The sequence below is a fragment of the Mucilaginibacter sp. P1_D10 genome (assembly GCF_056406215.1).
In genome coordinates this window covers 173,015-230,685 of record NZ_JBFUAP010000007.1, presented here as the reverse complement: position 1 = coordinate 230,685, position 57,671 = coordinate 173,015, and the positions used below count along the sequence as shown (strand labels likewise).

Here is a 57,671-nt window from a genome sequence, read left to right as displayed (position 1 = left end):
TGCCGTAGATATCGTTAATGGTCAGCGGCTCATCTTTAGTAGAGATATTCACCAAAATGTAGCGATAGGTGCGGAAGGCCAGCGTTGTGAAGCTTTGCTTAGCCGAGCCATCAGAAATAAGGCTATCCTTTCGGCCAACGAATTTATACCCATCTACATCGTTGCGGTTAGGTTTTACAATTTGATAGGTATTGCCTACGTTTTTCATCGGCGATTCGCAATAGGTGAACGAGATACCCGCATTATCACCCCCGCTGAAATTTAGGCTGAGGTAGGCGTTGGTAAGGAGGGATTGGTCTAAAAGCAGCGAGGCTTTGGTATTGGCCGGAATGGTAAGCGGCGCGGTACCTGAGAGGAAAGTCGCGGGGACGTTAACACCGCTCGCCTTGCGCACTGCCATCAACCGTTGTTGTTTCAATTCCATTTGCGGTAAGGATGAGGGTACCAGCATCCAGCCGAAAGCATTGGTGATGCCTTTGGGGTTTCCCCTGTCTATTTTTTGGGCATTGAGCCAACCATTATCGCTATCCTGCCAGTTTTTGACGGATTTGTGCATATCCACCAGTTCGCCGGGGCCGGCAACGTAATAGGTGCTATAGCCTACACCTAATACAGGTTTATAGGCATCGTTGCGGATGCATTTCCAGCTGTTATCGGTATTCAACATTTCTTCTACGCCGGTATCGCCCTGCAAAATAAAGGCGGTTTGCTGCGATATTTGCGCCTCGGGGCGGTATTCGCCATCGTTCCACACCTCAGCGGCGATGGTGTTTTTGCCGCTGGTTAGGAATGGGGCAATATCTACGGTTTCGTAGTTCCAGTAATAAGTATCGCCACGGGCGGGTCCAAGGGATACGAGCGTATGGTTTACGTATAGTTTATACCGGTTATCTGCCGATACATGCACCACGAACGTCGCCGGTTTAGTAGGCAAATCCACCGACTTGCTGAAATAATAAACGCCGTAGCCCTGCGCCGGCTGGTTAGGCACAGTTATCCAGGAGGCTTTCCATGGGTTTGATAACAGCACGGGGTTGATATTTTGCGCAGGCGCAGTTAAGCACAGTGCAGTACATGCCAGTGCCAGCAGAGCGGTATGGATACGTTTCATTGTTGCGGATAGGATGATAACAGGTTCACTAAAGGTAGAAAAATAGGCAACAAAAAAAGGCACGGTTGCCCGCGCCTCGAATATTTAATTGTTGTTGATGTTCTTTATTTCACGCTCTTCCTTTGTACGATGAAGTACCCCGCTATAAAAACCACTACCGATACGGCCACCGCAACGAATACATCTTTAGTGAATATATCTATCGCAATGTCCTGGGCGGGCCCCCTTTTGTTTTTGAACATACTACTTAAGGCTACCATAGGGTGCGCATAGGGCAGAGTATAAGCATACTCCCAATCTTTGGAAGCTGCTGTGATACCAACAATGGTAAGTATGAAACCGATGCCCATCGGCTTCAAAAAATCGCTCCAGAGGAGGCTCATCAAAAACTGAATAGAAAGGATGCCTAACGACGAAAGGAACAGCTTGAAGTACACCTGCGTAAGCACCCATTCCAGATGGTAAGTATTGAATTTAAGCTCGGGTTTCAGCAGGCTTAGCAGATTGCCGAAGCCGATAGTGAACAGCACGAACAAGGCCAGGCACAATAAAATCAGGAAAACCGCGTAAGCAAACTTTGCCCCGTAAACCGACCAGCGCGAAATAGGCAGGCTGAACAGCGTTTTCCAGGTATCGGCCTTATGCTCTAAGTTGTTTACAGAATAGGCAATAAATATGGTGTACATCGGTAACAGCAGGGTGCCCATTACGCCCAGGCTTACCAACGCGAATTGCAGCCACAGCATCATGCCGGGCATCGCCACGAATTTCTCGCTCTTGAAGTAAAAGATAGATAAAGCCAACAGGCTTATCAAAAATGGCAGTATGATGGCTCCCCAGAAACCGGCGGTTTTGCGGCTCTTGTAAAACTCCGACCGGAACGATAGTAAAAATCCTTTCATGTCTTTTCTGGTTAATTGCTTTTGGTTATAGACAGGAACAGGTTCTCCAGGTCTTTATGTTGTTTGTTGATGGCAAAAACCGTGATGCCGTTTTGGTTAAGTAGCCCGTTTACGGTACCCATTTGCTGTTTAGATATAAATGGTACGGTGAGGCTATCGTTGTTCACGTTTGCTACCTCGTAACGGTTGCGTTTCAGCAGGTTTGCAGCATCAACCACGTTATCAGTTTCAATGTAAATCATGGGCTGGCTTATGGCTTCCAAATCCTTGATATCTCCCTGGAAAAGCAGTTCGCCATTGTTGATGATGCCTACGTGCGTGGCCATCTTCTCTATCTCGGCCAGCAGGTGGCTGCTGATGAATACGGTTGTTTTGTGTTCGCGCGTTAAACGCACCAGCAATTCGCGTATTTCGATGATACCGTTCGGGTCGAGACCATTGGTGGGCTCATCCAGTATCAAAAGCTTGGGGTTACTTAATAGTGCCAACGCAATGCCCAGGCGTTGTTTCATCCCAAGCGAATACTGCCCAGCCTTTTTTCCGGCGGCGTTGCTTAACTTTACCAGGGCCAGCATCTCATCTACCCGGGCATCGCCAACGCCCAGCAGCATGGCGCGGTTAAGCAGGTTTTCGCGGCCGGTCATGTGAGCGTATATAGCGGGCTGCTCTATCAGCGAGCCAATTTCTGATAATATGGCTATGCGGTTGGTTTGCAGCTCTTTCTCGAAAACAAAAATGCTGCCTTCGTCTGTCTTTAACAGATTAAGCAGCATTTTTATGGTGGTGGTCTTCCCGGCGCCGTTTGGGCCTAAAAATCCGTATATACTTCCTTCCGGAACTTGTAACGATAACGCTTTGACAACCTGCTGGCTGCCAAAGCTGAACGATAACCCCTCGGTACGAATTACCATACGTTCTCTTTGCTTACAGAAACAACTGTTTTTACTAAGCTTACGCCTTTTACGAAAAGCGATTTGGCTTGTGCGGCAGATGCATGCGCAGCTGTAAATTCTTGTGTTTTTTGTTCAAACTGGTAGCTAACCCCCATTACTATGGCAAAAAGCACTGGTGCTAATAATAAGATGAATGGGTTTGAATTTGAAACTAACTTTTTCATTGTCGTGATTGTTTTGATAGTACAAAGGAATACTAAACAACTTGCCTGCTAAAATCAATTAGACCAACAGGCCCAAATTGTAGATGAACGCCATTTTACGGCCTGCGGCCCGTTCATCGGTCATAAATGCCCGTTCGTCGAAAAAATGCCCTGTAGGTTGTAATCCGCGGGCGTATTTGGCATCAAAATGCTACTTTAGGCACAGTGGAAACTGTTTATATGGCATGAAAAAGAACTGGCAAATATTCTGGCATGCGTTTTTTTGGGTGAGTGTGATCTCGTTCTTCATGTTTGTGGTGTATAGCGGCGGCAAAAGCACGCTGTATAACTTATTCGTGATTTTCGTAATCTTCGGCGGGGTCAACATCGGATTATTCTATCTCAATTACCTCGATTTTATCCCCCGCTTTTTAGATAAAAAGAAGTATTGGCAATTCGTGGTCACCGTTATAGTGGCGGTTATTGTTTTCGGTGTTGCCAAGTATGGGTTGGCATTGCTGTTTAAGCCCATCATTCTGGTTCGCATGAAAAAGGAGATAAGCTTTTGGCAGTACTTCGAGAGCACTGTGTTCGCCAGCATCATCTTTATATTCCTCAGCACGGTATTCCGGTTTTCAGTAGACTGGTTCCTGAACGAGCGTATCCAGCGCGACCTGGAGAACCAGCGCCTCAGCGCCGAGCTATCCTTTCTTAAATCGCAGATAAACCCGCATTTCCTGTTCAACTCGCTCAACAGCATTTATTCGCTGGCCTACCAGAAATCAGATACCACGCCCGAGGCCATCCTTAAGCTATCCGAGATTATGCGGTACATGCTTTACGAGTGCAACGATAACAAGGTGGAGTTAAGCAAAGAACTGCAATATCTGCAAAACTATATCGACCTGCAGAAGATACGTTTCGGCAATAAGGCCTTCATTAATTACGAGGTGCATGGCGAGGTCACCAACCAGCACATCGTGCCGCTGCTGCTCATCTCTTTTATAGAAAACGCCTTTAAGCATGGGGTAGCAAACGACCCGGCATCGCCCATCGTACTGAAAATAAACCTGAGCGACAGCCACCTGTATTTCTTTGTGCAGAACAAGAAGCACTCGCATAACCGCGACGCATCGGGCGGCATTGGCCTTATCAACGTAAAGCGGCGGTTGGATTTGCTGTACCCCGATAAATATAATTTAGAAATACGCGACGAAGCAGACACCTACACTGTACAATTATCCTTAGTTTTATAACCATGATCAGATGCCTTGTAGTTGACGATGAGCCCCTGGCCCTCCATATACTGGAAGATTATATCTCCAAAATACCTTTCCTGAAATTGATAAAGGCCACTACCAACCCTATAGAGGCCCTAACCATGGTGCAGGATGGCGGCATTGACCTGGTTTTTTTGGATGTGCAGATGCCCGAGCTTACCGGCATACAATTCCTCAAAATATCCAACGGCAAAACAAAGGTAATACTGTGCACTGCCTACCCGCAATACGCGCTGGAAGGGTACGAACTCGATGTAATTGATTACCTGCTGAAGCCCATCGCTTTCGACAGGTTCTTTAAATCGGTACAGAAGGCGCAAACGGTGATTGCCCCTGCTGCAAAGCCCGCCGCAGCACCCGAACCCACCAAACAGGACGACTTCATGAGCGATTTCATCTTCGTGAAAACCGAGCATAAAATACAGAAGGTGTACCTCCACGATATTTTATTCATTGAGGGGCTTAAGGATTATATATCCATCTTCACCCCAGCCGAGCGCATTATTACGCTACAAGGCATGAAAAAAATGGAAGATGCCCTGCCCGAACGCCATTTTATGCGCGTACATAAATCATACATCGTTGCACTAAACAAAATAGATAGCATAGAACGCAGCCGCATCTTCATTGGCGACAAGGTAATACCCGTTGGCGACACCTACCGCGAAGATTTCTTTAAGATAATAGACGGGAAGAATATTTAACTCCTTATAATTTTTGTCCAGTTTTATTTTATAGAAATGTTGGACAAAACCGAGTGAAATCGGGCAGGCCCCGGGAAAACATACATGCCGGTTTTCCCCCTCGACGCTGGCTTAAATTTGCTAAAACGCCTTAAAAAATCTGTGTTTTTCTTCGTTTTTCGGAGTTTTTAATGCTTTTTTATGGCTTTTTCTTTGCAGGCATCAAAGGGCCAAATTTGCATGGAATGTCTGTTTTTGCCTAAATACGGTGCTTTTGAGGTCGCAAAAATTTCCAGCTTTTTCTAATAAATCGCATCGGATTAGCTGTGGTTTTCCAGGAAATTCCAACGGAAAACGCCCTGCCGGCAATAAAGCGGGCAGGGCGTTTTGCGTATTTAAAAGGGCTGTTAATTAAAGCTTACCCCGGTATAACTTGCGTTGATGACGATTTTGTTTGATGAACCGTTGCTGCCAACGTAGCCTTTGTAGCTTTTGGTTGATGACCAGCCCCTGTCCTCATCAGATGGAGATTTTGAGGTTACCTTTACCCTGTCGTCATCGTAGTTGAAGCTTCCGAATTTGGTAGTTACATCAAAGTTAAAGTTTTCCAGCTGTTTAAAATCGAAGCTTATTTTGGTGAACTGCGCATCTACGTTAATGCTTTTAACGGTTTTATCAATAGTACCTATCCTGAAACCGTCGCCGTATTTAGCGGTTACATCTGCCGATCCTTTAAGCCTATCAATACTGATGCCTCCAAATTTGATCTTGGCATCTACATTGTTTGCAGCCCCCAATTTTAACTTGGTAAACGACACGCTGATCTTTCCGCTATTAAAAGAGCTAACAGAAGAGTTTCCATCTCCAAACCGCAGGTCAATCTCGTTTTGAGCGTTTGATAGTTGCCCGGCAACTAAGCTGCCGTAAGATACTTTTGCAAACACCTTGCCCGAAAGATCCGGCAGGATAACCGCACCAAACTTGTTATCGATATCGATAGAGTTGCCGGCCGGCATGTAAACGGTATAGTTTATCTCGATGCTTTGGTGCCTGCTGCTGCGGTTACCACCATTATCGTACAATTTTGTGCGGAACGACACCATAGAGCCCACCTTGCTATCCTCGATGCTCGATCCGTTTATCATGTCGTTTACCGCATCTGCATCATCCGAGCCGAATTTCATCTGCACATCTACCTTAAACTCGTTTTTGGCCCAGGTGTTCACGGTAATTTTGCCGAAGCTGTTGTTTATCTGCAAAACGTCGTTGGCATCTACGCTGTAGGTTTTGCTGTAGTTTTTTATCTTTTCAACCTGATCGCCGTTGTTCACCGTGCTGCTGTATCCGCTGCTATCGGTACTAAAGCTCATGTTACTGAAGCTGCCCGAATCGGGCACCATGCCCATAAAACTACCTGAGAAATTCTTGCCGAAATCTTTCCCAAAATCCTTCCCGAATTCTTTGAAGTCTTTGCCGAAGTTTTTAAACTTCATCTTGAACTGTTTGTTGAATTTTTTAGAGGCCATGGCCAGTTTCTGCTGGCCTTTATCCATACGCAGTTTGGTCATTTGTTTCTGCAGTTTGCTCATCTGCTTTTGCAGGTCGGCCATCTGTTTTTGGAAGCCCTTGTCGTCCAGCTGTTCGGTTTGCGGCGTAGCGGTTTGCGGCATAGCCGATGTTGACTGCGCAAAAGCTACTGTGCTTAAGGCAATGCCTGCAATTAATGCAAACATCCGGCTGTTAAATATCTTTAGTTCCATTCTGTTGTTGCTTTTTGCTTTGGTTAAATTGTTCTATCACACTCAATTGCTGATTAAGCACCTCCGATTGTACCTGCAAGTTCCGGATCATTGCACGTAAAACACGTTCCTGGTTAGGGCTGGTGGCTAAATCTGTACTTAGTTTTTTATAGTTGGCCTGCATTTTGGCCAGTTCGTTGCTAAACTCGTTGTAAAGCTGCGGATCGAATTTGGCTACCTGCTTTAGCTCTATTTTCCTGGTTTCTATCAGCGATGCGTATTGTGCCTGCTGTTTGGCATAGGTTGGGTTAATGCTCTTTAGGTCCACCTCGGCGGTTTGGCCGTTGTTGTTTTTTTGGCTTTGCACATATACACCGAAACCTATACCCATAACCACTATTATCATGGCGGCTACCCTTAGCACGAAGCCAAGGGAGAATGTTTTGGCTTCCCGCTTTTTTGGCAGTTGCTCAGCCTCCCAGGCATCCAGTTCTTTTGAGATGTTGTCCCATATACCGGCGCGGGGTACCAGGTCATCAAATTCTTCCCTGTTATCGCCGATAAAATCTTCCAAACGCTTGCTCATTTTGTTATTCCTTTCCTAATTAGTATCTCGTTCAATTTCCTTTTTGCCCTCAGGAACTGCGTCCTCGAGGTGTTTTCTGTGATGCCTAATACCTGGCCAATTTCTTCGTGATCATACCCCTCTAATAAGTAGAGCGATAATACCACCCGGTAGCCATCGGGCAACTCTTTCATGGCATCCTTTACCTGTGCCACCTTATATTGTACATCGTCGTCGTTCCAGGGCTCTTCGTCGGCTACGTTATCCAGGTGGCCGTCTTCTATCTCTACCAGTTCCAGCTTGCGCTTGCGCAGCAGGTTTATAGAGCGGTGCACCACGATCTGTTTTAGCCAAAGCCCGAAGGTGGTCTCCTGCCTAAAATCTTTCAGCCGGTTAAAGGCATCTGTAAAAGCTTCCTGCAGCACGTCTTCGGCCTCGCCAATGTTGCCCACTATCCTAAAGGCAATGTTCAGCATCGCTTTAGAATATAGTTTGTACAACTCGAAACAGGCTTTCTTGCTTCCCTGCTTACACTCAACTACCAGTTGATAATGCTTATCTACAAATACAGCTTCCAATTAATTTTGTGAGGTTTCAAGTTAAATGACGCAGGCTATTTTGCAACGTTGCATGCTGGTACAAAAAAACACACGATTTATCGATTTTTTGATTAACACGATAAAATAAAGCGGAATTTTATTCGTTACACACGACTTTGGCGAATGGACAGGATTTAAGGATTGAAAGATTAAGCAGGATTAAAATTATAAGCGTAGGCGGGTAGCGTAAAGAGTTCGGCAAACAATCCTGCCAAATCCATCAATCCTTTAATCGTGTCTGGTCGTGTTTGCAAGGTAAGTATCTATAGCCTCAACAGCGCTATCATACCTGTCTTCTCCTGTGCCTGTTATCAAAACGTAATTGGCATGCAGTTCTGTAAGTTCCTTGTACCATACATCCATAAAATGCTCGCGCATGTGCGGGAAATCGCGCAGGGGATCGTCTTCCCAGGGCAGATCTATCGCTAGCAGCAAGTACAGGTCGTAAGGATGTTTGGGCAATTCATCAAGCACCACCTGCGGCGATTTGCCGAAAGAATAATCGCTCCAGATTTTTACGGTGATGAACGTGGTATCGCAGATGAGCAGCTTGTTGGCCTGCGGCAGTATTTCTGCCTCCAGCGCCAGCTGTCCTTCAAACATATTTATCTCATCCTGCCAGGTAGGCGGCGCGGTAAGTTTTTCGCAATAGCCGCGGGCAAACTCGGGCACCCAGGCGGTTTTGTAGTGCTGCGCCAAAAACTTCGACATGGTAGATTTCCCCGTAGATTCGGGGCCCACCACGGCTATTTTTATGATATCGGATGTTGGATGTTCGATCTCGGATTTTTCCATTAGCTATTCTAAATTCTGCTCCCCCTTCAGGGAAATGGGGGGATTTTTATATTGCTTATTCCAATCGATATACCCTTTGTACGCGATAACAAACAGCACCACATATAGCAAAGCTGTAAGATAAAGGCTTTTATATATATAAAGTGGCACGTAACAGGCATCAACAAATACCCATAGCGCCCAGTTTTGCAGCACTTTGCGTGTCATCAATAATTGTGCAACAAAACTTACCGCTGTGCAAAAACCATCGATATAAGGTACGTTGGTAGGGGTGAATTTATCCAATACAACGCCAAGCGCAAGGGCAAGTGCCATTGTTGCAAGGGCGGTTAATGCCAGCTCTTTGGTAGTGAGGCTGGTGATAGGCTTTTCGTTTTTTTCAATCTTTTTGAGCCAGAAGTACCAACCATAAACGCTGGTGCTCAAAAAGTACATCTGCAGTACTGCATCGCCGTATAACTGGTTTTTGTAAAAAACGACAGTATAGGCCAGCACGCTGATGATAGCTACGCCCCAGTTCCAGATGCTTTGCTTGGCTGCCAGGTAAACGCATGCAGCGCCCGTAACTGCACCTACCCATTCTAACAAAGTAGTGTTCCTTATTTCCTGAATCAGTTGCTGGCCTACGGACAAGCTTGATGCGTGCATGCTGTAAATATAAAAAAGCTAATTATATGTTGGCTGTTTTACCACAAAGGGCACAAAGCTTTTACAAGGGCTATAACACAAAGAGCACCAAGAAAAAATCTTAGTGCTCTTTGTGCTTTTATCTTTGTGTACTTCGTGGTAAAAAAACCGCTACCAAATTTTCACCCTTTTGGCCGGATCCAGCCACATTTTGTCGCCTTTTTTAATGCCGAAGGCTTCGTAAAATTCATCCACATCCGTAAAGGGACCATTCACGCGCATAAAGCCCGGCGAGTGCACGTCAGACATGAGCTGGCTCAACAACGATTCGGGCCTGTCGTGCCCTAGCCAGCCCAGGGCATAGCCTAAAAAGTAGCGTTGCAGCGGCGTAAGGCCGTTGATGGTTTTGCCATCTTTATATTGCTGTGTTTTTTTGAACGCATCCAAACCAATAACGATACCGCCCAAATCGGCAATGTTTTCGCCGAGGGTAGCTTTGCCGTTTACGTATCTGTCGCCAATTTTATAGCCGCTGAACTGCTTCACCAACATCTCGGCACGTTGTGTAAATTTTGCCGAATCCTGTGGCGTCCACCATGCTTTTAGGTTTCCCTGTGCATCGTACTGGCGGCCCTGGTCGTCAAAACCGTGGGTAATTTCGTGGCCGATGGTAGATGCTGCTGCGTAGCCGTAAACCACGGCATCATCTATATTCTCATCCAGCGCGCCGGGTATCATAAAAATAGCGGCCGGCAATACAATTTCATTGTTTGAGGGATTGTAGTAAGCGTTGTAGGTTTGCGGTGTCATACCCCACTCGGTACGGTCCACCGGTTTGCCCAGTTTATCAGCATTTAAATGATGCAGGAAAACACTGGCACGCATTACGTTTTGCGCATACGAACTGCGGTCTATAGTTAAGCTGCTGTAATCTTTCCAATGGTCGGGGTAGCCCACTTTGGGCATTACCTTAGCCAGTTTATCAAAAGCCTTTTCTTTGGTGGCCGCGCTCATCCAGTCCAGCTTTTCAATGTGCTCTTTAAAAGTGGCACGCATATCTTCCACCAGTTTTACATAACGTTCCTTTGTTTTTTCGGGGAAGTATTCTTTCACAAAAATTTGTCCCAGTACTTCGCCCATCAGGCCATTCTCGGTATCTATCACGCGTTTCCAACGTGGCAGTTGCTCTTTGCGGCCATATAATGCCATGCCAAAAAAGCGAAAGTTCTCGTCATCAAAGGCTTTGCTGAGGTAAGGGCTGGCATCGCCCACCAGATTTTTCTTCAGGTAGTTCTTCCAATCGGCAAGGGTAAATTTGCTTAGCGCTTCGTTTACCGCTTTATAATATTCCGGCTGGCCAACTATAACGGTATCCACCTTTTTATAGTCCATTTGCTCGAAAGTGCTTTTCCAGTCAATAGCGGGAGCCAGTTTGCTCAAGCCTTCAACCGCCATTTTGTTATAGTTCTTGTAAGGGTCGCGCAGATCCTCCAGCTTGCGGGAGTTTGATGCCAGGAATTTCTCCAACTCGTAAGTTTTATCAGCAGCGGCTTTGGCGGCAGCGGCATCCAGGCCTATGAGCTTGTAAACTATGGGTAAATGTTTCTGCTGGTAATCGGTACGGATATCAACACTATGCTTGTCGGTGTTGAAATAGTAATCGCGGTTGGGCAGGCCAATGCCACCCTGGTATAATTGCAGCATCATTTTGCTGCTGTTTTTATCGTCCTGGCCTACATAAGTGCTGATTGGGGTAGGCACGCCAATAGTTGCCAGGTGCGCAAACTCGGCAACGAGAGCTTTGGTATCGCTTATTTTATCTATCTGTGCCAATTCTTCCTTTAAAGGAGCTAAGCCTTGCTTCTCAATATTCACGGTGTCCATACCGCTGAAATAGAAATCACCAATTTTTTGCGTGTTGCTGCCTTTTTCGGCATTGGCTTTCAGGGCATCTTCATTTATTTTTTTCAGCTTATCGCGTAAGTCGTTTTGCACCACGTTGCCTATACCCCAGCTTGAATATGCTCCCGGTATGGGGTTTTCTTTTACCCACCTGCCGTTAGCGTATAAAAAGAAGTCGTCGCCGGGTTTGGCGGTGGTATCTATGTTCTTGAAAACGCGGTCGTTTTCGGCATAAAGTTTTGCCTGGTCGCCGCTGCCGTTTTTGCAGGCGCCCAAAAGTGATGCGGCAATGGCAAAAAGGGCCATAGCGCGGGTGTTTGTTTTTTTGATCATATTTTAGATGGTGTATGTAAAAAAATACAGGGGGTGTATGTAAAAACAGAAAATCAATTGCAGATAACTATACATAGTTAACATTATTTCATTTTAATAGCAATAGAAGAATAACCGAAAAATTTATCTTAAATCAATTTAAACACAAAAGTTGTAAGGGTTTTGCGAGGCCAAAAACTGCATCTCTGTTTATTTCATTTACTAAGCACTTAATTATCAGCAATTAAGCTGTTTTATTGTGTCAAATTCACAATTTGGCAATTCGACAAAAACAATATTTATGTTTAAACATCGGCCTCTAGCCGGCAAAAAACATGGCTTTAATTTTGTTGTAAACCAAACAGCCCTGCATCATCCTATAAAAAACATAAAAGCATCTACCTATGCAAAAACGTTTTCAGATGTTCAGGCTTAATTGAATTCTCAGTAGCCCAAGTTGAGATGATTTGTTCTTTTTTTTGGGTTTAATCAATAGTTTAAATTAATTAGGGGAAAAGGGAGCTTCCAAAAGGCTCTCTTTTTTTGTGCCTATAATTTTGCTATGCTTGCATAATACTTTAATTTAGGCTCACCAAAACACACCCATGCAGTTTGAACTTACCGAAGAACAATTGATGATACGCCAGGCCGCGCGCGATTTTGCGCAGACCGAGCTAAAACCCGGCGTAATAGAGCGCGACGAGCACCAGAAATTTCCGGCCGAGCAGGTAAAGAAGCTGGGCGAGCTCGGATTTTTAGGCATGATGGTATCACCCGAGTATGGCGGCAGTGGCATGGATGCCATATCCTACAGCATTGTGATGGAGGAACTATCAAAGGTTGACGCTTCGGCATCGGTAGTGGTATCCGTCAATAATTCGTTGGTGTGCTATGGTTTGGAGAAATATGGCAACGAGGAACAGAAACAAAAATATTTGATACCGCTGGCGCAGGGGCAAGTGATTGGTGCCTTTTGCCTGAGCGAACCCGAGGCCGGCTCCGATGCTACCTCACAGCATACCACGGCCATAGATATGGGCGATCATTATCTGCTCAACGGCACCAAAAACTGGATAACTAACGGTAGCACGGCATCTACCTACCTTGTTATGGCCCAAACTGATGCCTCTAAAAAGCACCGGGGCATTAACGCGCTTATCGTAGAAAAAGGAATGGAGGGCTTCACCGTGGGGCCCAAAGAAAATAAGATGGGCATCCGCGGCTCTGATACGCACTCGTTGATGTTTACCGATGTTAAGGTACCCAAGGAGAACCGCATCGGCGAAGAGGGTTTCGGCTTTAAGTTTGCCATGGCCACGCTGGAAGGCGGGCGCATAGGCATCGCATCGCAGGCACTGGGCATAGCAGCAGGGGCTTACGAATTATCAGTACAATACGCCAAAGACCGCAAGGCATTCGGTAAAACCCTGGCCGATTTACAGGCCATCCAATTCAAACTGGCCGATATGGCTACCGAGATAGAAGCAGCCCGCCTGCTTTGCTATCGCGCGGCATGGTTAAAGGATAACCACCTGCCATACGCGCAGGCAGCATCTATGGCCAAGCTATTCGCTTCAGAAACCGCTATGCGCACTACTGTAGAGGCCGTGCAGATACACGGCGGTTACGGTTTTGTAAAAGAATACCATGTAGAACGCCTGATGCGCGATGCCAAGATAACGCAGATTTACGAGGGGACATCCGAAATTCAACGGATTGTCATTTCCCGCGAAGTTTTGAAATAGTAGCCTTCTTTTATTACTTTTGAAAAAGTATATTAAATTAGTAGACTATTTTATCCATGATAAAGAAAATCCTTTTTGGCGCGGCAGTTATTGCTTCGCTATCTAATATAGCTTCGGCACAAACTAAACTGGCTACCGGCGTATGGCGGGGTGCGCTAAAAACCGCGAGCGGCAACGAAATACCCTTCAACTTTGAGGTTAGCGGCAGCGGCAAGCAGAAACTGGCTGTCATCAATAGCACCGAGCATTTGCAGGTACCTAACGTAACCGGCCTTGGCGATTCTGTATTCATCAAGATGCCTTTGTTCGATTCGGAGTTCCGGCTTAAACAAACCGGCCAAACGCTTAGCGGGCAATTCATCAAACACCTGGGCGTGCGCGATGCCGCTATGGAATTTACCGCCATGGCTGCAACCCCTTACCGTTTTTTTAAGGATGGCGAAAAACCGGCCTTTGACGTAAGCGGCCGCTGGTCGGCGATATTTGGCGAGGGTGCCGATCAGGATACCACGGTTGCCGAGTTCAAACAAAGCGGCAGCAAAGTAACCGGCACCTTTTTAACCACTACCGGCGATTACCGCTTTTTGGAAGGCTCCGTTGTCGGCAATCAGCTTTACCTAAGCTGCTTCGATGGCGGGCACGCCTTTTTGTTCATCTCAAAAATAAACGACGATAAAACTTTGAGTGAAGGCAAATTCTTTTCGGGCCTGACCGGAAAGGACGTTTGGACCGCAGTGCGCAACGAGAACGCCAAACTGCCGGATGCGTACTCGCTGGCGGCCTTAAAACCAGGCTATAAAAAACTGGCCTTTAGCTTTAAGGACATTACCGGTAAAACCGTTTCATTGGATGACGAACGCTTTAAGAACAAAGTGGTCATCATCCAGATAATGGGTTCCTGGTGCCCCAATTGTATGGACGAGACCGCCTACATGGTAAATTACTATAAAAAATTCCATAAAAAAGGCGTTGAGGTTGTGGGCCTGGCCTACGAGCGCACTACCGATTTTGCCAAATCGCAAAAAACGGTAGCGCAGGTAAAAGACCGCTTCAATATCCCCTACCCATTATTGATTACCGGCTATACCAGCAATAAAGACGAAACTGCCAAAAGCCTGCCCATGCTTACCAAAGTTGTGGGCTTCCCTACAACCATCATCATTGATAAAAGCGGCGACGTACGCAAGATACACACCGGCTTCAGCGGGCCGGGCACCGGGCACTATTATACCGAATTCATCAGCGAGTTTGAGCAACTGACGGAGGACCTGCTGGCCGAAAAGATATAATGCCCGGCGAAACAAAAGGCGATAAAATGTACTTTTGATAGCATGCAGCAAACCCTTCATATCCTCAATGGCGATGCCACTTTATCCGGTTTTGAGCAGGCGGATATAGCCGGCGATGTGATGATATGGCGCGAGGTGCTATCCGAAGGGCCGGTTATGGCCAATGTTGCTTCGGCGGCATTTTGGCAACAGCGGGCCGGTTGGATAAGCGAAACTTTCGGCGAAACGCCGGCGGGCTATCACGATAGCATGGTGGTACCGCTGGAAATGTTGAGCCGGCCTTACGAAGAAATAAACCTGTGGTTCGAATTCGATTTGCATTGCCAGGTAAACCTGCTGGCAGCCATGATGCTGCTTAACCAGCAAACCAACTTGTCGGCTCCTGAAGTGTACCTGATAAGCCCCGCTGACTTCCCCGGTATAGAAAGCTTCAGTGGTATGGGAGAATTGAACGGCGAACAACTGGATTACCTGTACGATAACATCCGCGTACAGCTAAGCGAATACGATTTTGCCCTTGCCGCCGAAGCCTGGGCGCTGTATGTGGCCGGTGATGCCGCTAAACTGCAAGCCTGGCTTACCGAAACCACCTTTTGGGGCAATATGCCCAACCTTGAAGCGGCTATGCAGGCACACCTGAAAAGGCTGCAATTTGATGCCGAAGGGCTAAACTATATCCACCGTAAACTACTGGCTATTTACAATGATGGCATCCGCAGCAAACCGGCCATCTACCAATCCTTCTGGCATGATGAAAAGATATACGGCATGGGCGACAGCCAGCTGGATATTTACCTGCAGCAATTAGCCGATAAGCAGCTCATCAGCCTTTAAAGTACAGATGCCGGTACCGTAACAGCCATTGGGGCCGTTCGTTCGCTTTCGTTCTTCAGCCTGTCTATAGCGGTTACTACATAAAAATAAGTCTTTCCGGGCTGCACGGTGTTGTCTTGGTAAACGGTGTCGGTATTGTACTGTATATGCAGGATGTTGCGCGGGTCGCCCAGGTCGAATTTCTCATTCACCTGGAAACGATAGATAACGTACCCATAAACGGGCTCATTATCGGCAGCAACCAGGGGCGCGCTCCATCGTAAAACGGCACTTTTACGTTCCAGTCGTGCTGTAAAAGCCTGAGGCGTATTCGGCGGTACCGAATCCAGCCAAAGCATTGGCGGCGGCAGGGCCGGGTAGCGGTAAAAATCGGTCCGTAGGCTATCGGTAAGGTGATTGGCATTATTGGTGATAGACAAGGAGCGGAAGAAAACGCTACCCTGCACCCGTGGGTTGGCGCGGATGAGCCTAATTTGGTTAGGTATCTCGGATGGGTTTTTGTAGGCAAGGCTGCGCGGCTCGTAAAAGCGGTAGGGAGCCTGGCCTATGTACAAATGGCGGTTGTAAGTGTTATTGCTCCACCAATCCAGCAGTTTTTCGAATGCCGCCAGGCGGTAGCCTATATGCCAGTACAGTTGCGGGTTTATATAATCTATCCAGCCTTCCTGCATCCATTTGCGGGTATCGGCGTAGTTTTCTATGTATGATGAGCCGCCTGCCGTTTCAGAACCATCCGGGTGCTGGCTTTTGTTGGCCCATATGCCAAATGGGCTTATGCCAAATTTCATAGTGGGCTTATATTTGTGTATGCTATCGCCCAGCATCTGTATCAGCTTATCCACATTATCGCGGCGCCAATCTTTTACGTTGTCGAAATCCTGGCCGTACTCGGCGTATGCCTCGGCATCGTTTATCACCTGCCCTTTCGCGGGGTATGGATAAAAGTAGTCGTCCATATGTATGCCATCTACATCGTAGTTTTTCACTACATCAAGCACCACCTGCACAATATATTCGCGCACCTCGGGCAAGCCGGGGTTAAAAAGCTTTATGCCTTCGTAGGTAAAAAACCACTCGGGTTTGGTACGGGTGATGTGGTCTGGCGCCAGGGCGTAAAATTTATTATCGAAAGTAGCACGGTAGGGGTTAAACCAGGCATGCAGCTCCATACTGCGTTTATGGGCCTCGGTTATCGCAAATTGCAAGGGGTCGTAATCGGGGGTTTCGCCCTGCTTGCCGGTGAGGTATTTAGACCAGGGCTCGCGGCTTTTGGCGTAAAAGGCATCGGCAGCAGGCCTCACCTGAAACATAATGGCATTGATGCCGGCCTGCTGGTGCGCGTTTAGCTGGTTTACCAGATCGCGCTGCTGGCTCTCTGCCGTACCGCGCGCATTCTGCGGCCAATCCAAATTAGACACCGTGGCTATCCACACACCTCTAAACTCGCGCTTGGGCAGCGGGCGGAGAGAATCTGTTGCAACAACAGCCTGGGCAAGCGTACGCGCCGAAATCAACACAGAAAGAACGATAGCAAAAAAGTATTTATAACGTAGCATCAAGCCGGTATTTTATTAAAAGCTGCAAAGATATAAACTCATTACTAAGCCGTTTTATTATTAAGCATAATATTTGCTTCAATTTTGTGTTTTAGTTATTTACCCGATTTTTAAAATCGAAGCTAAAATTTATGTGGTTTAACAGATTTTTTTACCTTAGCACAAAATAAACCCCTATATTTAATCAACAACCACAGGTAAAACCCTAAGCTTATTAAATAGTTTAGGTTATATTAAACTTAACAATCAATTACGATGGAAAAAGAATACGGACAAGCACCTAAAAAAAATTCGAATGTAATTTACTTTTTGATTGCGGTAGTGGTAGCCTTATTGGGTACCGATGTGTACCTGTACATGCAAAAAAGCAAATCGGATACCAAGATAGTTTACCAGAACGACGAGAAAACCCGCCTGCAAACCGAGCTGGATAGCCTGGAAGCACAGATAGAGCAAGTAAACGCAGGCCGTGCGCAAATGAGCACAGCCATGAAGGCCGAAAACGATGCGTTGAGGGTGAAGATAAAAGTGCTGCGGCAGAAGCTGGCAAAAGGCAAGCTTACCGTAGCCGAGCTTGGCAAGGCGCAGGAAGACGTGAAACAGCTGCGTTATTTTGTGGCCAAATACACAGCCGAAAACGAGGAGCTTAAGAAAGAAAACACCAACCTTACTGTAGAGCGGGATACACTGAAGACCAACCTGGCCACAGTCAGCGGCAAGGCAGCCGACCTGGAAAAGAAAAACCTGGAACTGGATTCGCGGGTGAAGGAAGCATCGGCCCTGAAGATTGGCGCAGCCGAGGTAATTGCGTATAAGATAAAGAACAGCGGCAAAGAGGTTGAAGAGAAGAAAGCCAAAAACGTACAGAAGATAAAGATAAGCTTTACCATTGCCGGCAATACAGTAGCCGAAAAAGGCTTGCACGATATTTACGTACGTGTTATAGACCCTACCGGAAACCTCATTACCCCGGCCGATAGCGGCACATTTACTGCCGACGCGCAGGATTTGCAATACACCTACAAAACCGCCATAGATTTTAAGGACGACGGCAGCACTTACCCTATCGATTGGCTGTACTCGCCGTTCCAAAAGGGCACTTACACGGTAATTTTATATGCCGATGGATTCACCATGGGCAAAGCATCGTTCACACTGAAATAGGCTGGCATGCTCCAAATATTGAAGAGGCTGTATCACCATCATGATACAGCCTCTTTTTTTGGGGGCTACTTTCTGCCTTAGTATAGTACGTCTTTTTCGCTTACTTGCCGGGCCGCGTCCTTTTTATCAACCATTTCTATCGATACTTCGGTATCGATAAAATCTTCCTGCCTTTTTGAGGGAATAGGTGCCGCCCCCACAATGCCGATACCCGTTAATGCCAATACGAGGAACAGCGCGAGGCTTATAAGCCTCAACAATCTCTTAAAACTTTTCATGCCGAAAATAATGCCATGGCCAAGCCATGCCGTGTAACAATTAAACTATACCAAAGGGGTAATGAGGGCGGAATACGCCATGCGAAGTTTTAGCCGTTACAGGCCGAGAGCGAGAGGTGCCTCACAGGATAGGCAAATGTGTGTTTAAGAGCGGAAAACTGTGTACTTAAAAGCGCGTACCTGGCAGCAAAAGCATTAGCCAAAATACGTTGGGAAATGTTTTTTGGCTTCGCGATAGCCGCAGCCTCCAGCGGGTTATTGTGGATGCGAAACAACGCCCATTTGTAATGAAAGGCGGCTTTAACATTAGCCCGCACAACTGCGCCCTGCCCCGAAGTTGCCATTGCGCAGTTAACCGCCGGCCGGCTAACATAGCCCGATATATAAAAGAAGCTCACCAGCAAAGCGGCAACAAGCATAGCTGCTTTAAGCCTCGCCTTTAAATGATGTACTATGTTGCTTTGGTAAAACACAGCGTAAATATAGCTTTTAGTTTCGATTGTCGCATTTGCCCCCGCAAAAGGGCGCGATAATGTTTTGCCCGGCCGTTTATTGGCCGCACTTTTGTTAGATAAGCCGCGAAACCAAACTTGTTAATTATGAGCGACATAACAGATACCCTTACAGCCGATGCGGAGATAAGGGAATTGATAGACAATAAAATTATAGCGGTTTACAACCGCGACGAAAAGGCGCTGTTGGCCAAATACGCCCCTGGCGTAATAACTTTCGATATTGGGGCACCTTTGCAAAATGAAAGCGGGATAGAAGTGCGCCTGGAAAAATGGTTTTCCGGGTATATGGGTCACATCAATCAGGAAGTTGCTGATGTGGAAGTAGCGGCAAACAGCGATATAGCTTACAGCCATTGCCTTATGCGTACCTGGGGTACAAGCGTAGAGGGCCGCGAGTTTGATATGTGGTACCGCGTAACTTCCTGCTATAAAAAGCTGGATGGCGAGTGGCGCATTACCCATGAACACCTTTCCGAACCGATAGATATGGAAAATGGCAAAGCACTATTTACCCTAAAACCATAATAAACAATTAAACACGATACCATGTTAAAAGATTCAAAGGCGTTCAGCGGATTTTCGGTAAACGATGTAGACGCGGCAAAGCATTTTTATGGCGAAGTGCTGGGCCTGCAGGTAGATAAAAACGATGAGATGGGCGGATTGCTTACCATACACATAGCGGGTTCCAGCAATATTATCGCCTACCCCAAACCCAACCATGTGCCGGCTACGTTCACCATCCTAAACTTCCCGGTTAAAGACATTACGACCACGGTAAATGAGCTGAAAGCTCGCGGCGTAGTGTTTGAAAGTTACGACAGCGAATACCTCAAAACCGACGAGGATAACATTTCGCGCGGCAATGGCGGGCCAAACATAGCCTGGTTTAAAGACCCCGCGGGTAATTTCCTTTCGGTGATAGAAGAATAATCCGCCTTCGGATAAATTAATGGGGGGGGGCATTGTTCAGCCCTCTGATTATCTGGTCAACGGGCAGTTGCCAGGGGGCGGTCTGCCTTATCCCGAACGCAGGGCCAAACTCAATAGTGTGAAGCCGGGCTGATGAATTGCTGCGCAGGGCGGTTATCCTCCTTGTACTTCTGCGGCAGGTCTGATTTGTGGTGTAGCGTGCCGTAGTATGATATCTCCAGTTCGCGCTCGCCCGAATCATTGATAGTGAGTTTGAAAATCATATCGTAATCATCCTCATCCAGTGCATCAAAGGGCATTTCGCTGCCAAATGCATCCAGCAGGGGCATCAGGGTATTAGAGTGCCCGATTATGAGTACGTTACTGCCACTGAAGTTTTTAAGTATGGTTGCAGCAAATGCTTTAAGGCTATCGCCATAAACCCGGGGTAGTACATGGGCCTGTGTAGCCAACGGGTTGGCGGTTTCGGCTGTGCGTTTGTATTTGGTAACGTATATGGCTTTTATTTTTTCGCGCTTCAGGAGTTTTGCAAGCGATACCGCACGTTTTTGCCCATCCAACGTAAGGCTTGGGTTATCGGGGTTCAGTGCGGTAGCAGGCTCTTTTTCAGCATGGCGCACCAACCATATGGTAGTTTTTTGCGCAAATGCATTATAATTGCTAAGTAAAAAGCAAACAAACAGTACTCTTAAGGCTTTAGTTCTTAGCGATGCGTTTTTCATAACGTAGATATGGGTTATTAGCAAAGGTATTTACAAATATATTGATATGAAGTTTTTAGATAAAGAATATTTAAAACACATCTGGAAAGTGCTGGTAGCCACGTTCAGCGCGTTCGGCAGCGATAACGGCTTAAAACTAAGCGCATCGCTCGCCTACTATACCGTATTTTCGTTGGCGCCGTTGCTTATCCTCATCATATCATTAGCCGGCCTGGTTTTTGGGCACGATGCCGCCACCAATAGGCTTTATCCCGAAATTAAACACTACGTAGGCGCATCTGCCGCCCTGCAGATACAGGATACCCTTAAAAACCTGGAGTTAAGCGGCAAAACAGGTGTGGCGGTAATAATAGGCACTTTAACCCTGCTCATTGGCGCGAGCAGCATCTTTTTAGAGATACAAGATTCGCTGAATATGATATGGCGGGTAAAGGCTAAGCCCAAAAAAGGCTGGGTAAAAATGCTGCAGAACCGCTTCCTCTCGTTCTCGCTCATCGTAAGCCTTGGGTTTTTACTGATGGCATCGCTGGTAATCAACTTTTTGATGGATGCATTGAAAACGCAGATTACCAAATTTTTGCCCAGCATTACCAAGCTGCTCATCGGCGGCATAAATCTGGGCATTACGCTCGTCGTTATCTCCGTACTGTTCGGCATCATCTTTAAATTTTTGCCCGATGTAAAGATAAAATGGAAAGATGTGCGCTCCGGGGCATTCTTCACCGCTATATTATTTATGTTGGGCCAGTATATCATCAGCCTCTACATACAATACACTGCGCAGGGTTCGGCATACGGCGCCGCAGGTTCGCTCATCGTAATATTGGTTTGGATATATTATACGGCCGCTATTTTATACATCGGTGCCGAGTTTACCCAGGTGTACGCAGAAGCCATAGGCAGCCACATAGAGCCTGCCGATTACGCCGTACATGTGCAGCAAACCGAAGTAGAACGCACCGTGAAGCAATTACCCGCCCAAAACCCCGAGATAAAGGGCAATCTTGTTACTTCTCCTGCAGGGAAAAAAACTTAACGCTTTATTGTAGCCTAGGTGGCACTAATTTATACACGGGATTGAGCTATACTTAGCTATTTACAAAAAGGGCATTGTACATTAAATAAATAATGCTGTACATTTAGCTTCCAATTATAGGGTTCCTTGTCAGTAGCTAAATACATATTACAAAAAAAAACATTCTGGCTCACTGCGTTCATCTGCTGCTGTTACGTCTCGTCTATGGCGCAATCCTTTTCGATAGATAGCGGCCGCAGGAACGTATCCATCCCCTTTAGGGTTATCCGCAATATGGTGGTCATCAAAATGCGCATCAACGATAAAGGGCCGTACAACTTTATTTTGGATACCGGCGTAGGGTTGATGATCATGACCGACCCGACGATGATAGATTCGATAAAACTCGACTACCGGCGCACCCTAAAGATAACAGGCCTCGGCACCGATGGCGATTACGAAGCCATCATTACCCCGCCCTTAAAACTCGACATCCCCGGGCTTTACAGCACCGGCATATCGGCGGCTATCTTGAAAAAAGATTATTTCAACCTCTCCAGCTACGTGGGCCTGCCAATACGCGGCCTGCTTGGCTGGGATTTTTTTAACAACCTGGCCGTAAAGGTTAATTTCTCTGATAGCACCTTAACCGTTTGCCGGCCTTCCGATTTGAAGGGGGTTAAAAAAAGCCAGCGCATACCTATCACCATCGAAGAAAAAAAACCCTATTTGGAAACCATAGTGGTTATGCCCGATGGGCGCCGGGTAAAGAACAAACTGGTGATAGACCTTGGCGCCGGCCACCCCCTATCGTTGGAGAACCTGCAAAAAACCAACGGCATCCCCACCAAATTTATTAAGGCCAACCTGGGCGTTGCGATTAATGGCCCCATAGATGGCGTTATAAGCCGCATAAAAGAGATTGAGCTGGGCAAATACAAAATAAAGAACGTAATTACCTCCTTTCCAGACACTACTGCTGATAACCGCCAGTACGCCATACAGCGCGATGGCAATATGGGCATCGGCATCCTGAAAAAATTCAACATCGTATTCGATTACAGCAACGGTTGGCTGTACCTAAAGCCCAACGAAACCTATAGCATCCCCTTTGAACACGATATGAGTGGGATAGAGTATTTTTCTACGGGCGATAACCTGGATCACCTTATCATCAGTAGGGTAGAGCCCGGCTCGCCGGCAGATGAGATAGGGCTGGAGAAAAACGACGAGATCGTATCCATCAACTTTAAGCCGGTATCAAAAATGGGCACCGAAGAAGTAGATAACCTGCTAAAATCTAAAACCGACCGTAGCATACTACTGGAAGTTTATCACGATAAACGCTACGATAGAGTAATACTCACCCTAAGGCGAAGGATATAAGCCATTTGTAACAAGCCCGTTGCCCTATTGGCAATATTGCATAATATTTCATACTTTGGGCTTCGCTTTTTACTACTTAATTATTAAAAAAATCATGAATAAACCTTTACGGGCAGGCACCTACCTGCGCGTGGCCATTGTTGCCCTCGCCCTTGCCGCAGGCTCTTGCGCTACCAAAAAAAACGCCGCATCTACGGTAACCCTTAAAACCACAACTACGCCCGGCGGTAGCACTACCACTACGGCAACCGTGGCTCCGCCAAAGAAAGAAGGCATCAAAAAATTCAGCGACCTGATAGGCAAAGCAAAAGCTGATACTGGTCTTTTTACTACTTATAAGGTAGACGGAAAGTATTACTTCGAGGTGCCCGATAGCCTGCTTAGCCGCGAAATGCTGATTGTAACCCGTTTCGTAAAAACCCCGACAGGCTTAAAATCATTCGGCCAACAATATGGTGGCGAAGAAGTGAACGAACAGGTTTGGAAATGGGAACGCCACGATAAGCAAATCTTCGTGCGTGTGCCCAGTTACTCGGTAAGAGCCGATAGCACCAGCGATATGTACCAATCGGTAAAAAACTCTAACCTTGATGCCGTGCTGGCTTCGTTCGATATCAAAGCATATAATAAAGACACTACAGGCGTGCTGATAGATGTAACCGATATGTACAACGGCGACCTTGCGGCCATAAGCCTGCCCGATAATATCAAAAAACTGTATAAAGTAAGTGCGCTTGATAACACCCGCTCTTATATCGATACCATCAAAAGCTTCCCTGTAAACGTAGAGGTACGCACGCTGAAAACCTTTCGCGCGGCAGAATCGCCTACCGATAACACCAATGGTGCGCTCACTTTTGAGCTGAACACTTCTATGCTGTTGCTGCCTAAAGTGCCCATGAAAGCCCGTTTGATGGATGCGCGCGTGGGATATTTTGGCCAATCGCAAACAGATTACGGTACCGGTGCCCAAAGATCTGAAGTTACTGCGTATATACATCGCTGGAGGCTGGAACCTAAAGACGAAGCAGCTTATGCCCGCGGCGTACTGGTAGAGCCCAAGAAACAGATTGTTTACTACATAGACCCTGCCACACCAAAAAAATGGGTACCCTACCTTATTGCAGGCATTAACGATTGGAACAAGGCCTTTGAAGCAGCCGGCTTTAAGAACGCCATTGTTGGCAAAGTTGCCCCTACCTTTAAAGAAGACCCGGAATTTAGCACCGAAGATGCACGTTACAGTGTGCTGCGCTACTTTGCCTCTGATGTGCAAAATGCTTATGGCCCGCATATCTCGGATCCGCGCAGTGGCGAAATATTGGAGAGCCACGTAGGCTGGTATCACAACGTAATGAGCCTGCTGCGCAACTGGTTCCTGATACAAACCGCAGCAGTAAACCCGAATGTGCGCAACCCGCAATTTACCGATGAGCAAATGGGCGAGCTGATACGCTTCGTATCATCGCACGAAATTGGGCACACCCTCGGCTTGCCCCACAACTTCGGCAGCAGCTACGCTTACAAGGTAGATTCATTGCGCTCTAAAACATTTACCGCTACGCACGGCACGGCACCATCTATTATGGATTATGCCCGCTTCAACTACATAGCGCAACCCGGCGACGGCGTAACCCACCTGTACCCACAAATTGGCGAATACGACCTATGGGCCATTAAATGGGGCTACAGTTATTTTGGCGGCGGCAAAACACCAAAGCAGGAGAAAGAATTGCTGGATGTGTGGACCACAAAAAACGCCGGCAACCCGCTCTACTACTATGGTCGCCAGGGTACCTCTATAGACCCACGCCTGCAAAACGAAGATTTGGGCGATAATGCCATGAAAGCAAGCATGTACGGTATTGCCAACCTGAAAAGGATATTACCTAACCTGGAGAAATGGACCTACCAAAAAGGCGAGGATTTTGACGATGTGCAAACCCTTTACAACGAGGTAATAGGCCAGTACAACCGTTACATAGGCCACGTAACCATGAACGTTGGCGGCATGAACGAAAACTTTAAAACCTACGATCAAACCGGCCCGGTTTACGGTTTCGTGAGCAAAAGCCTGCAACGAGATGCTGTTGCTTTCCTTAACCAGCAGGTGTTTAAAACACCAACCTGGCTCATCAATAATGCCGAATTGAGCAAATTCGATAACGGCGTGGTGATTGGCCGCATAAAAGCAGTGCAGGTAAATGCACTGGGCAATTTGCTAAACCCGTCGCGCCTGGCCCGTATGTTTGATAACGAGACGAAGAGTGGCGCATTGGCTTACACAGTTAGCGATTTGCTTACCGACCTGCGTCCCGGCATATTCCCTGCGGCTAAGCCCGACCAGTTCCAGCGCAACCTACAGCGCGGATATGTAGATAATCTGAAAATGTTCTTAAATGTGGATGCCAGCCAAACTTTCCCCGGCTTTACATCGGCACAATTGGCAAGCTATGGCATTACGCCAATAAACATTGCCCTTTCAGATATCCGCCCAATGGTTAGGGCCGAATTGGCTAAGATAAGTGCTAGCCTCCCTAAGGGCGGCGATGCCTTGACAACGGCACACTACGCCGATTTGCGCCTGCGCATAAAAGAGGCGCTGTATCCAACAAAACCGGTTATCAACGTGGTTGGCGGTACCGTGAGCCGTTTTACTAACGACAGCAGCGATACGCAAATAGAATATTAAGATTAGATGCCCCGGCCCATTATGGCCTAACAGATATAAGCCCCAGCTATTTTTAGCTGGGGCTTTTGTTTTTTAAGATGCGGGCAAATGGGTTATTTAAGCTGGCTGATATTTTCGAAGAAAGCGGTTTGCAGGTCGAGCAGCGAACGCACGCTCATGCTTTCGCCATACATATCAAAGCAAAGGAATTTCGCTTTAGAAATATCGCCCTCTTTGGCTTTTTCGAAAAAGTTGAACGTTTCGAAAAAGTAATGATTGGTGGTTTCCTTGTTTTTAAAATTGGTTTGCGACGCATTTAGCCTGAAGCCAATAGCATCCATCCACGCATGTACCCTTGCGTGGAGCGACTTGGTGATGTTATCCATAGGTTAAAGATTTTTAATCTTTAACGAAAACGCACGAATAAAGGTTTTATGTTACAGCGAAACTCTTTTTAACATACGTTAACAATTGATGTGCATATGGCGGCATTAGGCGCTGGTGTAACGATGCAAGAAAAATTATTTCTTTCCACGCATCGTGAAACTTATTAACATCCTGCCCGTACAAAGATTACCAGTGTAAACGATATGAGAACAAAATCTACTCTTTTTGCCCTTTCGGTAATTTGCTTAACCAGCTTTGGGGCCTGTAAAAAAACCATTACCCCCGGCCCTGCAGGTGCAGATGGGGAAACGGGGGCAACGGGTGCCACCGGCGCAACAGGCGCAACAGGGGCATCGGGCCCGCAAGGCCCGCAGGGTGCAACCGGCGCCAATGGGACTAACGGAGCCACGGGAGCTACGGGGGCAACCGGCCCAGCGGGTGCAACAGGCGCAACAGGCCCCGCCGGCCCAACAGGGGCTACCGGCGCCACAGGAGCTACAGGCCCGGCAGGGGCAACAGGTGCTACAGGCCCAGCAGGGCCCGCCGGCCCTACCGGGGCAACAGGTGCCACAGGCGCAACCGGGCCCGCGGGGGCAACAGGCGCAACAGGCGCAACAGGCGCAACAGGCGCAACCGGGCAAACCGGAGCTACAGGCGCTACGGGTGCAACAGGCGCACAAGGGCCAGCCGGGGCTACGGGGGCAACTGGTGCTAATGGCACTAACGGCTCCAATGGTGCCGACGGCGCAACAGGTGCTACCGGTGCTACCGGTGCAACAGGAGCCGCCGGTGCTGATGGCAGTGCCAACGTTAGCAGCGTGCTGCTTACTAATAAAAGCGTAGTGCTTACCGGCTTTACGCAATTCAGCATACCGCAGATTACGCAGGATATAGTAGATAAAGGCGTGGTGCTGATGTTCTTCAGAATAACCGGCAGCAACAGCGGCTTTTTTGCCATGCCTTATGCCGAGGCTGGCCAAACTCTGGCGCTTTCTTCATATGGCGTAGGCTACGTAAGCGTAAAATCGAATTTTACGGCAAGCGGGTTAGATTTCAGGGTGGTAATTATGGCGGGTAGTTCGCTTACCACACTGGGCACCACGCATCCGGGCTTAAATCTCAGGAACTACAGCCAGGTGGCCGCTGCCCTGCACCTGTCTAATTAATATACAGGCTGCTATACAATCTTATACATCTTATTATCTTAGGCTCCGTTTTAACGGGGCCTTTGTTTTTATGTGTGTAACAATCCTATTATTTACCCCCATACCCGTGTAACAATACTATGATTATTAAATATTTAATATCAATTAAGTGAACATTTGCACAATATATGCGTGGTAAACGCAATACATCAATGCATGCCTACTAAATACGTTATGAAATACATCTTTATACTTCTTACTATCCTAATCTTTACCGGGCTTAATGCCAATGCACAGGGCGGTCGCCAGATAAGCGGCACCATCATCGACTCTACCAAGCTTACCCTGCCAGGCAGCAGCGTGAGGATATCATCTGAACTTGGCGACAGCCTTGCCAGCACTACCGATGTGAATGGTAAATTCCTGTTCAACGGCATAAAAGGCACAAAAATCACCCTTACTATTTCGTCTATCGGTTATCAGGGCATTATCAAACATTATAGCCTTATCGCCGGCGATAAGGCTATTGTATTCGACCCCATCATCCTGAAATCGGAAACCCGCCAATTGGGAGTGGTAACCATCGTAGGTGTTAACCCGGTGGTATTTAAGGAAGATACCGTGCAATACAGCGTATCGGCTTATAAAGTGCGCGAAAATGCCCCTATTGAAGATGTGCTGAAGAAGATACCCGGTATAGACGTAGCTAAAGACGGTACAGTTACCGCACAAGGCAAGCAGGTAACCAAAGTACGCGTAAACGGCAAGGATTTCTTCGGCGGCGATGTGTTAAGCGCTACCAGGAATTTGCCTGCTGATGTGATAGACAATGTGCAAATAGTAGACGATTACGGCGACCAGGCTAATCTTACCGGCGTAAAAACCGGCGAGCCCACCAAAGTGCTCAACTTCACCATCCGTAAGGATAAGAATTACGGCTACTTTGGCCAGGCTACCGTAGGCGACGGTTCTGATGCCTTGCCTAAAGACCCCGGTGTTACCAACGATAACCGTTATCTGGGCTTGTTGAACTTTTTCAAATTCAAGGGGGATCAGCAGGTATCTGTATTAGGGAGCATCAACAATACCAATGTAAACACCTTCAGCTTTGGCTCGGCAACCGGCGGTGCGGCAGGCGGTGGCGGTTTTGGCGGCGGTGGTGGTGGCGGCCGTGGCAATGCCCTAAGAGGCGGCTCCGGTTCTACCACAAACGCCAACGGTATTACCAACGCGCATTCTATCGGCCTTAACTTTAGGGATCAGTGGGGTAAAAACCTCTCTGTATATGGAAGCTACAGCTTTAACGACAATACTGTATTTACCAACTCTACAAATATTCAAAAAAACACGTCGGCCAATATCGTTAGCCAAAGCAACAGCCAGAGCACAGAAACTAACAACCCGGTAAACCATCGCTTCAACTTCAACCTGGAGTGGAAACCCGATACGATCAACTATTTGAAACTTACACCAACATTCTCCTACGCGGGCAGCGATGTTACCAGCCTGGATATCGTAAACGCAAAGCGCGACGGTCAGGTGACCCAGGCTTACACTTCTAACTCGATCAGCAACTCTTCGTCGCCAAATTACGGCATTACCGGTTTGTATAACCACAGGTTTAGCCACAAAGGCCGTAACCTTAGCGTCGGGTTCAATGCATCTACCAATAAAAATAACCAGTACGATAACCCTATTTACGATTATGCCCCCGGTTCTTTACGCAACGCGCCCGAAAACCAGGTAATTTATACCGATAGCCGCACCAATAACTACGGCGCAAACCTATCGTACCAGGAGCCGCTGGGCAAGCACTCGTTTTTAGAGGGCAACTACGCTTACAACCACAACTATACCACCAGCGATAAAGAAACCGACACTTTATACGCCGCCAATGCCTACCACAATTACCCGCTTTGGAGCAACAACTATAACTATACTTTTACTACAAACCGCTTTGGTTTAAACTATAGGGTTGTAGAGGCCAAGTATAACTATGTAATTGGTATTGGCGGGCAGCCATCTACCCTGGAAGGCTTCAATGTAAAAACAAGTCAGTCTACCAGGATCACCAATTTCAATGTGATACCTACCGCGCGTTTCGTTTATAATTTCTCGCGGAGCCAGAATCTAAGTTTCCAATATAACGGCACGAGCAATCAGCCTGCGTTTAACCAGTTGCAGCCCGTATTGGATTTCTCCAACGCATCGTACCCGGTGCAGGGTAACCCCAATCTAAACGCCGAGTTCAACAACAGCCTGCAATTGCGCTACGGCAACTTCAGCTTCCAAACAGGCAATATCTTCTTTGCGAATGTTGGCTATACGAAAACGGATAACAAAATCGTGAACGTGAATATCTCCTATCCGCGCAGCTTTACGACAGCGGCACTGGCCGCCGACCCAACCCTAAAGAACTTTGCAGGCGCAAACCTTATACAGTACCAAAACGCAAGCGGGTACTACCAAGTTAACGGCGGTTTGGTTTACTCCAAGCCATGGTCAGAACGTAAGTACACCATCATATTCAACACCAACGTTGGTTATACAAATAACATCGGTTTCGCCGGTTCGGTAGATTCCAACAACGTGGCAACCCCTATCGACAAAAACATAGCCAAAACGTTTACTTTATCTCCCGGCTTACGTTTCAGAGTGAATATTACGGATGTTATAGATGCGGAATTGAACTCCAGCTACGCCATCAACAAAACCGATAACTCATTGAATACGCCCGCGTTCAACCAAAACACCAATATTCGCACCCTTAACCTGGGCGCAAGCGGAAAGAATTATTTCTGGAAAGACTGGACGCTGAGCTACGATTACACCAAAACATTAAACTATGGTTACGACCCAACACTACAGATTAAAAACCCCAACATTTTAAATGCATACGTAGAACGCCGTTTCCTGAAAGACCATAGGGGGACCCTGCGTTTTGCAGCCTACGATTTATTTAACGAGAACACCGGTTTTTCGTCTGTAACTACCGGCAGCACCGTTACGCAAACCAATGTAAATAAACTTGGGCGTTACTTCCTGTTATCGTTTACGTTGAGGCTTCAGAAATTCTCGGGCAAGGCCCCATCCGGGGATCCAGGCCGTGGCGGCAGGCAGGGCGGTGGTTTCGGCGGTCCCGGTGGTGGTGGCGGACCAGGTGGCGGCGGCGGACCAGGTGGTGGCGGTCCGGGCGGCGGCGGACCAATGTAATAGAATATACACAAAACAAAAGAAGCCATCCCTTTATCAGCGGATGGCTTCTTTTGTTTTATACGTAGCTTTTTTATTGATGAACCAGCACGGTATTGATAACGCGTTCCAGCTCTTCTAAATCGAATGGTTTGGCCAGGTAGGTTTCGGCACCGGCGTGGCCGGCAAGCAATTGTATATCGCTATTTGCCGAAAAATAAACCACGGGGATATTCTTCAGCGACTCCTCCTTCTTTAAGGTTTGGGTAGCTATGATGCCGCCTGCATCGGGTATCCAGTTATCCATCAGGATAACGTCTGGCATAATGGCTGTTACTTTTTCAGTGATATTATTGCAATCGGTAAACGTATGTACGTCCCAGCCCTGCTCAACTAAAATATAGCTGCAGATAGATAGGATATCTTCATCGTCGTCGAAAATAATGATTTTCTTAGGCTGTTTGTTCATTGGGGATGCGGTTTGTGAAGCTATGCATTACTTTCAAAAAAAACAAATAATTTAATTACAACCAAAATGCCCACGGCTGTAATTAATGAAGGTGCAATGCGGCGTTTTCGCCGGGGAGTTTGTCCAACTTTTCTTTTATAGAAATTTTGGCCGAAGTTGTAAAGCAATGCGGCTACAAAACCGCCAAAATACCTTCAAAAATCTGCGTTTTTCTGCGTTTTTTCTTCAAAAAAGGGGCTGTTTTAGGGCAAATAGCGGGAGGTTTTATAAGCGCAAAAACAGCTTATTTAGCCAAAAGAACGTAAAAGCTTGTCCAGTTTTTTCCAGCTTTTGCGCAGATTTTAGCTGTGAGTTTCCAGGAAATTGCAGGTTGTTGCGGGCAGAGGAATGGTGTAGCGGGCTTTTTTCAATTGGTCAGTCACGTACGCCCCGCTCTTGGCCTACGCTGCATACTCGTACCAGTGGGGAGGCAGTCCCCATACTTATAAGACAGCCTCCAGTTTCACTACTTGATGATGTTTCTATCAATAATATCACCCCATGAGGCATTTATTTCCCTTAATACCATAAGGGACTCACCATCGATAACAGGTAGTTCATCTAACTTTTTTAGCAAATTTAATTGCCTATCGTGTTCTCTAATCATATATTGATCATTAGCAATTAGCAATTCTAACTTTTCAATATCTTTTACATAACCAATATTCTCTTTTTCTTGAATAAACATGTCTACCGTATTAATACAAGCTTGAGAGTTTTTAGAGACCAGCCCTTTCTCTCCGCTTTTCAGAAATTGAATAAACTCATCAAAGGCGCAACATGTATCAAAAGCATAAGAAGCTGAAGAACTATCAAATTCGTCCAAGTCTGGAAAGTTAACCGATAATTCATTTTCAACCACCTCAAAGAAAGCCTTGTCAAATTCAGAAAGCAGATGTCTGTAACCATTTTCAACTGTTTCTTTAAAGAACATCACGTTTCCCCAGTTTTCATTCCATGTAAAAACCTCGTATCCGAGGAGCATCTTTTCACAATTAAGATTACAGAATAAAGTAAGATGTTTATTAGATAGCTTTTCAATATAACTATCCCTAATTTCTGAAAAAGAATTCATTCGTTAATTTCGTTTTACTGGCGTTACAACATGAGTATCAGTAATTCAGCCTGCGGTCACCGCTATCACCGTACCACTAAGTCCCCACCACCTACCCGGCCCACCCCTCCCTGTCCAAACTCCTGAAATGGATGGCTTCGGCCAGGTGTTCCAGCAGTATTTCTTCGCTGCCGGCGAGGTCGGCGATGGTGCGTGATACTTTGAGGATGCGGTCGTACGCGCGGGCGGAGAGGCCTAGTTTTTCCATGGCCTTTTTTAGCAGCGTTTGGCCGGCCTGGCTTATCTTGCAAATGTCGCGCACCATTTGGGGGCTCATTTGGGCGTTGGCGTGCAGGTCGGGTTTGCTGCCGAAACGTTCTATCTGCAGTTCGCGGGCTTTGATTACGCGGTCGCGGATGTGTTCGCTTTTCTCGGCCAGGCGGTCTGACGATAGTTCGGTAAAGTTTACGGGGGTAACTTCAACGTGCAGGTCTATCCTGTCCAGCAGGGGGCCGGATATTTTGCTGAGGTATTTCTGCACCGTGCCCGGCGGACAGATGCATTCCTTTTCGGGGTGGTTGTAATAGCCGCAGGGGCATGGGTTCATACTGGCAATGAGCATAAAACTGCTGGGGTAATCAACCGTAAACTTGGCACGCGATATGGTAACGCGGCGCTCTTCCAGCGGCTGGCGCATTACTTCCAGCGCGCTGCGCTTAAACTCCGGCAGTTCATCCAGGAACAGTACGCCGTTGTGCGCCAGCGAAATTTCGCCGGGCTGGGGGTTGCTGCCTCCGCCTACCAGGGCAACATCGCTTATGGTATGGTGCGGTGAGCGGAAGGGCCGGGTGGTTACCAGCGCATCCGCTGTAGATAACTTACCGGCAACGGAATGTATCTTGGTGGTCTCCAATGATTCATGCAAACTCAGTGGTGGCAATATAGAGGGCAGCCTGCGGGCCAGCATGGTTTTGCCCGCCCCGGGAGGGCCTATCAATATTACGTTATGCCCGCCCGCGGCGGCAATTTCCAGCGCGCGCTTGATGTTCTCCTGACCTCGCACCTCGCTAAAGTCGCTATCGTAATTGGTGAGGCTATCGTAAAACTCCTCGCGGGTGTTCACTACCTCGCGCTCCAGTGTGCCGGTGCCGTTGAAGAAATCGGCCACTTGTTTAATGCTTTCTACGCCGTACACTTCCAAATCGTTTACGATGGCCGCCTCGCGGGCGTTTTGCTTGGGGAGGATGAAGCCTTTGTATTTCTCCTTGCGTGCCTGTATAGCAATCGGCAGCGAGCCTTTGATGGGCTGCAGGCTGCCATCGAGCGATAGTTCACCCATGATGAGGTATTTGTCCAGTTCTTCAGCGTCTATCTGACCCGATGCGGCAAGCACGCCTACGGCAATAGTAAGGTCGTAAGCAGAGCCTTCCTTGCGGATATCTGCAGGGGCCATATTTACCACTACCTGCTGCCGGGGCATGCGGTAGCCACAATTCTTCAGGGCCGATTCGATGCGGAAATAGCTCTCTTTAATGGCCACATCGGGCAGGCCCACTACGAAATATTTAGTGCCCGCCGCAATATTCACTTCCACGGTTATGGTAATGGCCTCAATGCCAAAAACTGCGCTACCAAAAGTTTTAACTAACACTATAGATAAGGTTTTGTATAGCGAAAGATAGAAAAAAAAATTAAAACCTAAGGGCTTACTAAAGCAACGGTATTGCCCTGTTCCGCAAAAAGCCAGCGCGGCACAGGCATTTGCAGTATGTTTCAATACATCGTTAGTTTATCCGCCTATATCAATATATTATTCATAAAATATCGATACATTGAAAACGATTTTTTTGCAGAAAATACAACCAATGGAAAAAACCAACCCCGATATTTATAACAGCGCCAAAAAAATATGGAGCGCCGCCATCAAAAGCGATGCTATACATGTAGAGGGCCTGAAAGTACAGATTGAATTCCACAAGCGGCTGCTGAACGTTTTCCAGGCAGGCCGCCATTACTATATGGTATTTAATATTTACCATATGGAGCTGGAGTTCATCAGCCCCGAAATAACCGATGCGCTGGGCTACGCGCCCGAGGAGGTGAACGCTATGTTTTTTTTGGATAATATACACCCGGACGATAAGCCCTGGTTCCTGAGTTTCGAAAACCGCTCTACCGAATTCCTTACCGCCCTGCCCCTGGACAAACGGGGTAGCTACAAATATCAGCACGATTATCGTATAATGAACAAGCATGGCAAATACGTGCGCCTTCTGCACCAGATACTGCCCATCGAGTTCGACGAGGATAACTTTTACCGTAGCCTGGTGATGCATACGGATATCTCGCACATAAAGCCCGCAGGAAAGCCCTGTTTCTCTATTATTGGGCTGGATGGCGAACCATCTTATTACAACCTGCAGGACACAGAGGCATTGGTGCGGTCTGACAGCATCTTCACCCCGCGCGAACGCGAAATCTTAAGATGCATAGTAGCCGGCTGCAGCAGCAAGGATATCGCTGCCCAATTATACATCAGCATCCATACAGTAAACGCGCACCGCAAGAATATTCTTAATAAGGCCGGCGTTAAAACCCCTATCGAACTGATGCGCAAAATGATACGCGAGGGTTGGGTGTAATATTAAAAATACCTACCGGTAACTATTGTTTGCTGTTTTATGAAGCGATAGATTAGTATGCTAATCTACTAAGCCCCACAATGATGAAAAAAACAATCCTGTTACTGGTGCTACTTTTTACCTTTACTCAAGCTTTCTGCCAAGAAACCGAATGGTCTGGTTGGGCGAGCATAAGCTGCTACAAAGGCTTTCAGGCTTCTGTGCGCAAGCTGGGATATGTAAAAACAGTAAACCAATATGCCCATCAGGCGCGCATCAAAAACAATTACAGGCAAAAGGTAAGCTTCGACCTTTTTTGGACTGTTGCAGGTGAACGGCTAAGCATCGGGCGGGTTACTTTAAATCCTAATGACGTGTATGAGCACACCAGCAGGTATTTTAGCAAGGATGCCAGTATGATGTTCGTAGAAGTAGATAAGGTAAGCTTCGGCGATAAGCTAAACTGTTATGCATCGTGTGATAATGGCACGCCTAACCAACCTAATTGCGACACTAAAATAACAACCACCCAAGGCCAGGCAACTACCGCTACCGCGACAGCCCACAACACGGCAGGCGGCACAAGCACCACGGTAACCGGCTACCCTGTACAAACCCCAACTAATACCGCCGGTGCTCAGCAGCAGCAAGACATACAACAGGCACTGCAGCAGGCGCAGCAACAGCAAGCAGCACAAATGCAGACTATACTGAATAGCGCAGCTACCCAACTGGGAAACGGGATTGCAGGCCTTGTAATTAATTCTCATATAAAAAAGGAAACCAAACGGCAGGAAACGCTTGCCAGGTTTGTCCCCGATAAGGAATTGATAGCCGGCGCAGATTCGGGAGATTTTTTAAAACAGGTAAAACTGGCACAAATTTATGTTGATTATCAACAATTCCGGTTGGCAGAGTTCTACTATGAATTAGCTATTAAAAACCCGAAGGAGCCGAACGACAGCCGCAATAATTTTTTAGACGAATACATGGCCACGCTGTCCCTGCAAGGCAAAAGCAAAGAGATAGCTGCTACTTTTAAGTATATAAAGGATAACCATATCAGTAATGCCAATGCAAATTTGAGTTACGCTTTATTAGCACTTTTTTGCGGAGAATTTTCTGCGGATGCCCTTGGTTGCAACGAGGATATAAAAGCCGAAGGCGTGCGCCAGGTACTTGCTTTAAAAGCGGATAGCGCATGGGCGAAATCGATTTTTTATTATATGCAGGTTACCTGTGGATATGAGAAATATGGCGTACCTAAAAATAAAGAAGAGGGCTTGAAAAACCTCGAACTGATGAAAAAGGATGGGGTGCCGGGCGAAATAGCATTTTATTACCTGGGCCTGATTTATATGAACGGCACTGCAGATATAAGTAAAAATGAAAGAAAAGCTATAGGGTACTTAATTAAATCGGCTTACCATAAAGGCGGACAAAGCGACCTCAAACAGGCCCCGGAATTTCACTTAGACGATACCAAAGCGTATTTCAACTTCCGGTTGTTATCATATATCAAAATGATAGTCACATTCGCAAGACTCAACGCGTATACGATGGATTTACCGGCACTCCGCGTGCCGCTTTTGCCTTACCGCAACATGATACCCGAGGGCGATAAGCAATACTTCCCTGGGTTTTGGCAGTGATGAAAATACCACATAAGCCGGGTTGCCCTTGGGTGCCCCGGTTTTTTTTATCCAATTACCGCATCCTACATGCATGTGGCTCAATATCCTTCCTCCTTTCCCCTAAAATCCCTATCTTTCCGCTAAAAAACTTACCCAATGCTTGAGCAGGTTAAACAGCAGCAGAACGCTTACGAAGAAATTTACGCGCCGGAGCAACGTTCGGAGTTCGATTTCCATATCACAACCGACCCGCTTACCCGCTACCTGCGCGATCGCCGCCTGCTGAAAGCGCTTGCCGTGCTGGAACAAAGCAACCCCGATATACGCCAATGGAGCGTGCTGCTTACCTGCGGTGGCGTTGGCGGCGAAGGGCTGTTCTTTAAAAAGAACGGTTTCGATAATGTTACCGTGAGCGATATCTCCGAGAATTCGCTCAAGATATGCAACGAGTTCGACGCATCTATCCCCACGATTGTGCTGAATGGCGAAAACCTGGATGTGCCCGATGCCTCATATGACCTGGTGGTTGTGCAGGATGGCCTGCACCATCTGCCCCGCCCGGTAACCGGCTTTACCGAAATGCTGCGCGTGGCCCGCAAAGCCGTCATCGTAATAGAACCTTACGACAGCCTGATAGGCAACCTGCTGGGTACCGAATGGGAAGTGCAAGGCGATGCCACCAACTACGTTTACCGCTGGGACACAAACAGCTTCACCCAGGCTATCAAAAGCTACCTGCTCAAAAACTATAAGCAAATAAAAGTACTGCGATTTTGGGATCACGGGCTCATGGTATCTAAACTGGCCGGCAAGCTGCCTAAGGGTATGCAGCTCCCTGTGGCCAAACTCATCTACGGTTTGTTTGCGCCTTTCAACTGGATGGGCAACATGTTTGTGGGGGTGGTAACGAAGTAGGATAAGGCATTGAATCTGAAGCAGGGGCCTGTGCGATTCCCCTCTTGAGAGGGGTGCAGGGGTGTGTTAGGGCGCATCCGTTAGAAAGCATTTTACGTTGTCCCTTACTTTATAACGTTATAAAACATTGGCAGGCATCCCGCAGAACACGCCCCTGCAGCCGCACCGTTCCACCGCGCCCCCTCTCAAGAGGGGAACTAAAAAAAATCGGAGGCATTCCTCTTACTCCACCGCGTGTATCGTGCGTTCCTTACGCTTGATGAAGGGTTTTTCGATGAATACCCAGGAAAGCGTTGCCATGATCACCGTACCCGCTATCAGGTACACCAGGTTAAAATACGGCACCAGCTTCAACTCTACTATTACTGTGATGATCATGCCATGGTAAATGTATATGCCATAGGAGATATCGTTTTTGCGCAGCAGCTTATTGGCCAGGTTGGGTAGCGTGTAGGCCATGGAAAGCAGGGTGAAGGCCAGGAAGATGTACTGCATCACTGTAAAATAGGCCGCATCTATCCTGTCGAAAAAGAACATGCTGAAGGCCACGTAGGGCACTATCCAGTATAAGGCCTTCCCGTAAATAAACTTCGAGCTATAAATGCGCAGCCGCTGGAAGATTACGCCCAGCAAAAACAGGTAAAAATGCGGCACGAAAGTATAGCGGATAAGCTTGGTTAGCTTATCGCCAAGATGGACCAATTCGTAAGTAAGCGTTAGCCCTACGAATATCACGAACAGCGCAATAAACCAGGCATTAAGCTTGTTTTTTGGTGCCAGCAGGAAGCATACGGGCAGCATAATGTAAAACTGCAGCTCGATGGGGATGGTCCACAAGCTGCCGTTGTACGAGCCGAAGCCGTAGTTGGCCAAAAAGTTAGGGGTATAGATAAAGCCCAACAGTTGCGCGGGCAACCAGGCCAGGGTTTGCTTGTTGAGGAAATTCACGCCGGTTATAGTGAATACAATGAGCGTCAGTATGATGCAGCCCCACAAGCCGGGATAGATACGTAGGGTCCGGTTGCGGATATAGTTTTTGATGGAGTTATTGCGCTCGTAGGAAGCCGATATCAAATACCCGCTGATGACGAAGAAAACCGGTACGCCGGGGAACAGGTACAATATTTTTGTGGCCGTGTGGCCCAGGTGAAGGTGAAGGTGCTGGTAATAATGGTCGAATATTACTTCTGTTGCCGCGAGCAGCCTCAGCAGGTCGAAATTATTCAGTTTGAATTCCTTTATTTCCATCGCCGAAATATATAGAATTTAAATGAGGAGGTTATGGTATAAATCTACTTTTGCCCTGTACGCTGCTTGATTTCAATTTGCCATACAGCTTGTTTTATTTTGAGGGATTATTGGATTAACTTACGGCCTGTTAAACAATAATAGCTTCGCCACAGCATGCAAGAAATCTTACTCCTTTGTTTAAGCCTCATACTCAGCGTATCCTTTTTGGTGGTATTGGCCAAGAAACTACGGGTTGCCTATCCTATATTTTTGGTGATTGCCGGCCTGGCCATTAGCTTTATACCGGGTGTACCCGAGATACACATCAACCCCGAACTGGTGTTCATGATTATCCTGCCGCCCGTTTTATACGATGGCGCGCAAAACACTTCCTGGAAATCGCTGTGGAAATGGCGGCGCATCATCATTGTGCTGGCGCTTGGCTTCGTGTTGCTTACCGCCGGTGCCGTGGCTTGGGTAAGCGTGTTCTTAATCCCCGGTTTTACTTTAGCGCAGGGCTTTTTACTAGGTGCCATCATCTCCCCGCCCGATGCCGCCGCCGCAACATCGGTATTGCAGTTTACCAAATTACCCAAAGGCATGGTATCTATACTGGAGGGCGAAAGCCTGTTGAACGATGCCTCGAGTTTGGTTATCTTCCGCTTTGCGCTGGTGGCCATCATCAGCAGTAGTTTTACCTGGTACAACGCCGCGGGCGGTTTTGTGCTGGTGACTATCTCCGGACTGGCCATCGGCTTGCTTTTGGGCTTTGTGTTTTATGCCATTTACCGCTGGCTGCCTACGAATAGCAACCTCGATATTGCTTTCTCGATAGTGCTGCCTTACATTATTTACCTGGCGGCGGAGAGCGTGCACTCCTCGGGCGTACTAGCGGTGGTAAGCGGCGGGCTTTTCATATCCTATAAAAATCATTATGTGCTTAGCCATAGCAGCCGTTTAAAATCAAACGCAGTGTGGCCGTCGGTTGTTTTTATTTTAAATGCGGTGGTGTTTTTCCTGATAGGGCTTCAATTGCCGGGCATCATCAAGGGGATACAGGCCGTTTCGCTCGGCGAGGCCTTCCGTATTGCGTTTATCATAACCGCTGTTGTGGTGGTAGTGCGCATGATAGCGGCCCAGCTTTCTTCGCTGTTTACCGTATTCATCAGCAAATACATTACGGTAGCGCAGAGCAAGCCGGGCTGGCGCAACCCGCTCGTGTTGGGGTGGACGGGTATGCGCGGCGTAGTTTCGCTGGCTTCGGCACTCTCCATCCCCCTTATGCTGCACGGGCAGGCTTTCCCTAACCGTAATTTAATTCTGTTCATCACCTTTATAGTAATCATCGTAACATTGGTGGTACAAGGCTTTACGCTGCCATTTGTTATTAAATGGATAAAACCCGACGGCGTGGGCAATGAAAAACCCGACGAGCAGCAGTTTTTGGAGATAGAATTGCAATTGCATACCGTAGCTGCCGAAAAACTATTATCAGCCTACGCGGCCGACCTCGACGGCAACCACATCCTTAGGAATAAACTCGAGCTTTTTAAATTCAAGATGGAGCTTTACGGCAGCGTTGCTGATGATGAAGAAAAACGCTCTGGTGCCAACGCCATGACGCAGCGTTTTAAGGAAGTGATGATGGAGGTGATAGAGCACGAACGTTGCAGGCTGCACAGTTTCCGCAAGGACGATGGTTACGACGACGACGTGATACGCATCATAGAAAACCGGCTGGATCTGGAGGAGGAACGCCTGCAGGAAGAAAGCGAATAAAATGCCCGTGGCATTTAGCTATCCTGCAAGCCCCGCAGTACATCCATCGCCTTGGCGGCATCGGCGTATTCTACGAAAATATGGTCGTGGTAATACCCGGCTATCACGTTGCAACTGATGCCCTCCTTAGCCAGGGCGTTGGAGAATGCCGCCGTTAAACCCACCGCCTGCAATGAGGAATAAACAGTGAGCGTTATCCAGGCACCTATAAACGGATAGGCAAGCCCAAGCCTGTCGGCAGTTTTGCGGGTAACGATGATAGTTATAGCCTCTTCTTCCCTAAAAAGGCAGATGACATCTTTCAGATCCAACCCCTCAACGGTAGAAACGCTGCAAAAAACATACTGCCCGCCGTGAAATTCGGGCGTTATATTCTTCAGCAAGGCTTGTATATCAGTAATGCCGCTCATGTTATTTCAATTCGTAAACTACAGCTTCGTATGATTGTAAAGTGCCTGCTGCCGATGCCTTAGGATAGTTGCACAACAGCACGTCGGCCTTGCTCAAGTCGGCCACTAAATGATATACAGCCGGGGTGCTCCTGAAGTTTAACAGTATCAACAGTCTTTTTCCATCCATTTCGCGGGTGTAGGCATACACATCGGGGTTATCGGCATTAAGCAGGGTGTATTTGCCGTAAACCAACACTTTGTTGTCCTTACGCAGCTTCACTGCCTTGCGGAAGTAGTTCAACGTGCTATTAGGGTCTTTATTCTGCGCAGCGGCGTTGATGGTTTTGTAGTTGGGGTTAGTGTTTATCCATGGCGTACCGGTGCTGAAACCGCCGTTGGCTTTGTTGCTCCATTGGAACGGCGTGCGCCCGTTGTCGCGGCTCTCGAAACCGATGTGCTTGAGGTAGGCGGGCAAATCGGCACCGATGCTTTTTTGCCGCTGGTATTCGTTAAGGGTTTGTACGTCGCGGTAATCATCAATACGGGTAAAGCCGGCGTTGGTCATGCCCAGTTCATCACCGTTATAATAGTAGGGCGTGCCGCGCATGGTCATCAAAAAGGTCATCAGCATTTTTGCAGATACCTCCCGGTATTGCGGACTATCGTTACCGAAGCGGCTTACCAGCCGCGCCTGGTCATGATTGGCCAGGAAGATAGAAAGCCAGCCATTGGCTGCGAAAGCGCTATCCCATTTGGTAAAAATCTGTTTAAACTTTAGCACGCTGTAGCCATCGGGCTTTGCCAGATCTACCCCATCGAAAGCGTAGGCCATGTTCAGTTCGTGGCGGTTGGCATCCACCAGGTTATGCCCGTCTTCAAAGGTACTGCCGCTGCCTTCGGCTACGCTCATTACATCGTATTTGCTCAGCACCTCGCGATCCATCTCTTGCAGGTAGCCGTGCAGGTTGCCCTGCAGGGCATAATATTGTACAAAGTTTTTCTCGAAACCCTTCGGGAACATGGGCCAGGTAGTATCCTTGGCCGCAAACTGAAAGGCATCCAGGCGGAAGCCATCTATCCCTTTACCGGCCCAAAACTTCATGATGCCATAGACCTCCTGCCGCAGCTTGGGGTTCTCCCAGTTCAAATCGGGCTGCTTGCGCGAGAAATAATGCAGATAGTAAGCATTGGTAAGCGTATCGTATTTCCAGGCATCGTGGTTAACATCAAACAAACTGTAGCGGTAGGGCGGTTTGCCGTTCTCGGCGTTCCACCAGTGGTAGTATTCGCGGTAAGGGCTGGTGCGCGAACTGCGGCTTTGCTTAAACCATTCGTGCTCATCGCTGCTGTGGTTCACTACCAGGTCCATCACCAACTTTAGCCCGCGTTGGTGCATACCTTTAAGCAGTGCATCAAAATCGGCCATGGTGCCAAAATCTTTCATAATGTTGCGGTAGTCGCTCACATCGTAGCCGTTATCATCATTGGGCGAACTGTAGATAGGGTTCAGCCATATCACATCCACCCCAAGGCTTTTGATATAATCCAGCTTGGAGATGATGCCCTTCAGGTCGCCAATGCCTTCGCCATCACTATCCATAAAACTGCGGGGGTAAATTTGGTAAACGACGGCTTCTTTCCACCATTTTTTGGCGAGGGCATCATTGCTGCTCACAACATCCTGGGCGCGGGTAATGTTGCCGGCAAACAGTATCCATAGGGCTAAAAACCCTGCTGTTTTTAAAATAGAAAGCTTCATACGCTCGGTTAAATTGGTAAAATGCGCGTTGTTCGGGAACGCAAAAAAGGCTTTTGCCGCGGCGGTTAAATGTAGCTAATTATTAAATGCTAAATATTAATTGATAGGACAAAAAATGTTTTTGCTGCGAATAAATTTCATGCATTAAAAGCTAATCGTATATTGCTCTGCGCTTCTGCAACCAATTAAGTACTAACCATACCCCTTATTATGGCATTCTTTAAACCCAGGCTTAGTTTCTGGCAAATCATCAACATGAATGTTGGGTTCTTCGGCATCCAATACAGTTTTGGCTTGCAGCAAAGCGCCATTAACCCGCTTTATACCTTCTTGCACGCTGATCCCGAGCAGTTGCCGCTGCTGAACCTGGCCGGACCGATGACGGGCCTGCTCATACAGCCTATTATAGGCGCCCTGAGCGATAAAACCTGGAGCCCGCGTTTCGGGAGGCGCAAACCTTTCTTTCTGATAGGTGCTATATTCTGCAGCCTGTGCCTGTTTGCATTTCCGTTTAGTAAATCGCTATGGATGGCGGCAGGCTTGCTCTGGATACTGGATGCCGCCAACAATACTGCCATGGAGCCCTACCGCGCTTTTATTGCTGATAAACTGCCCGAGAAGCAACGCGCCATGGGTTTTCTCACCCAAAGTTTTTTTACGGGCCTGGGCATTACGCTGGCCAACCTGTCGCTAGGGTTTTTTAAGAGCATTATTACGGGGGAAACCACTACCGATGATGGCCGCTCGGGCATACCGTATTGGGTGTTCGGGTCGTTTTTCGTGGGAGCGGTTTGTTCAATTGTATCGGTGATATGGTCTGTATTGACTACGCCGGAAATCCCTCCGACCGAGGAAGAGTTGCGCGAATTAAAAGCCCGCAAGCGTGGTGCATTAGAACCTATCAAAGAAATTTTCGCGGCTATAAAAGATATGCCATCGGTAATGTGGAAACTGGCGCTGGTTTACCTGTTCCAGTGGTATGCCATGTTCTGCTACTGGCAGTTCGTAGCACTCAGCATCGCCAAATCGGTGTTCCATACCACCTCCGATGGCAATAAAGAGTTATTTGAGCAAGCTGTGGTTTTAACGGGCCAGGTGAACGGCTTTTATAACATAATAACGTTCTGCTCGGCCTTCGGGCTGGTATGGCTGGCGCGTAAGTTCAGCGCCAAGTACGTGCATATTACCTGTTTGGCTATGGCCGGCATAGCGTTGTTGCTGTTTGTGCACATTACCGATAGGGCTCTTTTATTTGCGCCGATGGTTGGCTTCGGCGTTGCCTGGGCCAGCATGATGGGCGTACCGTATATTATGGTGGTGGGCAGCATACCCAAAGAACGCTACGGCGTGTATATGGGCATTATAAATATGATGATTGTTGTACCCATGATATTGCAAACCCTTAGCTTTGGGTATATTTACAAGCACCTGCTTGGCGATGACCCTGCAAACGCCATCACCTTTGCCGGCGTACTGCTGCTGCTGGCTGCACTAGCCACAACCCGCATCAAAAAAGATGTGGCGAGCGATACCGACGAGGTAGCGATACCGGTAGGCGGCGGGCATTAATTATGTTTTACATATAAAAACCTCAATCGTGTACAATCCGCATTTACATCAGCTCATAAACGCATCGGCACAAAAAAGCAAGCTTGATATAGCGGGCGCAGATAACGCTTTTTACGTGCGCCTGCTGACCAGTGCCGAAACCATATACCAGCTTTATAGCGAACTATACAGCAAGCATCCGGCTGGTGAAACCTTATTTGGGGCCTTGATAGATGCGGTAATAAACGCCCACATTTCGCGCTCGGCCCAACTGAAACGCAAAGACGATGAAAAGGCCGCCCTGGGCGATTGGCACCTGAGTAACGATATCACCGGCATGAGCCTGTATGTAGATCGCTTTTGCGGAACGCTTAAAAACCTGGGCAACAAGCTTGACCATTTTGAGCGGCTGGGCGTAAACTTTTTGCACCTGCTGCCCATATTCGAGAGCCCAGCCGGCGAGAGCGACGGGGGCTATGCGGTGTCGGATTTCCGCAAGGTGGATAAACGTTTCGGCAGTACCAAAGACCTTGCAGGCCTGCAGCAGAAGATGATAGCTGCCGATATGTACCTGATGCTGGATATTGTGCTGAACCATACCTCGCACCGGCACGAGTGGGCCGAAAAAGCCAAACAGGGCGATGCCAAATACCAGGACTATTTTTACATGTACGATGCAGATAGCCCCATCCCGGCGGCTTTTGAGCAGCACATGCCCGAAATATTCCCCGAGAGCTCGCCCGGCAATTTCACCTTCGTGCCCGAGTGCAATAAATGGGTGATGACGGTTTTCCACAGCTACCAGTGGGATTTGAATTATACCAACCCGGCAGTATTTGTTGACATGCTGGATAATGTATTGTACTACGCCAATTTGGGCGTAGATGTTTTACGGATAGATGCCCCGATTTTCCTCTGGAAACAAATTGGCACCATTTGCCAAAACCTGCCCGAAACGCATACCATTTTACGCCTGATAAAACAATGTGTGCTGGTCGCTACGCCCGGAATGGCCTTATTGGCCGAGGCTATCGCTGCACCGCGCGACATCATGAAATATTTTGGCAGTGGGCTATTCAAAGGCAAGGAATGCGATTTTGCCTACAACGCTACCCAAATGGCGCTGCAATGGGATATGCTGGCAACCGGCAACACCCGTGTCATGCTGGGCGCCCAACACGATATTGCGCAGAAGCCTTACGGTGCTACCTGGATAACCTACACCCGTTGCCACGACGATATAGGGCTGGCGTATGACGATAGCATTATCAGCGCCGCTGGTTTTGAACCACGTGAGCACCGAAAATTTTTGTGGGAGTATTACTCCGGCAAGTACCCTGGCAGTCCGGCCACGGGCGAATTATTCTCCGTTAATCCTAAAACCGGTGATGCAAGAATAAGCGGCTCACTGGCATCGATGTGCGGTCTGGAGAAAGTGTTGAAAGAAAAAGACAAACCAGGCACAGAAACCGCCATAGATAAGATACTGCTCATGCAGGCGCACAGTTTCTTTTTAGGTGGCGTGCCGATGCTATTTTATGGCGACGAACTGGGTTACACCAACGATTACTCTTATTTGGATGACCCCGGCAAAAGCTACGACAACCGCTGGCTGCACCGCCCCGTTATCAATTGGAGAAAGAACAGACTGATTGATAAAGCCGGCACCACCGAGCAAAGGATATTCGCGGCAACGCAAAAACTCATAGGCATACGCCGGAAGCTACCGGTAGTGTCTGATTACTCCAACCTCCACTGGTTAACGCCATACAACATCCATGTGGCGGGTTACCTGCGTCAGCAGGGGGATAGGCAACTCTTCTGCATATTCAACTTTGATGCCGAGGAAGCCTTTTTAACCTGGTACGCGTTTAAGGAGCACAACAACGATGTTGAAACCTTATACGACCACTGGACGGAACAAGAGTTTACCGTTGGCAGTAACGAGGAGTATCTGATCATTAAACCTTATGGCTTTCATTTGCTGGAGGTGGTATAAATATATTATCCCGCCGTCATCCTGAATTTATTTCAGGACCCCACAGGACGGGTGGGCGGCGTGCAGAGCGGCTCAGAATAGTGGCTACCTTTATGATGGGGTGTTGAAATAAATTCAACATGACGGCCTGTTTTTTTACCTGTTTATCAGCACCGCCCCATAATCACCCAGGCTTTTTACCGTAAAGCTTACCGCCCCATTTTGGTAAGTAAATTTTATAGGCAGTTGCGTGGTCAGCGACACCACTTCTTTCGGCTTAAAATCGCAGCGGATTTTGAAGGTTATGCCATATACGGGCAGCGGTTCAAAATAACTTGCCCCGCTAAAGCCGGTGAGGTTAATGAGATGCAATATCAGGCCGTTGTTCTTATCGCCATTGGCCTGTGCATCGTTCTTGCCATATCGTTGTAATATAACCTCTACCTTTTCGGGCGCGTTGGTGACAATATCCTGCATAGCCTGCGGGTAAACATGTTCCAGTACATCCAAAAATATATTCTTGTGCTCCTGGTAGCCGTTTTGGTAATACAGGCGGCCGATGTTGAAAGGCAGTACTACGGCCTTGCCTTTGCCCAATTTTTTCAAGGCCATTGCGTATTGGCCGGTTGGCGTGTGCCCGCCGATAATTTCGGGCGGGCCGGGGCGGCCTTTGCTTAGGATAGGCAGGTAATGGTTATCCGCGCCAGCGAGGTCATATTGGGCCAGGTTGAATTTAAGCATCAGCATACGCTGTAGCTTCAGGCGTTTAAAAATTGCAGCATTATCGGGCTGCAGGTAATTGCCGCTGCCATCGTATTCTTTGGTAAGTACCTTTGCGCCGAAAATATCCAGAAGGGCCTGCGGGTTATCGCTCAGGGCGGTGTTGGTGGCTATGAGGTTGGTGCCGCCAGCCAACGCGTCCTTTAATACCTGTATCGCTGCTGCAGTAAGACCTGTGGTTTCGGGCAGAATGATTGTGCCATACTTTTTTAGGATACCGGCCTGGTTTTCCATCTGCTCGCTCACGATGATATCGAAGGGGATATGCGCCTCTTTCAGCATCAGTTGTATGCCGCGATATTCCTGCATGGGCAGGCCGCCGGGCCATAGTCCCGGCGAAATAAGGGCCACTTTTGCTGTGGAAGCATAGTTGCCGAAGTACGGTTCATGCTTTTTATGGAAAGCGTATATTTTGCTGATGACGCCATAATTCCGCTCGTCCTCATAGCCGCGCATATCGCCCATCATGCTTAGGTCCAGGCCCGAGCCGTTGGCAATATTTTCGTAAAGGCGTATGGCTACTTCGGCAGGTTCCACGGCATTATAGCGCGACTGGAAACCTATCTGCTGGATGCTGGCATTGCTGATAATATGCTTAGGGAAGGAGTGCATAGCGTTGTTCACATTATCTGATGCGGTGTAGGGCCAGTAGGGCAGTCCACTGTTCGCCTGAGATTCGTGGCGGATGATATCCACATAGTTATCGGTATAAGTACAGATAGCTACCTGCTTGTTTTTGGCTTTAACCAAATCATATAACCGTTTAGACCAATCATCGCCGGTGTACTTCTTAAACTCCAGGTACTTGATATATGCGGCATCGGCTGGGTTTTCTTCTGTGGGCAGGGTTAGTCCGTGGCTGTATTCAAAGAAGCGTTTTTTGTCGGCTTCGTTTTGGTCTATGCCCAGGTATTTGCCTTCGTAGGCATTGTTTACCTGATAGCCGGGCATGTTCAGGAAGATGCCATCGATGGGGTACATATCCATCACCTCGCCGATAATTTTGAATGCTCCCTGCTGCACGTAAGGCGCATTGATAGAAACGGCGTACATATTGGTGTTGATGATGCGCTCGCCTTTTGGCGATATGTAGCACCAGTCGGGGTGGGCCTTGTAAATGCTCTCGTGCACCCTGCTGAAATCAAACCTGACGATAACTTTGATGCCATGCTGGTGGCATTTGCGGATAACATCGCCCAGCATATTGGGCTTCATATAGGGGTTGGTGTATTGCAGCTTGAGCTTTGTAGGATAAAAGGCCATTATGCCGCCGGCATTGATGATGAGCGTATTGGCAGAGAAATGTACAAGGTCTGCCACCAACGAATCGGGGTTGAGCGTGGCGGCCTCATAATCGGGCAGGTTGGTTTGAATTACCCGCAGGTTATTCCGTTTCCACCAAAACTTTTCATTAGCAGCATCCGGTTTTTTTTGAGCACTTACCTGCAGGCAGTACAAAAGGCATAATAGGATATAGGCTAATTTCTTCATTAGATAGTTTAACTATTGCTTACCCATCCGTTTGCGCCACCGGAAAGCATTTGGGTAAAATCGCTGCGTGTGGGGGCATCCAGATAAGGGTACTTTATTTTACTAAGATACAACCCTTGCGGATAGGCCGGTTTTATCAAATGCGGTAATTGCGGGTTAATGAGGTGCGCCTCAAATTCATCTACGCTTAATTTGCCGGTGCCAACCTCTATCAGTTTTCCGGTGATGATGCGCACCATCCGCCCTAAAAAACGATTGGCCGAGATACGGAAGCGCAGTTTATCACCCGTGCTATCGGTATATATTTTTGCTTCGCCGATGTTGCAGATGGTATGCTCGTTCCTGTCTGGCATTTTGCAAAAAGCATGATAATCGGTGTAATTCAGCAATAAACCGGCGGCGCGCTGCATGCTGTCAATGTCCCAGTCCGCTACTAAATACATCGAACTGAAATTGCTGAGGAAAGGGTCTTTATAGGTATGGATAAAGTAATCGTAACTGCGTTCAACGGCATCAAAACGGGCATGAGGCCGGCCTTCCATCGGTATGATATCAAAAACCGAAATATCATCCGGCAGGATATTATTCATCCGGAAAAGCAGGTCGAAATCCCAGGCCGCCTCCACATCTAAATGGAAAAAGAACTGGCTGGCATGCACCTGCGCATCCGTACGGCCACAGCCGGTGATGTACGTGGGTGTTTTAAAAATCCGGGTAAGGCAGTCCTCCAAAACCTGCTGCACGCTCATGCCATCCGGGTGTTTTTGCCAGCCGTGATAATTGGTGCCGAGGTAACCGATATGAAAGAAGTAGCGCAATGGTAGATGTATAGATGGCTAAAATAAACATTTGCCCTTGTTATTGCTGGTTTTACATTTTGCATACAAAGCATATTGCCAATTTTTGTACTATTGACGGCACCCAAAAGCATCTGTATAAAATGCAGCACGTATTAGATAATCCCGCCTGGAACGCCCTCGTATCGGGCAATAGCAACCTGGCGAATGGCACGGCAGAGATAAAATATTTTGATCCCGAGGTATCGCCCTTCTTGGGTTTCAGGGAAAATACGGCGGAAAGCTTCGCCCAACTATACGATGTGGCACCTGCAGACAGGCCGTTCGGCTTTATTTCACCGGTGGAAGCAGATATTCCAGCGCCCTGGCAGCAAATGGTATATATCGAATGCCTGCAGATGGTGCACGATGGCCGCGATACCGATTATCCGCTGGTTACGCTCACGCCATTAACCAAAGAGCATGTGCCCCGGATGCTGGCCTTAACCAGGCTTACCAACCCCGGCCCTTTTGCCGAACGCACCATCGAATTCGGGCATTACCATGGCGTATTGGATGATGATAAGCTGGTAGCCATGGCCGGCCAGCGTATGCATGTTTTTAATTATGCCGAGGTGAGCGCCGTTTGTACCCATCCCGATTATTTAGGGCGGGGCTATGCCAAACAGGTGCTGCAGTTTCAGATACAACGCATCCTAGCAGCGGGCGAGATACCCTTTCTGCACGTGCGCAGCGATAATGCACGCGCCATAAGCGTGTACGAAAGCCTCGGTTTTGCTACGCGCAAAACCATACATTTTTATATCATCAAAAAATTGGGGTAAGATTACTTCGCGCGGCTTCTTCCGCTTTCGATATAACCCTTTATTTCTTCCACGTCGTGTTTGCTAAAACCGTGTGCCTCCACTTTGTTGCCGCTGTGGTAAAAGCGTATGGTAGAGAAGCCGATCATGGGCGTATCTATCTCAACTGCCGAAATGCTTTCATAGGCAATTGTAGTGGTATCGCCGCTGAACAGGCCGGGTATCTTTACGGTAACGCCGTTTTCTTCAATGTAAATTTCGGCGGGGAAAATCTTATTGCCTTCTGAGAGGCGTGATGCTATGTATTTCATATGGGATCTGGCCTGATGTTTTAATACATATCATAAAACGCGCCGGGGCCCGTATTGTTACAGCCGATTAACAGGTAATTTTATTCTGCCAGCTCGATCCATACCGGGCAATGGTCGCTGGTTTTTTCCCAGCCGCGTACGTGAAGGTCAACAGCGGCTGCTTTCAGCCTTCCCTCCACCTGCGGACTGAGCAAAAAGTGGTCAATCCTCAACCCGGCGTTACGGCCATATGCGTTGCGGAAGTAATCGAAAAAAGTATAAATAACCTCCGTTGGGTAAAGCTTGCGAAGGGCATCCGTCCAGCCCTGCTCTACCAGGGTTTTAAACGCTAGTCGCGTTTCGGGTCGGAACAAGGCATCTTCTACCCATCGCTCGGGTTTATACGCATCCAGCTCGGTGGGCATTACATTATAGTCTCCGGTTAGCACCACGGGCAGGCCCGATGCCAGCAGCTCGGCAGCGTGTATCTTCAACCGCTCGAACCAGCCAAGCTTATAATCGAATTTGGTGCCGGGTGCCGGGTTGCCGTTGGGCAGGTACAGGCAAGCGATAACCACGCCATTCACCAGCGCTTCTATATAGCGGCTTTGGCTATCTTCCTCATCGCCGGGGAGGCCTTTGCGGCGTTCTGTTATTTCCATGCCGCGTGCCAGTATGGCTACGCCGTTCCAGCTTTTCTGACCATGCCATATCGCGTTGTAGCCGGCATCATTAATGGCCTGCAACGGGAAGTTCTCCTGCGGAGCCTTGAGTTCCTGGAGGCAGGCTACGTCGGGCCGTTCCTCGTTTAGCCAGCGCAGCAGCACGGGCAGGCGGCCATTTACGCCGTTAACATTATAGGTGGCTATTTTCATATGGGCAAGGGTATGGTTGGTATGGTAGCACCAAAGCTATCGAATCATATTTACACATAAAAATCACATACGGTAAGCAGCATTAATTATTCTTGTTTTGTTTTTTATTCGCATATTAGTACTGCCGATTCCCCCTAATCACTATGGGCAAAAACTATCTGATACCCGTTTGCATTGTGCTGCTTTCTATCTCGCTTTATGCGGAGGGGCAAACACCGGCTGCTGCGCTTTTAGCGCAATTAAAGAATGCCAGAGCCAAAACCGGTTTTTCAAGAGATACTAATAGCGTAGTGCTATTGAACACCCTGGCCGAAAAGTATTTCTACAATAACCCCGATAGTGCCCTGTTGTTCGCCAAAGAGGCCCTTAAATTATCCAAATCGCAACAATTCGATAAAGGCGCAGCAACTGCGCAGAACAACATAGCGCGGGCCTATTATATCCAGGGCTCGTATTTCCCCTCGCTCAGCGCATCAGACGAGGCCATGGCCATCAGCCAGAAAATAGGCTACAAAAAAGGCATAGGCGCATCGTACAACAACAAGGGCCTTATTTACCTGGCACAAGATAGGATGTACGATGCCATATCCGAGTTCGAGAAATCATTGTCTTTCGGCGAAATGTTGAAAGACAGCACGCGCATAGCCAGCAATAATTTCAATATCGGCTCGTGTTATGACGAGATAAAACAATTCGATAAGGCTTTCGTCCACTTAAAAAAAAGCATGGCGATTGCCGAAAAGGTAAAGGACTGGCACATCATCCAGATGATTCTCAACCGCATGGGCGAAACCTATTACCACTCGGGTAACTATCCCCAGGCATTGAAGTATTATAAGCTGGCCCTCAACTATAAACCCTATCAGGACAATTGGGAAAAAGGCTTTGCCTACTCGGGCCAGGGGCAAACTTATTATGCCATGGGCCGCTACCAGGAAGCTGTTATCCATACCGAAAAAGGCCTGGCCCTTTCGCTTAGTCTTAAAGCCGGGTGGGATATACAGCGGGCCTACAACATACTGGCCCAAAGCTACGCCGCTACCGGCGATTATAAGAATGCTTACACCAGCGAAGTAAACGCTAAGCGGTATGCCGATAGTTTGTTTACCGAGGCAAAAGAGAAAGAGATAAACTACCGCCATCTGCAGGAAAAGAAGGCCGAGAACTTAAAACTGGTAAAAGAGAATCAGATAAGCAAGCAATCGATAAACCTTAACCGCCTGCTTATTGCGCTGGTGTCGTTATTTGCGCTGTCGCTTGTAATCATACTTTTCGTCATCATGCGCAGCAGCGAGCATAAATCGGCATTGAACAAAGAGCTACTGGCCAGCAACGCTGCCATAGCGATGCAAAAAGAGGAGATAACGAGCCAGCGCGAGGCGTTGGTGGCCGTCAATGAAACCAAGGACCAGGTGTTCTCAGTAATAGGGCACGATCTGCGCAGCCCCTTCGCATCGATATTGCAGGCATTGGAGCTGATTCGCTACGGCGACCTGGATGAAGAGGAACAGCATACTGTATTCGAAGATTTTTACAAACAGGTAACCCTGGTTACCGGCATGATCAACAACTTGCTTGTTTGGGCCAACAGCCAGCAAATGGGCGGAAAGCTTAGCCTGGAAGAAATTGATCTGATAGCCATGATGAACGAGGTTTTATCTGTATTCGGTTTCTTCTCTAAAAACAAGAACCAGCAGGTTTCACACACCTCTAACCGCCCCATCCGGATACAGGCCGACCCGAGCCATGTGCGCATCATCCTGCAAAACGTAGTGGGTAACGCCATAAAATTCACACCGCAGAACGGACTCATCGAGGTTTTTTATACCGAAACGCCGGGCATGCACGCCCTACACATCAAGGATAATGGCGTGGGCATGTCTGCCGGGAAACTAGATAAGCTTTTTAAAGTAACAGGTAAGGCCATATCTGAACAAGGTACCGATAAAGAAGCGGGTACCGGCCTTGGGTTGATGTTGATAAAGCAATTTACAGAAGAAAACGGCGGCCACATGGAAGTGAATAGTCAGCCAAACCTGGGCTCCGAATTTATTATCTACTTCAAGGCATATCAGGCTTAGGCATGCAAAAGCCTCTGCCCGGTTGGGCAAAGGCTTTGCTATATATAGAATTGTGTGTAAGCTTGCTTGGGCTTAGGCAGCCAGTAATTGTTTGATGAACGACAGGTTCTTTTTACGCTGCTGCTCTGCTTTATACTTAGCCAGGTCGGCGTCTATGATTCTTTTCAATTCAATATCGAATGCTTTTAACAGGATGGTGGTTTGTACTGAAGTTTTCATATCGGTAGTGTTTTATCTACTTACATATACTAATAACGATGCCAGATTTACGCGCAGCCCTTACCCCCTTAAAAAAAGCATAAAACCTATAAATGGCTTATTTTTGCGTATAGTAAACTATACAACCTTTCGGCGCGAGCGATAAAAAAGCTATACAAACCTGTGCCGTATTTGCGGCCGGAATTATCGCAATGGCATTGTAGCGTTTTTCTGCTGCGAGGCGTATTATAGATAGCTAAACACCAAACACCTCATGAAAAACCTGTTTATCCTTTTCTTTATTGCGCTGTCGTTTTCGGCCTGCAAAAAAGAGGCGGCCACAAAAGGGCCCTTGATAACCGTGGACCCCATACCGCCAAAGCTTATTTCCAGCGATACCTTGCGGACGGGCGGGCAATGGGGCCTCAATATAGGCGAAGCCCCAGCCACAGTGTATTCTAAGTTTCAGGCTATTATTGCCGATAGGCGGATAGATTACCTGGCTATAGTGGGCAACGTTTTTACCAATCTGGAAAGCCTGGAAAATAAGATACCTTTATACCGCACCGTTTACCTCGACGAAACCGTAGGCACCAGCACAGGTATCCAACTATATTTTACCGATAATAAGCTGAATAGCATATTCACCAACGATGGCGTGAAGCTGAAAAGATGGCCTCTCGTCAATGATGCAGCCCATTCGGTTGCTGTTGGCGATGTTATAGATGGCATCTACGCTAAATTAGTGAAGATTAAACAACAGGGAGCCTACACCAAAAAGTTCGAGCGCATTTCTATCTTCGATAAAGATATCACCAAAGTTTACGACCCCTTGATGAGCGCGTCGCCGCAATGGTACTTTATCTCGGTAACGGATGATACACATTACACTATGGTAACGCTAAATTTCAGCGCGGGTAAGCTGGCTTCCATTTATTCTACAGCCTACGAATTTACCCCCTCAAATGTGCCTGCGGGAAACACAACCTTGCAATATTGATACACCGCATTGCCGGTTATGAAAGGGGATCGGTGCTGATGCTACGCTCCCCTTTTTAATTTACTTTTAACCAGCCGGTAATGCTCATACGGGCTTTGTTGGTCAGCATTACTTCGTGCGCCATTTCGGTGCTTTTAAAAAACACGCTTTTGCCGTTGGTTGGCGGGATAAATTGCTCATGGCTTGCATGATGAATGCATAGCTCGCCGCCGTCTGCCAGTACCCAATCGGCGTTCAGGTACATGATCATGGAATAGGCGCGGCTGCCGTTATGCTGGAATTGGTCGATATGTTTTTTATAGAACGCCCCTTCCTCATACAAAGTGTAATGGAACTCGTAGCCAGTAATACCCGTGTAGCAGGTGCGGTTAAGGTATTCTACGAATTTGTCCATCAGATCGAAAAAGGAATTTTCGTGGGGATCGTTATGCTCGCGGCCCAGCCAGTAGATACTATCGCCCCTAACGAGTTTGTTATGCACCACCAGCGTTTCGTTCCCGGTGCCTGCGGCCAGAAGAAGGTTATTTCTAAATAAACCAATCAGGTTATCTTTTAAATGGCCGGAAAGCGCGGTGCTTAAGAAGTTCTCAGATATCCCTACGTGTGTTTTCAGGTAGGTGTCGATAAAATCGCTGAATGTTTTTTCCAATTGGGTGCACCGCATAGCGCGGTCCTGCATTTTGGTGAAGGTAGGTTTAAATAGTGGGATGCCCCGCATTTCAAACCATTCGCTGCCAATGAGGTTAATAATAACATGCAGCATACTACAAAGGAAGAGGCTACCCCGATTATGATAGGCGCCGAGGTTTTTATTGAACCCGGGCAAACGGCGGAAGAAATTGATGTATGGTTCATGCGGTTGAAGGAGGCAGGCATGAGGGTTACCCGCATCCGCCTGTTTGAAACCTATATGCATAAGCCTGATGGAAGCTGGGATTATACGCTGTTTGATATGGCTTATCGGGCAGCGGAAAAATATGGCATTAAAATATACGGCAACCTGTTCCCGGCTACCGCCTTTACGGATTTAGGAGGGCTGAAATTCCCGAAGGATGAGGACCATCTCGTGGCTATCGCCAGGTACATCGAAAATGCAGTCTCGCACTTCATGCAGTTCAAATCCTGTTATGGTTGGGTGCCGGTAAACGAGCCGGGCCTGGGGCATTTTCCGCAGGAACAATTCGCGACGGATAAATACCAGGAATGGAAAGTCGCGCAGGCGCACCCGGATTATAACAGCAATGGGTATGACCATTTCGATTTTGCTGATGAGCGTTTCCACCTGTACTACAATACCTGGTTTTTAAAATGGCTCACCAATGAAATACAGAAATACCATCCCGGCAGCATTATCCACGTAAACAATCACGCGATATTTAAGAACGTTGCTGAGTATGATTTCCCGGCCTGGCGCGATTTCCTGACCAGCCTGGGCGGCTCGGCGCATGCCAGCTGGCACTTTGAGTATTTCAAACGGGCGCAATACGCCATGGCTGTATCTGCCAATTGCGAGATACTGCGCTCGGGCGCGGGCGATATCCCCTGGTTCATGACAGAGCTGCAGGGCGGCAACAATACCTACAGCGGTTTCCTGGCGCTCTGCCCAAGTGCCGAAGAAATAAGCCAGTGGCTTTGGGTTGCTATCAGCGCCGAAAGCAAGGGGGCCATATTTTGGTGCCTTAACCCCCGTTCCTCGGGTATTGAAGCCGGCGAATGGGCAATGCTGAATTACCTGAACGAACCCAGCGACAGGTTATTGGCGGCAACCGAAGTTATTGATGTTGTGAACGCCAATCTGCACTTATTTGAAAACGCCAAAACGGTGGAGTCCGGCATCAATATTATATACACCCGCGAATCGCTTTGGGTAGAAAAGAAACTGCAAACCGGCGGCAAAAGTTACGAGGGCCGCGATGAAGGTGGCGTGATGAAATCGTCGCTGGCATATTACGAAGCCCTGAGCGAGGCCGGCATCCAGGCGAATTTTAAGGAAATAAGCGAGTTTGATTTCTCGAAGGAAGATTTTACAGGCATTGCAATCATCCTCGCGCATCAAATATCTATCCCGCATAAATACTGGCCCATGCTTGCCGCTTTTGTGCAAAACGGAGGCAAATTAATTGCCGATGGACTCACAGGGTACTACGACGAAAACGCGGTTGCTACCACGCGGCTGGGCTCGCCATTAAGAACACTTTTCGGTGCCGATATATTGGAGTATAAAGCCATCGATGATATGGAGGACATTATTGTTGCCGGAGTTTTGCTGCCCGCACTCCAATGGGTAGGACTGCTACGCCCGACAACCGGCGAGGCAATAGCTGAAAAGGGTAACGATATTTGGGCGGTGCAGAACAATTATGGCAGGGGACAGGCCTGGTGGATACCTTCGCTGATTGGTTTAGGCAACCGGGTATTGGAAGATTATACCGGGCTTAGCCAATTCCTGAAGGAGGCGCTCGACTATCCATCGATGAATATCCCCTTCCTGTTCGAATCCCCACAGAATGGCATGCTGATGAAAACCCTTAAAAACGGCAAGAACACTATAACCATCATCATCAACAAGTCTTCCGTACGCAAAGAGTTTAACATGCTAATGCAGGCCGCCTCGCCCGACCCCATTGTGCTGTTTGCCAATAAGGGCGGCAAAACCGGCGGTAACCATATCAGTATTGATACAGAGGAAACTATGGTTATCAAATGGGAATAGTTTTAAATTAGCACTTTGCTTTACATTGATATGAAAAAAATATTGCTCCTGATTGCCTGCTTTGTAAGCACAATGGCATTTGCCGATACCCCTAAAATCATCATCCCGCTTGGCGGCAATGCCTGGGTTAACGGCAGCGCGCTAATAACCGATGATGGCCTGATGCAATGGACCAGCCCAAAATCAACCGCCGGTATTTACTTTAGGGTGCCCTCCGCGCAGCAGCTCGACTTGTCGTTGCGGCTGCGTGTACCTGCCGGTAAAAGCACAATCAGCATCACCATTGGTAAAACGGTGTTTACAAAAGAATTCAGCAATGCCGGGTTCGATACCATCGCTATCGGTAAGGTGGATATTTTGCAAGCGGGTTACGTAAAAGTGAGCCTGACGGGCTTAAGCAAAACAGGGGGTGTTTACGCCATCGTATCAGATTTGATTGTGCAAGGCGCAAAGGATGCAGATAAGTTTACATACGTAAAAATCGGATTCTCTTACCATTTCGGCAGGCGCGGGCCATCCGTGCATCTGCGGTACGATGTGCCCTCGGATATCAAAAAAGAAGCGAAATGGTTTTATAACGAGATAAGCGTCCCCGCAAAAATGGATGTAGTTGGCTCGTACTTTATGGCCGATGGCTTTAGCGGCGGCTACTTCGGCATGCAGGTAAATTCGCCTACCGAGCGCCGGGTGCTGTTCTCGGTATGGAGTCCTTTTACTACCGACGACCCAAAAACTATCCCCGACAGTTTAAGAGTAATACTGCTTAAAAAAGGTGCCGGCGT

The 57,671-nt window shown here is 47.7% G+C and carries 51 protein-coding genes (2 of these 51 running past the window's edge); 24 read left to right on the top strand and 27 right to left on the bottom strand.

What is annotated here, in order from left to right; genetic code table 11:
- The 4 genes from AC1DYT_RS13455 to AC1DYT_RS13440 form a co-directional block, all read right to left on the bottom strand.
- Positions 1-1,111, bottom strand: the beginning of a protein-coding gene (locus AC1DYT_RS13455) for an alpha-L-rhamnosidase-related protein (RefSeq protein WP_477470107.1). It extends 1,262 nt beyond the left edge of the window; the window shows 1,111 of its 2,373 coding nt (coding positions 1-1,111); its start codon is at positions 1,109-1,111; the stop codon falls past the left edge of the window.
- 104 nt (positions 1,112-1,215) lie between these two features.
- Positions 1,216-2,013, bottom strand: coding sequence for an ABC transporter permease (locus AC1DYT_RS13450; RefSeq protein ID WP_477457902.1), 798 nt, complete (start codon positions 2,011-2,013; stop codon positions 1,216-1,218).
- An 11-nt stretch (positions 2,014-2,024) separates the two neighbouring features.
- The gene (locus AC1DYT_RS13445) at positions 2,025-2,924 is read right to left on the bottom strand and encodes an ABC transporter ATP-binding protein (RefSeq protein WP_477470106.1); all 900 of its coding nucleotides are present in this window, start codon (positions 2,922-2,924) and stop codon (positions 2,025-2,027) included.
- Positions 2,918-3,130 carry a hypothetical protein gene (locus AC1DYT_RS13440; RefSeq protein WP_133226299.1) on the bottom strand — a complete coding sequence of 71 codons (213 nt, stop codon included), beginning with the start codon at positions 3,128-3,130 and terminating at the stop codon, positions 2,918-2,920. The genes AC1DYT_RS13445 and AC1DYT_RS13440 overlap by 7 nt, the downstream gene beginning before the upstream one ends.
- A 224-nt stretch (positions 3,131-3,354) precedes the next feature.
- On the opposite strand from AC1DYT_RS13440, the gene AC1DYT_RS13435 reads away from it, so the two are divergent.
- Positions 3,355-4,365: a sensor histidine kinase gene (locus AC1DYT_RS13435; RefSeq protein ID WP_477470105.1), complete on the top strand. Its 1,011-nt coding sequence runs from the start codon at positions 3,355-3,357 to the stop codon at positions 4,363-4,365.
- A gap of 2 nt (positions 4,366-4,367) precedes the next feature.
- On the top strand, positions 4,368-5,093 hold the full coding sequence (locus AC1DYT_RS13430) for a LytR/AlgR family response regulator transcription factor (RefSeq protein ID WP_477457898.1): 726 nt from the start codon (positions 4,368-4,370) through the stop codon (positions 5,091-5,093).
- A 386-nt stretch (positions 5,094-5,479) separates the two neighbouring features.
- Here the strand turns inward: AC1DYT_RS13430 and AC1DYT_RS13425 are convergent, their stop codons facing one another.
- The 6 genes from AC1DYT_RS13425 to AC1DYT_RS13400 form a co-directional block, all read right to left on the bottom strand.
- The gene (locus AC1DYT_RS13425) at positions 5,480-6,832 is read right to left on the bottom strand and encodes a hypothetical protein (protein ID WP_477470104.1); all 1,353 of its coding nucleotides are present in this window, start codon (positions 6,830-6,832) and stop codon (positions 5,480-5,482) included.
- Positions 6,813-7,397 carry a hypothetical protein gene (locus AC1DYT_RS13420; RefSeq protein WP_477470103.1) on the bottom strand — a complete coding sequence of 195 codons (585 nt, stop codon included), beginning with the start codon at positions 7,395-7,397 and terminating at the stop codon, positions 6,813-6,815. Before AC1DYT_RS13420 ends, AC1DYT_RS13425 begins: the two co-directional genes overlap by 20 nt.
- Positions 7,394-7,954 (bottom strand): RNA polymerase sigma factor, encoded by a 561-nt coding sequence (locus AC1DYT_RS13415; protein WP_477457895.1) that lies wholly within the window; start codon positions 7,952-7,954, stop codon positions 7,394-7,396. Before AC1DYT_RS13415 ends, AC1DYT_RS13420 begins: the two co-directional genes overlap by 4 nt.
- A gap of 249 nt (positions 7,955-8,203) precedes the next feature.
- A complete protein-coding gene (locus tag AC1DYT_RS13410; RefSeq protein ID WP_477470102.1) occupies positions 8,204-8,770 on the bottom strand; it encodes an AAA family ATPase in 567 nt (188 codons plus the stop codon).
- 3 nt (positions 8,771-8,773) lie between these two features.
- Entirely contained in the window at positions 8,774-9,418 is a 645-nt protein-coding gene (pnuC, locus tag AC1DYT_RS13405; protein ID WP_477470101.1) for a nicotinamide riboside transporter PnuC, read from the bottom strand.
- A gap of 150 nt (positions 9,419-9,568) precedes the next feature.
- The gene (locus tag AC1DYT_RS13400) at positions 9,569-11,632 is read right to left on the bottom strand and encodes a M13 family metallopeptidase (protein WP_477470100.1); all 2,064 of its coding nucleotides are present in this window, start codon (positions 11,630-11,632) and stop codon (positions 9,569-9,571) included.
- Positions 11,633-12,216: 584 nt separating this feature from the next.
- Between AC1DYT_RS13400 and AC1DYT_RS13395 the strand changes: the two genes are divergently transcribed.
- Genes AC1DYT_RS13395 through AC1DYT_RS13385 form a run of 3 tightly spaced genes read left to right on the top strand, consistent with a single transcriptional unit; the run spans position 12,217 to position 15,479 of the window.
- A complete protein-coding gene (locus tag AC1DYT_RS13395; protein ID WP_477470099.1) occupies positions 12,217-13,356 on the top strand; it encodes an acyl-CoA dehydrogenase in 1,140 nt (379 codons plus the stop codon).
- A gap of 56 nt (positions 13,357-13,412) precedes the next feature.
- Positions 13,413-14,645 carry a peroxiredoxin family protein gene (locus tag AC1DYT_RS13390; protein WP_477470098.1) on the top strand — a complete coding sequence of 411 codons (1,233 nt, stop codon included), beginning with the start codon at positions 13,413-13,415 and terminating at the stop codon, positions 14,643-14,645.
- A 42-nt stretch (positions 14,646-14,687) separates the two neighbouring features.
- Positions 14,688-15,479: a hypothetical protein gene (locus tag AC1DYT_RS13385; RefSeq protein ID WP_477470097.1), complete on the top strand. Its 792-nt coding sequence runs from the start codon at positions 14,688-14,690 to the stop codon at positions 15,477-15,479.
- Here AC1DYT_RS13385 and AC1DYT_RS13380 read toward each other — a convergent pair.
- Positions 15,476-17,035: a glycoside hydrolase family 10-like protein gene (locus AC1DYT_RS13380; protein ID WP_477470096.1), complete on the bottom strand. Its 1,560-nt coding sequence runs from the start codon at positions 17,033-17,035 to the stop codon at positions 15,476-15,478. The two genes, AC1DYT_RS13385 and AC1DYT_RS13380, sit on opposite strands and share 4 nt — an antisense overlap.
- Positions 17,036-17,290: 255 nt before the next feature.
- Here AC1DYT_RS13380 and AC1DYT_RS13375 point away from each other — a divergent pair, with 255 nt between their 5' ends.
- Positions 17,291-18,199 carry a hypothetical protein gene (locus AC1DYT_RS13375; protein ID WP_477470095.1) on the top strand — a complete coding sequence of 303 codons (909 nt, stop codon included), beginning with the start codon at positions 17,291-17,293 and terminating at the stop codon, positions 18,197-18,199.
- Positions 18,200-18,276: 77 nt separating this feature from the next.
- Here the strand turns inward: AC1DYT_RS13375 and AC1DYT_RS13370 are convergent, their stop codons facing one another.
- The gene (locus tag AC1DYT_RS13370; RefSeq protein ID WP_477470094.1) at positions 18,277-18,477 is read right to left on the bottom strand and encodes a hypothetical protein; all 201 of its coding nucleotides are present in this window, start codon (positions 18,475-18,477) and stop codon (positions 18,277-18,279) included.
- An 89-nt stretch (positions 18,478-18,566) separates the two neighbouring features.
- On the bottom strand, positions 18,567-18,950 hold the full coding sequence (locus AC1DYT_RS13365; RefSeq protein WP_477470093.1) for a hypothetical protein: 384 nt from the start codon (positions 18,948-18,950) through the stop codon (positions 18,567-18,569).
- Positions 18,951-19,076: 126 nt separating this feature from the next.
- Between AC1DYT_RS13365 and AC1DYT_RS13360 the strand changes: the two genes are divergently transcribed.
- Positions 19,077-19,517 (top strand): YybH family protein, encoded by a 441-nt coding sequence (locus AC1DYT_RS13360; protein WP_477470092.1) that lies wholly within the window; start codon positions 19,077-19,079, stop codon positions 19,515-19,517.
- 21 nt (positions 19,518-19,538) lie between these two features.
- Entirely contained in the window at positions 19,539-19,925 is a 387-nt protein-coding gene (locus AC1DYT_RS13355; RefSeq protein WP_477470091.1) for a VOC family protein, read from the top strand.
- A gap of 110 nt (positions 19,926-20,035) precedes the next feature.
- Here AC1DYT_RS13355 and AC1DYT_RS13350 read toward each other — a convergent pair whose 3' ends face one another.
- Entirely contained in the window at positions 20,036-20,647 is a 612-nt protein-coding gene (locus AC1DYT_RS13350) for a SixA phosphatase family protein (RefSeq protein WP_477470090.1), read from the bottom strand.
- A gap of 46 nt (positions 20,648-20,693) precedes the next feature.
- Between AC1DYT_RS13350 and AC1DYT_RS13345 the strand changes: the two genes are divergently transcribed.
- From AC1DYT_RS13345 to AC1DYT_RS13335, 3 genes are all read left to right on the top strand, one after another.
- Positions 20,694-21,683 (top strand): YihY/virulence factor BrkB family protein, encoded by a 990-nt coding sequence (locus tag AC1DYT_RS13345; RefSeq protein ID WP_477470089.1) that lies wholly within the window; start codon positions 20,694-20,696, stop codon positions 21,681-21,683.
- 204 nt (positions 21,684-21,887) lie between these two features.
- Positions 21,888-23,048: a PDZ domain-containing protein gene (locus AC1DYT_RS13340; protein WP_477470088.1), complete on the top strand. Its 1,161-nt coding sequence runs from the start codon at positions 21,888-21,890 to the stop codon at positions 23,046-23,048.
- 94 nt (positions 23,049-23,142) lie between these two features.
- Positions 23,143-25,740, top strand: a complete 2,598-nt coding sequence (locus AC1DYT_RS13335) for a zinc-dependent metalloprotease (protein ID WP_477470087.1) — start codon at positions 23,143-23,145, stop codon at positions 25,738-25,740.
- A 92-nt stretch (positions 25,741-25,832) separates the two neighbouring features.
- Here AC1DYT_RS13335 and AC1DYT_RS13330 read toward each other — a convergent pair whose 3' ends face one another.
- Positions 25,833-26,105: a hypothetical protein gene (locus AC1DYT_RS13330; RefSeq protein WP_477457878.1), complete on the bottom strand. Its 273-nt coding sequence runs from the start codon at positions 26,103-26,105 to the stop codon at positions 25,833-25,835.
- 204 nt (positions 26,106-26,309) lie between these two features.
- On the opposite strand from AC1DYT_RS13330, the gene AC1DYT_RS13325 reads away from it, so the two are divergent.
- Positions 26,310-27,272, top strand: coding sequence for a hypothetical protein (locus tag AC1DYT_RS13325; protein WP_477470086.1), 963 nt, complete (start codon positions 26,310-26,312; stop codon positions 27,270-27,272).
- Positions 27,273-27,485: 213 nt separating this feature from the next.
- Positions 27,486-30,464 (top strand): outer membrane beta-barrel protein, encoded by a 2,979-nt coding sequence (locus AC1DYT_RS13320; RefSeq protein ID WP_477470085.1) that lies wholly within the window; start codon positions 27,486-27,488, stop codon positions 30,462-30,464.
- A 73-nt stretch (positions 30,465-30,537) separates the two neighbouring features.
- On the opposite strand, the gene AC1DYT_RS13315 is transcribed toward AC1DYT_RS13320, so the two are convergent.
- The 3 genes from AC1DYT_RS13315 to AC1DYT_RS13305 all read right to left on the bottom strand — a co-directional run bounded on the left by AC1DYT_RS13315 (position 30,538) and on the right by AC1DYT_RS13305 (position 33,656).
- Entirely contained in the window at positions 30,538-30,912 is a 375-nt protein-coding gene (locus AC1DYT_RS13315) for a response regulator (protein WP_477470084.1), read from the bottom strand.
- A gap of 505 nt (positions 30,913-31,417) precedes the next feature.
- The gene (locus tag AC1DYT_RS13310; RefSeq protein WP_477470083.1) at positions 31,418-32,026 is read right to left on the bottom strand and encodes a DUF416 family protein; all 609 of its coding nucleotides are present in this window, start codon (positions 32,024-32,026) and stop codon (positions 31,418-31,420) included.
- 91 nt (positions 32,027-32,117) lie between these two features.
- Positions 32,118-33,656: a YifB family Mg chelatase-like AAA ATPase gene (locus AC1DYT_RS13305; RefSeq protein ID WP_477470219.1), complete on the bottom strand. Its 1,539-nt coding sequence runs from the start codon at positions 33,654-33,656 to the stop codon at positions 32,118-32,120.
- A 214-nt stretch (positions 33,657-33,870) separates the two neighbouring features.
- On the opposite strand from AC1DYT_RS13305, the gene AC1DYT_RS13300 reads away from it, so the two are divergent.
- The 3 genes from AC1DYT_RS13300 (at position 33,871) to AC1DYT_RS13290 (ending at position 37,175) form a co-directional block, all read left to right on the top strand.
- The gene (locus tag AC1DYT_RS13300) at positions 33,871-34,647 is read left to right on the top strand and encodes a LuxR C-terminal-related transcriptional regulator (protein ID WP_477457871.1); all 777 of its coding nucleotides are present in this window, start codon (positions 33,871-33,873) and stop codon (positions 34,645-34,647) included.
- A gap of 80 nt (positions 34,648-34,727) precedes the next feature.
- Positions 34,728-36,278, top strand: coding sequence for a hypothetical protein (locus AC1DYT_RS13295; RefSeq protein WP_477470082.1), 1,551 nt, complete (start codon positions 34,728-34,730; stop codon positions 36,276-36,278).
- Between the two features lie 138 nt (positions 36,279-36,416).
- Positions 36,417-37,175 (top strand): class I SAM-dependent methyltransferase, encoded by a 759-nt coding sequence (locus AC1DYT_RS13290; protein WP_477470081.1) that lies wholly within the window; start codon positions 36,417-36,419, stop codon positions 37,173-37,175.
- Positions 37,176-37,397: 222 nt separating this feature from the next.
- Here the strand turns inward: AC1DYT_RS13290 and AC1DYT_RS13285 are convergent, their stop codons facing one another.
- Positions 37,398-38,423 (bottom strand): acyltransferase family protein, encoded by a 1,026-nt coding sequence (locus AC1DYT_RS13285; RefSeq protein WP_477470080.1) that lies wholly within the window; start codon positions 38,421-38,423, stop codon positions 37,398-37,400.
- Between the two features lie 156 nt (positions 38,424-38,579).
- On the opposite strand from AC1DYT_RS13285, the gene AC1DYT_RS13280 reads away from it, so the two are divergent.
- The gene (locus tag AC1DYT_RS13280) at positions 38,580-40,184 is read left to right on the top strand and encodes a Na+/H+ antiporter (protein ID WP_477470079.1); all 1,605 of its coding nucleotides are present in this window, start codon (positions 38,580-38,582) and stop codon (positions 40,182-40,184) included.
- A gap of 14 nt (positions 40,185-40,198) precedes the next feature.
- On the opposite strand, the gene AC1DYT_RS13275 is transcribed toward AC1DYT_RS13280, so the two are convergent.
- Entirely contained in the window at positions 40,199-40,594 is a 396-nt protein-coding gene (locus tag AC1DYT_RS13275; RefSeq protein ID WP_477457867.1) for an ACT domain-containing protein, read from the bottom strand.
- A 1-nt stretch (position 40,595) separates the two neighbouring features.
- Positions 40,596-42,335 (bottom strand): glycoside hydrolase family 13 protein, encoded by a 1,740-nt coding sequence (locus AC1DYT_RS13270; RefSeq protein WP_477470078.1) that lies wholly within the window; start codon positions 42,333-42,335, stop codon positions 40,596-40,598.
- 210 nt (positions 42,336-42,545) lie between these two features.
- Here AC1DYT_RS13270 and AC1DYT_RS13265 point away from each other — a divergent pair, with 210 nt between their 5' ends.
- Together AC1DYT_RS13265 and AC1DYT_RS13260 are read left to right on the top strand one after the other, a co-directional pair.
- On the top strand, positions 42,546-43,904 hold the full coding sequence (locus AC1DYT_RS13265; RefSeq protein WP_477470077.1) for an MFS transporter: 1,359 nt from the start codon (positions 42,546-42,548) through the stop codon (positions 43,902-43,904).
- A gap of 28 nt (positions 43,905-43,932) precedes the next feature.
- Entirely contained in the window at positions 43,933-45,882 is a 1,950-nt protein-coding gene (locus AC1DYT_RS13260) for an amylosucrase (protein WP_477470076.1), read from the top strand.
- Between the two features lie 135 nt (positions 45,883-46,017).
- Here the strand turns inward: AC1DYT_RS13260 and AC1DYT_RS13255 are convergent, their stop codons facing one another.
- Positions 46,018-48,132 carry an alpha-amylase family protein gene (locus AC1DYT_RS13255; RefSeq protein ID WP_477470075.1) on the bottom strand — a complete coding sequence of 705 codons (2,115 nt, stop codon included), beginning with the start codon at positions 48,130-48,132 and terminating at the stop codon, positions 46,018-46,020.
- 8 nt (positions 48,133-48,140) lie between these two features.
- Positions 48,141-48,950: a tRNA pseudouridine synthase A gene (locus AC1DYT_RS13250; RefSeq protein ID WP_477470074.1), complete on the bottom strand. Its 810-nt coding sequence runs from the start codon at positions 48,948-48,950 to the stop codon at positions 48,141-48,143.
- A gap of 122 nt (positions 48,951-49,072) precedes the next feature.
- Between AC1DYT_RS13250 and AC1DYT_RS13245 the strand changes: the two genes are divergently transcribed.
- A complete protein-coding gene (locus tag AC1DYT_RS13245) occupies positions 49,073-49,753 on the top strand; it encodes a GNAT family N-acetyltransferase (protein WP_477470073.1) in 681 nt (226 codons plus the stop codon).
- Between the two features lie 2 nt (positions 49,754-49,755).
- On the opposite strand, the gene AC1DYT_RS13240 is transcribed toward AC1DYT_RS13245, so the two are convergent.
- Together AC1DYT_RS13240 and xth are read right to left on the bottom strand one after the other, a co-directional pair.
- Positions 49,756-50,043: a hypothetical protein gene (locus AC1DYT_RS13240; RefSeq protein WP_477457860.1), complete on the bottom strand. Its 288-nt coding sequence runs from the start codon at positions 50,041-50,043 to the stop codon at positions 49,756-49,758.
- Positions 50,044-50,123: 80 nt separating this feature from the next.
- On the bottom strand, positions 50,124-50,897 hold the full coding sequence (xth, locus tag AC1DYT_RS13235) for an exodeoxyribonuclease III (RefSeq protein ID WP_477470072.1): 774 nt from the start codon (positions 50,895-50,897) through the stop codon (positions 50,124-50,126).
- A gap of 143 nt (positions 50,898-51,040) precedes the next feature.
- Between xth and AC1DYT_RS13230 the strand changes: the two genes are divergently transcribed.
- Positions 51,041-52,978 (top strand): tetratricopeptide repeat protein, encoded by a 1,938-nt coding sequence (locus AC1DYT_RS13230; protein ID WP_477470071.1) that lies wholly within the window; start codon positions 51,041-51,043, stop codon positions 52,976-52,978.
- A gap of 72 nt (positions 52,979-53,050) precedes the next feature.
- Here AC1DYT_RS13230 and AC1DYT_RS13225 read toward each other — a convergent pair whose 3' ends face one another.
- Positions 53,051-53,197: a hypothetical protein gene (locus AC1DYT_RS13225; protein WP_477457857.1), complete on the bottom strand. Its 147-nt coding sequence runs from the start codon at positions 53,195-53,197 to the stop codon at positions 53,051-53,053.
- A 253-nt stretch (positions 53,198-53,450) separates the two neighbouring features.
- Here AC1DYT_RS13225 and AC1DYT_RS13220 point away from each other — a divergent pair, with 253 nt between their 5' ends.
- The gene (locus tag AC1DYT_RS13220) at positions 53,451-54,176 is read left to right on the top strand and encodes a hypothetical protein (RefSeq protein WP_477470070.1); all 726 of its coding nucleotides are present in this window, start codon (positions 53,451-53,453) and stop codon (positions 54,174-54,176) included.
- 55 nt (positions 54,177-54,231) lie between these two features.
- Here AC1DYT_RS13220 and AC1DYT_RS13215 read toward each other — a convergent pair whose 3' ends face one another.
- On the bottom strand, positions 54,232-54,939 hold the full coding sequence (locus AC1DYT_RS13215; RefSeq protein ID WP_477470069.1) for a 2OG-Fe(II) oxygenase: 708 nt from the start codon (positions 54,937-54,939) through the stop codon (positions 54,232-54,234).
- Between AC1DYT_RS13215 and AC1DYT_RS13210 the strand changes: the two genes are divergently transcribed.
- On the top strand, positions 54,931-56,889 hold the full coding sequence (locus tag AC1DYT_RS13210; RefSeq protein WP_477470068.1) for a beta-galactosidase trimerization domain-containing protein: 1,959 nt from the start codon (positions 54,931-54,933) through the stop codon (positions 56,887-56,889). The genes AC1DYT_RS13215 and AC1DYT_RS13210 overlap by 9 nt on opposite strands.
- A gap of 30 nt (positions 56,890-56,919) precedes the next feature.
- Positions 56,920-57,671 carry the 5' portion of a DUF3472 domain-containing protein gene (locus tag AC1DYT_RS13205; RefSeq protein WP_477470067.1) on the top strand. It continues 523 nt past the right edge of the window, so 752 of the gene's 1,275 nt are visible here — the first part of the coding sequence; it begins with the start codon at positions 56,920-56,922; the stop codon falls past the right edge of the window.

Bases quoted from the DNA above. Each gene is read 5' to 3' on its own strand.
- AC1DYT_RS13230 (WP_477470071.1), top strand. From the start codon at position 51,041: ATGGGCAAAAACTATCTGATACCCGTTTGCATTGTGCTGCTTTCTATC.
- AC1DYT_RS13325 (WP_477470086.1), top strand. From the start codon at position 26,310: ATGAGAACAAAATCTACTCTTTTTGCCCTTTCGGTAATTTGCTTAACC.
- AC1DYT_RS13255 (WP_477470075.1), bottom strand. From the start codon at position 48,132: ATGAAGAAATTAGCCTATATCCTATTATGCCTTTTGTACTGCCTGCAG.
- AC1DYT_RS13215 (WP_477470069.1), bottom strand. From the start codon at position 54,939: ATGCTGCATGTTATTATTAACCTCATTGGCAGCGAATGGTTTGAAATG.
- AC1DYT_RS13285 (WP_477470080.1), bottom strand. From the start codon at position 38,423: ATGGAAATAAAGGAATTCAAACTGAATAATTTCGACCTGCTGAGGCTG.
- AC1DYT_RS13355 (WP_477470091.1), top strand. From the start codon at position 19,539: ATGTTAAAAGATTCAAAGGCGTTCAGCGGATTTTCGGTAAACGATGTA.
- AC1DYT_RS13400 (WP_477470100.1), bottom strand. From the start codon at position 11,632: ATGATCAAAAAAACAAACACCCGCGCTATGGCCCTTTTTGCCATTGCC.
- AC1DYT_RS13370 (WP_477470094.1), bottom strand. From the start codon at position 18,477: ATGAAAAGTTTTAAGAGATTGTTGAGGCTTATAAGCCTCGCGCTGTTC.
- AC1DYT_RS13245 (WP_477470073.1), top strand. From the start codon at position 49,073: ATGCAGCACGTATTAGATAATCCCGCCTGGAACGCCCTCGTATCGGGC.
- AC1DYT_RS13330 (WP_477457878.1), bottom strand. From the start codon at position 26,105: ATGGATAACATCACCAAGTCGCTCCACGCAAGGGTACATGCGTGGATG.
- AC1DYT_RS13290 (WP_477470081.1), top strand. From the start codon at position 36,417: ATGCTTGAGCAGGTTAAACAGCAGCAGAACGCTTACGAAGAAATTTAC.
- AC1DYT_RS13360 (WP_477470092.1), top strand. From the start codon at position 19,077: ATGAGCGACATAACAGATACCCTTACAGCCGATGCGGAGATAAGGGAA.
- AC1DYT_RS13445 (WP_477470106.1), bottom strand. From the start codon at position 2,924: ATGGTAATTCGTACCGAGGGGTTATCGTTCAGCTTTGGCAGCCAGCAG.
- AC1DYT_RS13350 (WP_477470090.1), bottom strand. From the start codon at position 20,647: ATGAAAAACGCATCGCTAAGAACTAAAGCCTTAAGAGTACTGTTTGTT.
- AC1DYT_RS13420 (WP_477470103.1), bottom strand. From the start codon at position 7,397: ATGAGCAAGCGTTTGGAAGATTTTATCGGCGATAACAGGGAAGAATTT.
- AC1DYT_RS13390 (WP_477470098.1), top strand. From the start codon at position 13,413: ATGATAAAGAAAATCCTTTTTGGCGCGGCAGTTATTGCTTCGCTATCT.
- AC1DYT_RS13385 (WP_477470097.1), top strand. From the start codon at position 14,688: ATGCAGCAAACCCTTCATATCCTCAATGGCGATGCCACTTTATCCGGT.
- AC1DYT_RS13270 (WP_477470078.1), bottom strand. From the start codon at position 42,335: ATGAAGCTTTCTATTTTAAAAACAGCAGGGTTTTTAGCCCTATGGATA.
- AC1DYT_RS13340 (WP_477470088.1), top strand. From the start codon at position 21,888: ATGGCGCAATCCTTTTCGATAGATAGCGGCCGCAGGAACGTATCCATC.
- AC1DYT_RS13440 (WP_133226299.1), bottom strand. From the start codon at position 3,130: ATGAAAAAGTTAGTTTCAAATTCAAACCCATTCATCTTATTATTAGCA.
- AC1DYT_RS13220 (WP_477470070.1), top strand. From the start codon at position 53,451: ATGAAAAACCTGTTTATCCTTTTCTTTATTGCGCTGTCGTTTTCGGCC.
- AC1DYT_RS13375 (WP_477470095.1), top strand. From the start codon at position 17,291: ATGGAAAAAGAATACGGACAAGCACCTAAAAAAAATTCGAATGTAATT.
- AC1DYT_RS13265 (WP_477470077.1), top strand. From the start codon at position 42,546: ATGGCATTCTTTAAACCCAGGCTTAGTTTCTGGCAAATCATCAACATG.
- AC1DYT_RS13240 (WP_477457860.1), bottom strand. From the start codon at position 50,043: ATGAAATACATAGCATCACGCCTCTCAGAAGGCAATAAGATTTTCCCC.
- AC1DYT_RS13295 (WP_477470082.1), top strand. From the start codon at position 34,728: ATGATGAAAAAAACAATCCTGTTACTGGTGCTACTTTTTACCTTTACT.
- AC1DYT_RS13345 (WP_477470089.1), top strand. From the start codon at position 20,694: ATGAAGTTTTTAGATAAAGAATATTTAAAACACATCTGGAAAGTGCTG.
- AC1DYT_RS13380 (WP_477470096.1), bottom strand. From the start codon at position 17,035: ATGCTACGTTATAAATACTTTTTTGCTATCGTTCTTTCTGTGTTGATT.
- AC1DYT_RS13315 (WP_477470084.1), bottom strand. From the start codon at position 30,912: ATGAACAAACAGCCTAAGAAAATCATTATTTTCGACGACGATGAAGAT.
- xth (WP_477470072.1), bottom strand. From the start codon at position 50,897: ATGAAAATAGCCACCTATAATGTTAACGGCGTAAATGGCCGCCTGCCC.
- AC1DYT_RS13310 (WP_477470083.1), bottom strand. From the start codon at position 32,026: ATGAATTCTTTTTCAGAAATTAGGGATAGTTATATTGAAAAGCTATCT.
- AC1DYT_RS13225 (WP_477457857.1), bottom strand. From the start codon at position 53,197: ATGAAAACTTCAGTACAAACCACCATCCTGTTAAAAGCATTCGATATT.
- AC1DYT_RS13450 (WP_477457902.1), bottom strand. From the start codon at position 2,013: ATGAAAGGATTTTTACTATCGTTCCGGTCGGAGTTTTACAAGAGCCGC.
- pnuC (WP_477470101.1), bottom strand. From the start codon at position 9,418: ATGCACGCATCAAGCTTGTCCGTAGGCCAGCAACTGATTCAGGAAATA.
- AC1DYT_RS13320 (WP_477470085.1), top strand. From the start codon at position 27,486: ATGAAATACATCTTTATACTTCTTACTATCCTAATCTTTACCGGGCTT.
- AC1DYT_RS13210 (WP_477470068.1), top strand. From the start codon at position 54,931: ATGCAGCATACTACAAAGGAAGAGGCTACCCCGATTATGATAGGCGCC.
- AC1DYT_RS13395 (WP_477470099.1), top strand. From the start codon at position 12,217: ATGCAGTTTGAACTTACCGAAGAACAATTGATGATACGCCAGGCCGCG.
- AC1DYT_RS13300 (WP_477457871.1), top strand. From the start codon at position 33,871: ATGGAAAAAACCAACCCCGATATTTATAACAGCGCCAAAAAAATATGG.
- AC1DYT_RS13430 (WP_477457898.1), top strand. From the start codon at position 4,368: ATGATCAGATGCCTTGTAGTTGACGATGAGCCCCTGGCCCTCCATATA.
- AC1DYT_RS13280 (WP_477470079.1), top strand. From the start codon at position 38,580: ATGCAAGAAATCTTACTCCTTTGTTTAAGCCTCATACTCAGCGTATCC.
- AC1DYT_RS13435 (WP_477470105.1), top strand. From the start codon at position 3,355: ATGAAAAAGAACTGGCAAATATTCTGGCATGCGTTTTTTTGGGTGAGT.
- AC1DYT_RS13275 (WP_477457867.1), bottom strand. From the start codon at position 40,594: ATGAGCGGCATTACTGATATACAAGCCTTGCTGAAGAATATAACGCCC.
- AC1DYT_RS13410 (WP_477470102.1), bottom strand. From the start codon at position 8,770: ATGGAAAAATCCGAGATCGAACATCCAACATCCGATATCATAAAAATA.
- AC1DYT_RS13425 (WP_477470104.1), bottom strand. From the start codon at position 6,832: ATGGAACTAAAGATATTTAACAGCCGGATGTTTGCATTAATTGCAGGC.
- AC1DYT_RS13335 (WP_477470087.1), top strand. From the start codon at position 23,143: ATGAATAAACCTTTACGGGCAGGCACCTACCTGCGCGTGGCCATTGTT.